This is a genomic window from Bradyrhizobium sp. SZCCHNR1002 (assembly GCF_032381435.1).
GTDB classification, from domain to species: Bacteria; Pseudomonadota; Alphaproteobacteria; order Rhizobiales; family Xanthobacteraceae; genus Bradyrhizobium; species Bradyrhizobium aeschynomenes.
The window spans coordinates 113,836-171,506 of record NZ_JAUHIS010000008.1; the positions used below are offsets into that span (position 1 = coordinate 113,836).

Sequence of the window (57,671 nt, forward strand, 5' to 3'; positions counted from 1 at the left end):
GACCATGACGATGTTGCCGCCGGCCTCGTAGAAGTCGACCTGCGGGAACACGCTGTGAATGGTCTTCACGGCGGCATCGAACAGCATCGTCGAGGGCTCGACGTTCTGCGCCACCACGCCGCCCTCGGCGAGATGATCCTTGACGAGCTGATAGAATTCCTTGGTCAGCAGGTGGAACGGCACGAACGGGCCGCGATAGGCGTCGATCAGGATGATGTCGTAGCGCTCTTTCGATTCCTGCACGAACAGCCGGCCGTCGCGGTTGGCGACGTGGAAGTTCGGCTCCTCCTTGATGCCGAAATATTTCTTGGCGAACTCCAGCACGGTCGGGTCGAGCTCGACCGAGGTCACCTGCACCTTGGGCAGGAAACGGTGCAGGTACCAGGCCGTGCGGCCGCCGCCGAAGCCGATCTCCAGGATCGAGCTCACGTTCTTGGCGTACATCACGCTGGCGGTCATGAAGCGGGTATAGTCGACCGGCAGATCGAGCTCGTCGCGGGTGTTGTAGACGCTCTCGGTATAGATGCGTCGGTTGTGACCGAACGTCATGCTGCGATAGGGGCCCTGCTCATAGACATAGATGTTGTTGTAGAGCGACTCCTTGGACTCCAGCAGATTGCGGGTATCTTGCGCCTGGCTCGCGGCGACGGAGAGGCAGCCCGCAAGCATGCCGAGAATGACCGACCGGATGAGCATCACGAATCTGCTTCCTCAACGCTGGATCTGCTGCCGGAACATCCGGAGCGGATCCGGCGGCGGCAATGTTTGTGGTGGCGACGGCAGGGGACTATCCTGGCGCCTGCCGGGCGCCCGCTCTCTTAGACCATCGGGCGGCGGACGGATAGAGTGGGCTGCGCGCGGAAACGAGGGTGTGATCGTGTTGAAAAGGCTCGCGATTGCGCTCGCCTTGCTGGCCGGCTGCGGCGCTGCTGCGGCCGCCGAGATCGCGTTGCCGCTGGCGGCGCAGCGACAGACGATGGCGGCAAATCTCGCCCGGCAGGTCGCGACGTGCAGCCGCCGCGAGGACACCAACCACCCGGCGTTCAGGGGATGTGTCGACTGGCATTCGGCGGTCCACGGCGTCTGGGCGCTCATCGCCTATCAGCGGGCAACGGGTGACCGTCAATATCAGCCCCTCGTGGCTTCCATCCTGGCGCCCGACAGGCTCGCGTCGGAGCGCCGGTTGCTGCGGCAATCGCCGCAATTCGAAATGCCGTATGGCCGCGCCTGGTTCCTGCGGCTCGCGATCGATCACCGGAAGCTCACCGGCTCCGACGATCTCGTGCCGTTTGCGGACGAGGTTGCGGGGACGCTGCGACAATATTACCGGGGCCGCCGCATCGACCGCTTCGCCGGGGAGTATCGCAGCGACAGCTGGGCCCTGACCAATCTGCTCGACTATGCGCGGGCCCGCGGTCTTGCCGATCTCGAAACCGAGGTGATCGGCTGGATCCGCCCCAGCTTCGTCGACGCCGACCCAGAATGCTCCTATGGGCGGGAGCAGCGACAATTCATGGCGATCTGCAGCAACTGGGCGGCGCTGGTCGCCAGGGTGCTGAGCCGGGCGGACTATGCCGCCTGGCTATCGCGCTTCGTCGCCACGAACGGGCTGCCGAGCCCGATCGAGCGTCCGGCGACCGACCACGAGTTTGGATTGAATTTCAGCCGGGCCTGGGGGCTCTGGGACATGTACGAGGCGAGCGGGCGCCCCGACATCGCCGCCGCGTATGCAGCCCACGTCGAGAATGGCTACCGGCCGGCGTCGAACTGGAGCGGCTCTTATCTGGCGGTCGGTCACTGGGTCGCCCAGTTCGGCCTGTACGCCGTGCAGCCCCTGTTCGGAGCGGCGGCCGGGCGATCCCTGAGCGGCGGTGAGCGGAACTGAAAGCATGGATTGCCCCCGGGGCCGCGGCTGTTCGGCAGTCTGCCACGGTGCTGGTCCGGGGCAGGGCCGACCTGGCGGCCGGAGAGGCTTCCGGTCGGTGCCCGGGTCTGCTATGGAGGCACCGAAGCAGTTGCACGTCGGTGCAGGCTCCGGTCCCGTAGCTCAGCTGGATAGAGCGGCGGTTTCCTAAACCGTAGGTCGCATGTTCGAGTCATGCCGGGATCGCCATCTGCCGCTGTCCAGATGCTGTCGACATTTCCTTCTTCCGTGAGGGAGCACGTCCGCCGCCACCGCTCCTGTGGACTGCCGCTCTCGTCGTTGGTCTTGCGCTGCCGAAGCGTAATCGGCGTGCCTGTGAAGGTCGCTTATCGAGATCGTTGGTAGCGCCCTGCGCATCATCCTCGTTTTAATTGAAGCGCACCACCGCGCGTGGTAGCCTTGGTTTTTATTGGCTCGCCGTGATCTCCGGCGTGCGCAAATCGAAATTTCCGATGAGCGATTCCCTTGATGCCCGTGCAAAGTCCCGTGGCCGCTCCAGGAAGGGGACGCCGGAAGAGCGGCATGAGCAAGCCGTGCTGCGATGGGAGAAGCGCAAGCTTGCGAAAACCCACGCGCGCCGCATCGGGCAGGGCGAGAGCGATGATTGGAAGGGCATCGGTCTTTCAGGCGGCGGGATTCGCTCCGCGACCTTCAGTCTCGGCGCGCTTCAGGCGCTGGTCGCCCACGGACTGCTCGCCAAGTTCGACTACATCTCGACCGTCTCGGGGGGCGGCTACATCGGCTCCTCCCTGCAATGGTGGTGGAGCGAGGCGCGGGCGAAAGAAGCTGCCGCTCTCGCGCAGGCCTCTGTCGCAGCGCAGGCAGCGGGTAGAGCGTCGCACCCCGGCACGACGGTCGCTGCCGGGCCAAGAATCTATGGCGTGGACCGTGACAATTTCCCGTACGGTTGCGACCATCTGTCCAATCCGAACCTGTCGGACAGTCCTGACCAGAAGTGCAACCTCGCCTTCCTGCGCAATCACGGCAACTACCTGGTCTCCGGCCAGGGCATCACCGCCTTGTCGGGCATCTACGTCGTTCTCAGGACGCTGCTGATCAGCCTGATCGTGTGGCTGCCGTTGATCTTCTTTCTGTTCCTGATCGTCCAGCTCATTAACCTCGGGCTCACCTTCGTCATCGAACACGTGTTCCCTGCGCTCGACCGGCCGCTGCCCGGATTTCCGGAGTCGTGGTTCACGTGGACCTGCATGGCCACCAAGCCGCAATGCCCGTTCGCGCTGCCTCCGCTGTATACGCTGGCGCTGGTGGCCTATGCGGTGGGGGTTCTGTTCTTCGTCTTCATGTCGTTGCTGTTCGCTCTCCTGACGCGCGTTCCGAGTGAAGTCGGCCAGGGTCCACGAGTCAGCATGGCTGCCGTGCTATCCGCCGCAGCGGGTGCTGCGATGATCATCGTGCCGATCTTGCTCTATTGGCGTCTGATCAGCTTCACCACGCTCGCGGTCATCGTCGCTTCGAGCCTGTTCGGGATCGTGCTGATTGCTCGATTCGTCTTCGAGTATTTCTTTCGCGGCTCCTCCGTCACGGCAAGCTATTGGTGGCGACGAACGCTCGAGGAATGGTTCGGCGTCATCTTCGCGATCGGCCTCGTGGTGCTGGTCGTCGGTTCGTTGCCCGTGCTGCCATTTTTCCTCGCTCAGAAGATCACCGCTTCCAGCGGTCCTTCGATCGTGTTCACTGCCTTCTTCACCGTTCTGAGCGGCGCGGCATCGGCGCTGTATGGCTACTATTCCTTCGTCAAGAAGATCGATGAGACCATCGCGGCGCGCGTGTTCGTGCCGCTCGGGGCCGCCATCTTCCTGTATGGCACGCTGACATTCGGCTATATCGGATCCGTCTTCGTCTTCGACGTCTTCTCTCAGAAGAACTCGCCGCTTCTCCCCGGCGGTCTTGCCTCCTACAAGTCGTTGATCGCCTATGCGTCGACGGTTTTCGTCATCGTCGGTGTCGTCCTGAGCATTCGCGCCAACGTGAACCAGATCGGCTTGCATCGCTTCTATCGCGACCGTCTCATGGAAGCATTCCTGCCGTCGACGCTGGCGGTGAAGATCGGCCGGGCGACCTATTCACCCGTGGCCGACAGCCTCAATCTCGTCGACCTTCGATCGTCGTATTCGCCGTCCGCCCGCCAGGGATCCCCCGTTCCGTATCCCCTCATCAACACCTTCGGCCGGATCGTCAGGGACGTGGACCCCAGGATCGTCAATCGGGGCGGGGTGAACTTCATCCTGTCGCCCTTCTATATCGGCTCGCGTTCGACCGGCTGGGAGGACACCAAGTCATACACGGATGAGGACCGGTACGGTCCGCTGACGCTGGCGACGGCGATGGCGGCGTCGGGGGCGGCGGTCAACTCCAACGCCGGCTACATCGGCACCGGCTTCACCCGCAATCGTCTCGTCTCCGCCGTCATGACGATCCTGAACATGCGGCTCGGCATCTGGGTCGGCAATCCCTGGCTCAAGGGCGAGCGACGCAGCCAGCCCGCCTATTGGAGCCCGACCCTGACGGCGGGTCTCCTGGGATATGGTCGCGCGCGGACCGGCGCCTTCATCGAGATCTCGGACGGCGGAAATTTCGAGAATCTCGGACTGTACGAGCTCGTGCGGCGCAAGCTGGGGATCATCGTCCTGATCGACGGAGAGGCTGATGCGACCATTGCGCTGCCCGCATTGGTGTCGGCTGCGGTCCGCATCAAGGAGGACTTCAAGGCAACCCTGACCTTCGAGCCCGCCGCCGGGGTCGATCGCCTGCTGCCGGTCGACAAGGAGGTCGGCTATCCCGCCGGCGCGCATTTCGCCAAATCGCCTTATGTGGTCGGACGCGTCCGCTATGAGGACGGCTCGCCGGACAGCATCGTCATCTATCTGAAGGCGACGTTGATCCGCGATCTCGACTTCACGACCGCAGGCTATCGCGCCGGCAGTCCGGATTTCCCGCACGAGACGACCCTGGATCAGTTCTTCGACCCGAGCCAGTTCGAAGCGTATCGCGATCTCGGCTTCCGCAGCGCGTCCATCATGATCAGGGAATTGGGGCTCGCGGGCTCCGGGTCCCATCGATTTCCGAGCCGGGATGAACTCTGGAGCAGCTATTCGAATCCTGGCGCCGCGAAGCCTGGCGCCGCGAAGCCTGGTGCCACGGAGCCTAGTGCCAAGACAGCAGCAGGCTCGCCATCGCCATCATCAGGATGATTGCGGCGAGCGTGCCGATCGCGAGCCGGAGCCGGTCACCGGCTTCCGCGACGAGCTTCGTCATCGTGATCATCGCGGCGAGGGCCGCGAACAGCAGCGCAACGACGGCCTCGGCGGCGCTGCGGCCGAGCTGTGCGACCGTCTCGACGGCATCGCGCAGGCCCTCATAGATGTGGAGATCCTTGCTGATGCAGAACAGGATGAGCGTGACGATCCAGGCCGCAATCAGCCGCCGGGCCACGGCATCCCGCCTGGCTTCGGGCGTGGCGCGTGCGATCAGCAGGGACAATCCGTAGAGCAGGGCGACCGGCACGACGCCGACGATCCAGTACTCGACATCGTCGATATGCACCCGGCCGCCGGTGGCGATCGACTTCGCGATCACGAACAGCGCGCAGGCGGCAACGACCAGGCCGGTCTGCAGGATCGCGGGCCCAAATGAGGGAAGATGTCTCCGGCCCCCGGCCTCCTTCAGATCAGGCCGGCCTTCCGACGTCATGGTCAGTCCGTCCGTCATCGCCGCAAGCCTCGAGCTCGTTCGCCGTCCACCGAGCCGAAAGAATACTAAACAAGTACGGCTAAAGACGGATTAACGCGTGAGCTGGCGCGACAGTTCATCCGCCCGGATCAGCCGGCCGCCCTTCGGCGCTCCCTCCAAATCATTGACACGGATGAAGAAATTTCTGCCGGTCGGTTTCACGCGAAGGGCGATGCAGGCCATCTTCTGCGCGTTCGTGCGATATTTGATGATGTCCACCCGCTGGTCGGCGAGGCCGACCGATCCGACCGCGGCGGCTCCACGGATGCTCAGACCGGCCATGATCTGGCTATGGAACCCGCCGCTCACCACGCTCGGGTCGAATGAGAACTGCGACCGGTTGCTGCGCCAGTCCCAGCGCAGCGGGGCGTCGAAAGTGGTGCTGTCGGTCGCGGCGTCGCATCGACCGCTGCGGCTGACATATCTGGTGTGAAATTCACCGAGGCTGCGGCCATCCTCATTGTCGGACGCGTCATAGCCGTAGTCGTGGTACCGGTCATATTCCAGCGCCGAGACCCGCCCGTCGAACGAGGACGGCTCCCTGCCCCGGCAGGAGTCGAATTCGGCCTGTTTGGCGCGATCGAGCTTGATCTTCTTGCGGGCGGGCTCGGGATCTTTCTCGCTGGTATCGATCTTGCGGCCGGTCTTGACGACGATCGCGCCCGACCGCGGCTCGTCCTGAAAAAATTCCCGCGTGACGTAGATCAGCTGGGCTTCCCTCCCGGAGAGCGAAAGGCCGCCGTCCGGCACGGCGGCCCATGTCTTGGTGTCCGGGTCCCAGTAGAACAGCTCCTGCGCAGCAAAGTCACTCATGAGCTGCGCCACAGGGGTGCAGAAATCGGCTTCGGCCGACGCATGTCCGCTCGGCGCAACCCATGCCAACGCAACAGCAAACAATTGGAACGACGTCGCCCTCGTGAGCTTCCTCATCACAACAGAGCCTCCCTGCCCGCAGCAGGAGCATATCGCGTCAACCATCGGATGAGAAGATGCGTGCGGCAACCATCGGGCTCGGCGGTGGCTGGACGAGGCGAGGCGGCTGCGACGGCCGGGATCGCCGCCTCTCCATTGCGACGTCTCATCCGTTCGCACGCCAAATCCGACCGGCTCGGGAATCGGGTGGAGCGCGGGGCCGCCGCATCGCAAATCTTCCGGGGCGCGACGGACGCATGCGCCCGTCCGCGCGGCGCGCGAAATTTGCCGCCGGCATGCATCACCCTGGAGAGCTTTCCCATGCACACGACCATCGAGCCGGGCATCCTCTATTTCGGGACGCCGGTCGTCCTGATCAGCACCGTCAACGAGGACGGCAGCTTCAATCTCGCGCCGATGTCGTCGGCGTTCTGGCTCGGCTGGCGCTGCATGCTCGGCCTCGCCGCGGGATCGAAGACGCCGCAGAACATGCGGCGCAGCCGCGAATGCGTGCTGAACCTGCCGTCGGCCGATCTCGTGGCCGCGGTCGATCGCCTCGCGCTCACCACCGGATCGGATCCGGTGCCGCCGATGAAGCAGCGCGGCGGCTATCGCCATGAGGCCGACAAGTTCGGCGCAGCCGGGCTGACGGCGATGCGATCCGAAACCGTCGCCGCGCCGCGCGTCGCCGAATGTCCCGTGCAGCTCGAGGCGCGGGTCGAGGCGGTGCACGGCATCGCCGACGACGATGCCGTGCTGAAGGGCCACATCCAGTGCTTCGAGGTCCGGGTGCAGCGCGTCCACGTCGACGGCTCCATCCTGATGGAGGGCGCGCGCGACCGCATCGATCCCGACAAATGGCGGCCGCTGATCATGAGCTTCCAGCAGTTCTACGGCCTCGGCTCCAGGCTCCACGATTCGCGGCTGGCAACGATCCCGGAGGCGGCCTATCGCACGCCGGATATCGTCCGCGCCCGCACCACCGCAAGCCTCGAGGCGGCCGCGAGCTGAGCGCTTCGTGCCGCGCGTCTCGCCTGAAATCGTCCGGCCGCACGTTCAAGCCTGCATCCGGTGCGAGACGTCGAGGACATCATGGGGGCTGTTTCTGTCGAGAGACTGCTGATCGAGGCAGCCGATCACTACAATGCAGGGCGGGCCGGCCTGGCCCAGGTCGTCTGCGGCGAGATTCTCCAGGCCGCGCCGGATCATCTTCCGGCGCTGCATCTCTCCGCGATCCTCGCCTTTGCCGATGGCCGCATGGCGGAGGGCGCAGCGCTGCTCGGACGCGTCTTCGCCAGGGATCCCAACCACGTGCCGGCCTATGTCACGCTGGGCGATGCCCTCGCTGTGAAAGGCGAGCGCGAAGGCGCTGCGGATGCCTTCGCGCGCGCCGCGGCGTTGCGGCCGCACGACGCCGCCATTCACAGCAAGCTCGGCACGGCGCTGCTCGAGCTGTCGCGCCTCGCCGACGCCGAGGCCGCCTACCGCCATGCCATCGAGCTCGACCCGGCACTGCTCCGCGCCCGCTGGAATCTCGCGCTCGCCCTGGCGCGGCAGGGCCGGCTCAGCGACGCCGAAGCCGCGTATCGCGCGCTGCTCGAACGCGACCCATCCTATCCCGAAGCCTGGCGGGCGCTCGCGCATGTGCTCGCCGAGCAGGCGAACGACGCGGCGGCCGTATCGGCCTATCAGCAGGCGCTCGCTGCGCGCCCGGGGGATGCGGGCCTGCATCTCAGCCTGGGCGATGTGCTCTACAAGCAGCGCGCCTTCACCGAGGCTGCGCTTCATTACCGCCGCGCTGCCGATCTCGCGCCCGGCGATGCCAGCGCGGCGCGGCTGCTCGGCCATGCGCTGCACGAGGCCGGCCGTTCAGCCGAGGCGGTCGACGCCTATCGCCGCGCGGCGGCGCTCGACCCCACCGATGTCGTCGTGCTCAGCAATCTCGGCGCCTGCCTGTGCGGCGCCGGGCAGCTCGACGCCGCCATCGCCGCCTGCGAGCACGCCCTGGCGCTCGCGCCCGATCACGCTCCGGCGCACACCAATCTCGGCATCATCCATGAGCTGCGCGGCGAGACCGGGCAGGCCGTCGCGGCGCATCGCCGCGCCGTCGCCGCCGATCCGTCCTACGGAAAGGGCTACGCCAATCTCGCGGTGGCGCTGCGCAATGCCGGCGACATCGACGATGCGTTGGCAGCGTCCCATTGGGCGGTCGCCCTCGCGCCCGGCGACGCGCTGGCGCGCTACAACCACGCGCATTTTCTCCTGATGTGCGGCGACCTCCCGGCCGGCTTCGCCGAGCACCGCTGGGGCCGCGACTGCCCCGATCTCTCCGCGGGCATGCCGCGCTTCGATGTGCCGGAATGGCAGGGCGAGCCGCTCGCCGGCCGCACGCTGCTGCTGTTCGCCGAATACGGCATCGGCGATGCGCTGCAATTCGTGCGCTACATCGACCGCGTGAGGGCGATGGGCGGCCAGATCGTGCTGCAGGTGCAGCCGGCGATCGCGCCGCTGCTGCGCTGTCTGGAGGCCGTCACCGTGGTCGCGCGCGGCGCGCCACTGCCGCCGTTCGATCTGCAGCTGCCGCTGATGGATCTGCCGCGCATCTTCGGCACGACGCTGGAGACGATTCCCGGCGACGTGCCGTATCTCACCGCCGATCCGGTCAAGGTCGCGGCCTGGCACAACGTGCTCGGCCGCGCGCCGCAGCTCAAGGTCGGCGTGGTCTGGGCCGGCAATGTCAGGCACAAGGGCGACCGCCAGCGCTCGCTCGCCGCGCGCGACGTGCTGCCGCGGCTGGTGATGCCGGGCGTGCAGCTCTATTCCCTGCAGAAGGAGCCGCGGCCGGACGATGCGCCCGCGTTGCTCGACCTCGGCAGCGATGTCATCGACCTCGCGCCGCTGTTGAATGATTTCGCCGAGACCGCCGCCGCGGTCGCCGCGCTCGATCTGGTCATTTCCGTCGATACGTCGGTGGCGCATCTGGCCGGCGCGCTGGCGCGCCCGGTGTGGGTGCTCTTGCCCTACGCACTCGACTGGCGCTGGCTGCGCGACCGCGCCGACACGCCGTGGTATCCGACCATGCGGCTGTTCCGGCAGGAGCAGCCGATGGCGTGGGACGGGGTGCTGATGCGAGCGGCGGCAGAACTCGCGCGGGTGGCGGCAGGAGAGCGCGGGTTGCTGTTGCCCGCCACGATGGACGTCTGCTGAGCGATGTGAGGGTGCTCTATCCATCCCACCGCTGTCGTCCCGGCCTCCGCGCCGGGACCCATAGCCCCGCGCCGCTGTTTGGCGAAGAGCGACGCTCAGCGTGCCTCACAGAACGATCACGCGGTATGGGTCCCGGCGTTCGCCGGGACGACGGCGGTGGGTGTCGGTCGACCGATGCTCACCAAGGCGCCGTCACGGCACCGCTGATCAGGACGCCGGCACCGCTTCCTGCGCCAGCAACTCCCGCACCCGCGGCACCACCACGCGGCCATACAGCTCGATGCTGCGCATCAGTTTGACGTGAGGCAGGGGCCCCGCCGAGTACTTGAGCTGAAAGCGCGACAGGCCGAGCGCCTTGACGGTCGCGGCGATCTTCTGCGCCACGGTCTCCGGCGAGCCGACATAGAGCGAGCCGTGATCGGCCTCCTGGACGAATTCGTCGCGGCCCATCGGCGGCCAGCCGCGCTCGCGGCCGATGCGGTCGCGCATGGTCTTGTAGTCCGGCCACAGCTCCTCGCGCGCCTGTTCGTCGGTGTCCGCGACGTAGCCCGGCGAATGCACGCCGATCGGCTTCACCTCGCGGCCGAACTGCTTGATGGCGCGATGATACAAATCGACATAGGGCGCGAACCGCGCAGGGTCGCCGCCGATGATCGCGAGCATCAGCGGCAGCTCGTAATGCGCGGCGCGCACCACCGATTCCGGACTGCCGCCGACGCCGATCCAGGCCTTCAGCCGGCCGTGCTCGATCGGCGGATAGACGAGCTGCTCGCGCAGCGGCGGACGCAGATGGCCCTGCCAGGTCAGCGGCTGCTGCGGCAGGAGACTGACGAACAGATCGAGCTTCTCCTCGAACAGCGTCTCGTAGTCCTTGAGGTCGAAGCCGAACAGCGGGAAGGATTCAGTGAACGAGCCGCGGCCGAGGATCACCTCGGCGCGGCCGTTCGACACCGCGTCGAGCGTTGCGAACCGCTGGAACACGCGGATCGGATCATCCGAGCTCAGCACCGTGACCGCCGAGCCGAGCCTGATGCGGCTCGTCCGCGCCGCGATCGCCGCCAGCGCGACCTCCGGCGCCGAGATCGCGAAGTCGCCGCGGTGGTGCTCGCCGAGCCCGATGAAGTCGAGCCCGAGCTGGTCGGCGAGCACGGCTTCCTCGACCACGTCGCGGATCACCTGAGCATGCGCGGCCATCGCGCCGTCAGCGCCGCGGGTGACGTCGCCGAAGGTGTCGAGGCCGAATTCGATTGCTGCGGTCATGTCTCGTTCCAATGCGTCGGGCCGTCATACGGCGTCCGTGCGTCAGCTGGAAGGGGCGGAGCCGGTTTGCAAGCGGGCGGTCGCGAAACACAGGGTTTCTCTATGGCAGCAAGGAAAGATCTCGCGGCTGGCGTGATTGCTGTTTTGTGGCACGTCATGGCCGGGCTTGTCCCGGCCATCCGCGCCGTTCCCAGCATGCCGAGATGGCCGGGACAAGCCCGGCCATGACCACGTGGAGAGAGACGCGCGCAAAACCGCGATCGTCATATGCGAAAGTCCTGCGTCCGCACGGCAGCCGCAATCGCCTGAAAATTCACCTTTCGTTTTTCCGAAAACTATGCTCTATTGCGCGCATCCCGCCTCATCGATGAGGGGCGTACGCGCGGTCGTCACGAGACGCGAGGCGGGGATGCGGTGGCCGTGGCGGGTCGCAGCGCGACGCAAGTCGCGCCGACGAACGATCTGCTGCGGACGGTCAAGCCGTGTGGTCCTGGCCTCCCGACGCTGAGGCCAAGTCCGTGATCTCTGCTCCAGGGCAGGCGCGGGCGATGGGGGCAAGAACGCCCGGTCCCCAGGGAGAGCACGGAGCAGCCGTAAGCCCATCGCGCAGGGAATGCCGGATTGTCGGCTGAACCTGTGGTTCCTGCCGCCTGCATTTTTTTCGCAGGCGGGCCATGGGTGAGGCCTTCACCCGGCATTCCCTGCGCCCTCATTCTTTCGAGGGTGTTGCATCCAGCCAAACTCGGGCGAAACCGGCCGCGAGAACGCGGGCGCTTGGCCGCTGCGGACACGATGCCGCGTGCGCCTCTCGCGCGGTCATGCCATGCCAAAAAATGGGCGTGTGGGTCGGTCGCGCATCACCTAGGCTCTCCTCATTGACCACGGGATCACGCGCATGGCGACAGGCAGCGATTATCGGATCTTCGAGGCGGGCGATGTCGTCCTGCAATCCGGCGCGACGTTCCCGTCGCTGCGGCTGGCCTACAAGACCTACGGCACGCTGAATGCGGCCAAGGACAACGTCATCCTCTATCCGACGTCGTTCGGCGCCCAACACACCGACACTGAATGGCTGATCGGATCAGGCGGCATTCTCGATTCCGACAGATACTTCATCATCATCCCGAACCTGTTCGGCAACGGCCTGTCGTCCTCGCCGTCCAACACGCGCGAGCTGCTCGGCGGCGTGCCGTTCCCGGCGATCAGCTATCACGACGCGGTCGCGGCGCAGCGGCAGCTGCTGGAGGAGCAGTTCGGAATCGGCAGGATCGCGCTGGTCTATGGCTGGTCGATGGGCGGCATGCAGGCCTATCACTGGGCTGCTCTCCATCCGGACATGGTGGAGCGCGCCGCGGTGGTTTGCGGCAGTGCGCGCTGCTCGCCCTACAATCACCTGTTCCTCGATGCGGTGAAGGCGGCGCTGACGGCCGATCCCGCCTTCCAGAACGGCCGCTTCGTGGAGAAGCCGGTGGCCGGCCTGCGCGCGATGGGCCGCATCTATGCGGGCTGGGCGATGTCCTACGAGTTCTATCGCGACGAGGTCTGGCGCGAGCAGGGCTTCGCCTCGCAGGAGGATTATCTCGCTGCCACCTGGGACACCGCCTTCGCGCATCGCGACGCCAATAATCTGCTGGCGCAGATCGCGATCTGGCAAGGCGGCGACATCAGCGCCTGCGCGGCGTTCTCAGGCGATCTCGACCGGGCGCTTTCCGCCATCACCGCGCACATGCTGCTGATGCCCGGCCAGACCGACCGCTATTTCGACTGGCGCGATAATGAGCGCGAGCTGCCGAAGCTGGTCAACGCCCGCTCCGCCACGTTGCGCCCGATCCCATCGGTCCACGGCCACCGCGCCGGCAATCCCGTCCGCATCCCGGCCGATCGCGACGTCATCAAAGCCAACGTCTCCACCCTTCTCCAGAGCTGATCCAGAGTTCGACATGACCGACGTGCCCACCGACGAATTCGCGCCTCGCCCGAAGCTGCTGACACCAGCAGTGCTGCAGCAGCTCTGCACACGCTCCAACCTGAAGGGCGCGCTGCGCACGCTCAGCCACTACGGCGCAATCATCGCCGTGGGTGCGCTGATCGGAACGATCGCATCGACGCATGGGATGCTGTGGGCGCTACCCTTGCTGCCGGTTCAGGGCGTGCTCATCGCCTTCCTGTTCATGGCGGTGCACGAGACGGCGCACAAGACCGCGTTCGACAGCCGCCGGCTGAACGTGGCGGTCGGCAATCTCTCCGGCTTCCTGATCGGGCTGCCTTACGAATATTACTGCCTGTTCCACTGGGAGCATCACCGCCACACCCAGGACCCCCAGCGCGATCCGGAGCTGATCGTCGGCCCCAAGCCGCGCTCCGAGACGCAGCTCGCGATCGCCTATTCCGGCCTGGTCCAGGTCGCCGGCCGTCTCAGACTGGTGCTGAAGCATGCCGTGACCGGCGAGGTCACCGTGCCCTGGGTGCCCGCCGGCCGTCGCGCGATCATCGTGCGCGAGGCCCGTTTCTATGTCGCCGGCTACGCGCTCTTGCTGTTCGGCTCGCTCGCGCTGCACAGCGCGCTCCTGCTGTGGGTCTGGGTGCTCCCGCTGCTGCTTGGGCAACTGATCCTGCGGCCCTATCTCTACGCCGAGCACACCGGCTGCGATCACACCAGGAGCGCCTTCCACAACACCCGCACCACCTTCACGACGCAGGCCGTGCATTGGCTCGCCTGGAACATGCCCTACCACGTCGAGCATCACGCTTATCCGGCGGTGCCGTTCCATGCACTGCCGAAGCTGCATGCGATCGTGGACGGTGAGATCAAATATCGCGGCGAGGGTTATGTCGCGGTGACCCGGCAGACCTGGGCGTGGTTTTGCGCGCACTTTGAAGCAGCGAAGCCCTGAGCAATGAGTTCGCGCTTAAGCCATCGCCACGCAGACGGTGCGCTCCCTCTCCCCGTTCTTCACGGGGAGAGGGGTGGGGTGAGGGGCAGCCGCACGGGAAGTGGTCGTGGCGAGACCTGTACCCCCTCACCCGGATTGCATCTTCGATGCAATCCGACCTCTCCCCGCAAGCGGGGCGAGGTAAGGGACCGCGACCGCCGCAAGACCGAGGCTCACCGCCACCGCTCGCGCATCCGCGCACCCAGGTCGATCCGCGGCCCCGAGCTCGCAACCGCCGTAGCTCGTGGCAGCCGCGGCCAGCCGATCCGTTCGAACAGAGGCACCAGCGCTTCCGGAATGAACCGCGTGCGCGAGGCATAGACGTGACGATCACCGCGCACCGGCTGACCATGGACGAAGAAGCGCTGCGGTACCAGCAGGTGCAGATCGTCCTTGGCGCGGGTCATCGCGACATAGAGCAGCCGACGTTCCTCCTCCAGCTCGGCGCTGGAGCCGGCGCCGAGGTCCGAGGGCATGCAGCCATCGACGACGTTGAGCACATGTACCGAATTCCACTCCATCCCCTTGGCGGAATGGATGGTGGAGAGGATCAGATAGTCCTCGTCGAGCAGCGGCACGCCGGCTTGGTCGGAGGTCGCGTCGGGCGGATCGAGCGTCAGCTCGGTGAGGAAACGCGCGCGCGAGGGATAGCCGCTGGCGATCTGCTCGAGCTGCAGCAGATCGGCGCCGCGCACCTCGGCATCCTCGTGGACGCGCTCGAGATGCGGCTGATACCAGTGCCGGACGCGCGCGATGTCCGCGGGCCAGTCCGACAGCCGCAGCTGCTCCAGCATGCGCACGAACGCCGTCCAGTCGTCGCCGGCGCGCGCAGGGGCTGGCTGCGCGCAGAGACGTGCGATCGGATCGGCGCTGTCACTCGCAGCATCGAGCAGCCGCTGTGCCGAGGCCGGGCCGATGCCGGGGATCAGGTGCAGCACGCGGAAGCCGGCGATGCGGTCGCGGGGATTCTCCACGAAACGCAGCAGCGCCAGCACGTCCTTGACATGCGCGGCGTCGAGGAACTTCAACCCGCCGAACTTCACGAACGGAATGTTGCGCCGCGTCAGCTCGACTTCCAGCGGCCCGCTATGCGACGACGTCCGAAACAGCACGGCCTGCTGCTTCAGCACGATGCCTTCCTCTCGCTTGGCCAGCACCTGCTCGACGACGTAGCGGGCCTGATCGGCCTCGTCGCTGATGGTGACGAGTTGCGGCTTGCGCGAGGCCGTGCGGTCGGTCCACAAATTCTTGGTGAAGCGCTCGCGCGCCAGCCCGATCACCGCATTGGCGGCGGAGAGGATCGGCTGCGTCGAGCGGTAGTTGCGGTCGAGCGTGACGATGTCGGCGCGCGGGCTGAACTGATCGGGGAAGTCCAGGATGTTGCGCACGGTGGCGGCGCGGAACGCGTAGATCGACTGCGCATCGTCGCCGACGACCGTGAGCCCCGTTCCGTTCGGCTTCAATCCCAGCAGGATCTGCGACTGCAGCCGGTTCGTGTCCTGGTATTCGTCGACCAGTACGTGATCGAAGCGGTCGCCGATCTCGCGCGCGATGGTCGCGTCCGCCATCATCTGCGCCCAGTAGAGCAACAGGTCATCGTAGTCGAGCACGGCGTTCGCCTGCTTCGCTTCGACATAAGCCGCGAACAGGCCTTTCAGCTCGCCAGCCCATTCCGCGCACCACGGGAAATGTCGCACCAGCGCTTCGTCCAGCGGCATGTCGGCATTGACGCAGCGCGAGTAGATCGCAAGGCAGGTGCCCTTGGTCGGAAAGCGCTTCTGCGTGTTGGACAGGCCGCGTTCGTGCCGCACCAGATTCATCAGGTCGGCGGAATCCTCGCGATCATGGATCGTGAACACGGGATCAAGGCCGATGCGCTCGGCGTATTCGCGCAGCATCCGTGCACCGAGGCCGTGAAACGTGCCGGCCCATGTCAGCCCCGACGTGATCGCTTCGGCCTGGCCGCCCAGCACTTTCCGCGCGATGCGCTCGACCCGCCGGCTCATCTCGCTGGCCGCGCGGCGCGAGAACGTCATCAGCAGAATGCGGCGCGGATCGGCGCCGTTGACGAGCAGATGTGCGACGCGATGCGCGAGCGTGTTGGTCTTGCCCGAGCCGGCGCCGGCAATGATCAGCAGCGGCGGCCCCGGTGCGGCCAGCGCACCGCCATGCTCGACGGCGCGGCGCTGCTCCGGATTGAGATCGTCGAGATATGTCGCGGCCGCTGCCTGCACGAATCGTCCCTCAGTCCACGAGAATCCGCGATTTGCTTCGCGCGCGCAACGAGATGGCTCGGCTGCGACAGCGTTTTACATGATTCGCAACCGGTCTTTTTTGTCACGGTTGCCCACAGAGCGTCCGCCACCCGCTTGCGCTGGCGCGCGTGCACTCCTATCCAATCAGCCCCGTCACGAATCTCGGAAGAACACCGTGTCGAATTTTGCCTCCATCATCGCCGCTGAGCTGTCCGTCAGGGATGCCCAGGTCCAGGCCGCGATCGATCTGCTCGACGGCGGCGCGACCGTTCCGTTCATCGCGCGCTACCGCAAGGAAGCGACCGGCATGCTGGACGATACGCAGCTGCGTACGCTGGAGGAGCGACTGCGCTATCTGCGCGAGATGGATGCACGGCGCACCGCGATCATCGAGAGCATCAAGTCGCAGGGCAAGATGACGCCGGAGATCGAGCTGGCACTGGCGACCGCCGACACCAAGGCGCGTCTGGAAGACATCTACCTGCCGTTCAAGGAAAAGCGCCGCACCAAGGCGCAGATCGCCAAGGAGGCCGGGCTCGAGCCGCTCGCCGACATGCTGATCGGCGACCCCATGAAGAATCCGGAAGACGAAGCCAAGGCGTTCATCAAGAAAGACGGCGACAATCCGGTCAAGGACGTCAAGGCCGCGCTCGACGGCGCCCGCGCGATTCTGGTCGAGCGTTTCGCCGAGCATGCCGATCTCGTCGGCTCGCTGCGCGAGGAGATGTGGACGCGTGGCGCCGTGAAGTCGTCGGTGCGTCACGGCAAGAAGACCGAGGGCGCCAAGTTCGCCGACTACTTCGATTTCTCCGAGCCGTTCACCAAGCTGCCGTCGCACCGCATCCTGGCGATGCTGCGCGGCGAAAAGGAAGAGGTGCTGCAGCTCGATTTCGGCGACGGCGAGCCGGAGGATTCGAAGGATCCATCGCTGTATGAGAACCGCATCGCGGTGACCTTCGGCATCTCGCGCCAGGGCCGCCCGGCCGATCAGTTCCTGTCGGACTCCGTGCGCTGGGCCTGGCGCACCCGCATCAAGACCTCGCTCGCGCTCGATATCCGGATGCGGCTGTGGCAGGAGGCGGAGAAGGAAGCGGTGCGCGTGTTCGCCGCCAACCTGCGCGATCTGCTGCTCGCGGCTCCGGCCGGCGGCCGGCCGACGCTCGGCCTCGATCCCGGCTTCCGCACCGGCGTCAAGGTCGCGGTGATCGACCGCACCGGCAAGTTCGTCGACCACGCCACGATCTATCCGCACGAGCCGCAGCGGCAGTGGAACGAAAGCATGCTGACCTTGGCGCAGCTCTGCATCAAGCATCGCATCGAGCTGGTCGCGATCGGCAACGGCACGGCGTCGCGCGAGACCGAGAAGCTGGTCGCCGACCTGATGAAGCTGAAGCCGGACCTGAAGCTGACCAAGGCGATCGTGTCGGAAGCGGGCGCATCGGTGTATTCGGCGTCGGAGTTCGCGGCGAAGGAATTCCCCAATCTCGACGTCTCGATCCGCGGCGCGGTCTCGATCGCTCGCCGCCTGCAGGATCCGCTCGGCGAGCTCGTCAAGGTGCCGCCGGCCTCGATCGGCGTCGGTCAGTATCAGCACGATCTCAACCAGTATGAGCTGGCGCGTGCGCTCGACGCCACCGTCGAGGACTGCGTGAACGCGGTCGGCGTCGATCTCAACACCGCCTCTGCGCCGCTGCTGGCGCGCGTCTCCGGCATTGGCGAGACCTTGGCGCAGAACATCGTCGCGCATCGCGACGCCAACGGTCCGTTCCCGACCCGCGACAAGCTCAAGGACGTGCCGCGGCTGGGGCCCAAGGCGTTCGAACAATGCGCCGGCTTCCTGCGCATCCGCGACGGCGACAATCCGCTCGATGCCTCCGGCGTGCATCCGGAATCCTATCCGGTCGTGAAGAAGATTCTCGAAGCGACCAAGAGCGACATCAAGGTTCTGATCGGCGACAGCAAGACCTTGAAGACGCTCAACCCGACCAAGTTCGCCGACGAGCGCTTCGGCGTGCCGACCGTCTCCGACATCATCAAGGAGTTGGACAAGCCCGGCCGCGATCCCCGCCCCGAGTTCAAGACCGCGACGTTCCAGGAGGGCGTCGAGAAGATCACGCATCTCAAGCCCGGCATGATCCTGGAGGCGACGATCACCAACGTCGCCGCGTTCGGCGCCTTCGCCGATATCGGCGTGCACCAGGACGGCCTGATCCACATCTCGGCGATGTCCGAGAAGCGCATCAACGATCCGCGCGAGGTGGTGAAGCCGGGCCAGGTCGTGAAAGTGAAAGTGCTCGACGTCGACGTGCCGCGCAACCGCATCTCGCTGACGCTTCGGCTATCCGATCCGCTGCCGGCCAAGGGCGAGAAGCGCACCAGCGCGCGGCCGCCGGCGGCGGCGCGCATGACCACGCGCGAGGAGAAGCCGTCGGGTGGCGGCGCGTTTGCCGCGGCGATGGCCAAGGCGGCGGAGCGCCGCAAGGGCGCGTAAGCGCCCCGACGCCGATCATCAGTCGCCCGTCGCGGAATGGAGCTCCCTTCCGCGGCGGTGAACGAAAAGGACGACGCCACCTTCCGAACCGGGCTCGCAATGCCTACCTTCTTCGAGCCTGCTGGCCGGGGGAGCGGAGATGTCAAAGCGCACCGTGATCATTGCCGGAGCCACCGGCCTTGTCGGCCGTGAGCTTCTGAGCGGCCTGCTCGCCGATCCGTCCGTCGATCACGTCCACGCCGTCGGCCGCCGCGCGCCAGCGGTTGTTTCCGCCAAGCTGACCGCCCACGCCGTGGACTTCGCCGCACTCCCGGCTCTGCCTGCCGCCGATGAGCTGTATCTGGCGCTCGGCACGACCATCAAGGTCGCCGGCAGCCAGGCCGCCTTTCGTGCCGTCGATCACGATGCCAATCTCGCCGTTGCCAAGGCCGCGCTTGCGAGCGGCACCAAACGGGTCGGGCTCGTCAGCGCAATGGGCGCCGATGCGAAATCGCGCGTCTTCTACAGCCGCGTGAAGGGTGAGCTGGAGCAGGATCTGACCGCGCTGCCTTTCGCGGGCCTCGTCATTGCCAGGCCTTCGCTGTTGGTCGGCGCGCGGGCGGAACTGGGACAGCCGGACCGGCCGGGGGAGGAATGGGGCAACAGGCTGAACAAGCTCATCGGCTTCCTCATCCCCGCGAACTACAAGCCGATCATGGCTGCGGATGTCGCACACGCGCTGCTCGAGACCGTTCCGTCGGTCGATGGAGTCAGGGTGCTTATGTCGGGTGCGATGCGCCGCTGACGGCGCCTCCTCTTGCGGTGCCCCGCGGCGAATTCTATTTATCAGAAGTTGTTCGCGGTCGTAGCTGCGAGCCGGGCGACCTTTTTTGGCGACCGTTGATGATTGATCCGTAGTTCTACGGACTGATCGCTCCGAAGGCGCCGCAGAGAGACGTGTTCCGGCGAGAGCCGCCGATCTTGATCTACGATAGTCGAAATGTCGACGACATCGGCATGAGCTCGCTTCTTAACGCCTTAACCATACCTCCCTCCTAGACTGCGCTGAGAACAACGAGCTCAGGAATCTCATGCGCAAACAGCTACGAGAGATTTTATTCGCCGGACTGATGACAGCGGCCTTGCTCGGCCCACATCACGCCGCGGCATCACCGCGAATGGTCTCGTTGGTCTTCAATTCGCAGCCGCAGAACCCGCAGCAGGTCGGGTCGGACGAGTTCCGGGTCAAGCTGCAGGCGCTTGCCGGCAAACGGCTCATCATCGATGAGCGCGCCGGGAATTCGTTCGGCAGCGAAGCAGCCGTGCTGGCTGCCACACGGACAGGCGCGGTCGATATCGCGGTCGTGTCCGGAGGCATCGCGAGCGCTGTCGTTCCCGAGCTCGGCGTGTTTGACATTCCCTTCCTGTTTCGCGACACGGCCCATGCCAAGGCCGTCGCCACGGGGCCGGTCGCCGCCGCGATCGGCGCGAAGTTCGCCGACAAGGGCTTGGTGCTGCTGGCGTTGGGCAAGCAGGGCTTCCGCAACCTCACCAATTCGAAGCGACCGGTTCGCTCCGTCGATGACGTCAAGGGTCTGAGGATTCGTGTGATCCCCAACCCGGTCTATCAGATGACTTTCAAGGCGCTGGGTGCCGAAGTGGTGCCGATGGACTTTCCCCTGGTCTATGCCGCGCTCAAGGATGGACGTCTCGATGGGCAGGAGAATCCCGTGCCGACCATCGCGGCCAATCGCTTCGAGGAGGTACAGAAGCATCTGACGCTGACCGGCCATTTCTTTGCGCCGATCGTCTTCGTCGCCAACCGCGCGATGTTCGATCATCTCGATGCGAGCGAGCGCGAGGCGCTGATCGCAGCCGCGAGAGTCGCGGCGGAGGTGACCTGGAAGGCCGAGCTCGATGCCGAGAAGCTGGCCGATCTGCGCAAGGGCGGCATGGACGTCATCGAGACGTTCGATCGGAAGTCCTTCGTCGATGCGGTCAAGCCGCTCGATCCCGAATTCGAGAAGCGCTTCGGCAAGGAGCTGCTCGCCACCATCAGGTCCACTCCGTAACAGCCGGGCAATCCCATGAAACTCTCTTCCCTGATGTCGTTGATCGGCGTCCGCCCGCGAATCTTCGGCGGCTTTGCGCTGATCCTGAGCTTCCTCGTGTTGCTCGGCGGCTTCGCCATGATCCAGGTCGGCCGCATCGGCGGCACCGTGGATGAGCTCGTCGCGAGCGCTGCGGGTGATGCCGGCATGTCGCGGGTCCGCGCCGCGCTGCTCAGTGCCAACGGTGCGGTCGAGAGGTTCATCCGCACCTGGAGCGTCGGCGACAAGGATATCGCGGGGAAGGCCATCGACGCGGTCGGCGGACTCGCCGAGGAGGTCGAGAAGCAGTCCGGCAAGCTGAAGGTCATCGCCGATGGCGTCGGCGCGGTCCGGACCGAGCTCGCGGCCTATCGGGCCTCGTTCGCGGCCGCTGCCGGAGCTGTCGACCGGCTCCGTGCAGCGACGAACAAGACCGAGGCGTTGGGTGCCGTTGCCGGTGTCAATGTCGGTGGCATCCAGGTCGCGCTCGCCAATCGAGCGGGCAGCGAGCCGCTGCTCAACCCGTTGCGTATTGCCAGCGTCGTGGACGCGGCGCGCGTCGCGGTCATGCGCTACACGAGCACGCTGTCCCCCAACGATGCCGAGGACGCCAGGCTCACCTTCGTCTATGCGAGGCTGGCGATCGCCGATTCCGAGGCTGAGCTCGCTGCTGTCGACGACGCCAAGCTGAAGGGGCTGGTCGCGTCGCTCAAGGAGGCCATGACGGCCGACGCCGCGGCTTTCGAAGAGGTCATCAAGATCGCAGCTGATCTGCGTGCCAAGCAGGCCGAGCTGGTCAAGGCGAGTGCGGCGATCGACGGGCATGTCGGTCGGATCAACCAGCAGCTGGGGACAGCGCGCGTGGATCAGGGAGCCCGGACGGCTGTCGCGGTCGAGGACACGAGGCAGACCGTGATCGTCACCGCGGCCGGCGCCCTCGTGCTCGGCGCAGTGCTGGCTTGGCTGATCGGCGCCAGCGTGTCGGGCCCGATCCGCAGCATGACGGACCGCATGCAGTCGCTGGCCGCAGGCGAGCTGGAGCAGCCGATCCCCGGCGGCGAGCAGCGCAACGAGATCGGCCGGATGGCGCGGGCCGTTGAGGTGTTCCGTGACAATGCGCTTGCGGTGCGGCGAATGGAGCAGGAGGCCGCGGCCCAGCGCGAGGCGGCGGAAGCCGAGCGCACCCGGATGATGTCCGACCTGGCCGGGCGCTTCGAGCAGGGCATGCAGGGCGTCATCACCGGTGTCGGCGGGCGTGCGACCGAGATGGGCCAGAGCGCGAGCGAGTTGGCACGCGTGGCCGAGCGTGGACGTGGCCTTGCGGAGGCGGTTGCCAACCGGGCCGAGCAGGCCTCCGTCAACGTGCAGACCGTGGCCTCGGCGACACAGGAGCTGGCGGCCTCGATCCGCGAAATTTCCGCCCAGGTTCAGCGTTCGGTTGCCGTGTCGGGTCGGGCGACGCAGGAAACCCAGCGGACCTCCGAGTTGATCGACGGCCTGTCGAGCGCCGCCGAGCGGATCGGAACCATCGTGCAGCTGATCCAGGCGATCGCGAGCCAGACCAATCTTCTCGCGCTGAACGCGACCATCGAGGCGGCGCGCGCCGGCGAAGCAGGCCGAGGATTTGCGATCGTCGCGAGCGAGGTGAAGAACCTGGCGTCGCAGACTGCGCAGGCCACCGAGCAGATCTCGAGCCAGATCGCGACCATCCAGAGCGCGACGGAGGAGACGGTCGGCGCGATCGCGCAGTTCGGCACCACGGTGCGCGAGATCGCCGAAATCTCCAACGCGATCGCGGCTGCGGTCGAGCAGCAGGGGGCTGCGACCAGCGAGATCGCGCGCAATGTCGAGCAGGCGGCCAGCGGCACGGCGGCGGTCACGCAGGAGATCGGCGACGTCCGCAGCGTGGCCGGACAGACCGATGCCGGCGCGGAAGCAGCGTTGGCGGCAGCCGCCGCTCTCCAGCAACAGGCTGCGTCGCTGAAGAGCAACGTCGATGATTTCCTGCAGACGATCCGGACCGCGGCCTGATCGTCACCGCATCAAAGCCAGGCGAGACGGCGTGACTCCGCCGTTCGCCGTGATGACGATGAGAGTTGACGCGCGGCGGACCGCAACTGCAAGCATGACGCCATGAACGCCTCGCGGTCTCTCAGCATTCCGGTCGCAGGCGCGGGCCCGGTGTCCGCGCTGCTGCTCGCCCCGCCGCAGGCGCGCGCCTGCTTCGTGTTCGCGCATGGCGCCGGCGCCGGCATGACCCACGCCTTCATGAACGATGCGGCGGAAAGCCTCGCCCGCCGCGGCGTCGCAACGCTGCGCTTCCAGTTTCCCTACATGGAGAAGGGCAGCAAGCGGCCCGATCCACCCGCGCTCGCACACGCGACGGTGCGGGCGGCCGTGGCGGAGGCGGCGCGGCTCTGCTCCGGGCTGCCGCTGATTGCCGGCGGCAAATCGTTCGGGGCGCGCATGACGTCGCAGGCGCAATCCGCCCTGCCGCTCCCCGGCGTCGCAGGCCTGGCCTTCCTCGGCTTTCCCCTGCATCCCGCCGGCAAGCCGTCGGTCGCGCGCGCTGATCACCTCGACGGGGTTGCTTTGCCGATGCTGTTTCTGCAGGGCACGCGCGACAAGCTGGCGGAGACGGAGCTGCTTGAGCCCGTCGTCAAGCGGCTGGGGCGGCGCGCGACGCTGCATCTGATCGCGCAGGCTGATCACGCCTTCCACGTCCCTGCGCGTTCGGGCCGGGACGATCTGGCCGTCATGGACGAGCTTACGCAGACGTTTGCGTCATGGGCCGATGGACTGGGTGTCCGCGACTCCTGACGCCCTCGGGCGAGCCTGCGCCCGGGCTTGCGAAAAATCGAATGAGAACAAAAAAAGAACTTTGCTGTCGTCAGAGGTTGGGACATAGTCAGCAGGAAGGGTCCGGGTGGGGGCTGACGATGAGATCAACAGCGCTGGCGGTGGCAGTGTTTGCTATCAGCTTCATCTCGATGCCGGCAGATCCGGCGCTTGCCGACCCTCGCCTGACGGGCATGGCGATCGTGAAAGGAACCTGCAAGAAGCTCGTGATCGCGGGCAAGGACCGTAGCGCCGACTGCAAGGGGGTCCTGCTCAACACCGATTACGACGACCAGCGGACCGGTTTCTATTTCACTTTGCTGGACGGCGGCGTGATCACGTTCTCCAATCGTGGCGATCTGGAGGAGAGGCCCGGACCGGACCAGATCGTGACGCCGGTCGACCTGATGATCATCGGCCAGAGCCCGAAGCAAAGCATCAATCGGCTCAAGGCCAAGGGCCGCTGCCGCCATGGAAACCCGTTCAAGGGGCCGTCGCTGCTCGAATGCACGGCCGATAGCGAACTCGGCCGGTTCGAGGGGACCTTTCTGTCAAATGGCGAGAAGCCCGAGCTCAAGATGTTCTGAGGCCTTCGGCGCGCTGCGACGACGCGGACTGGCGAACCGGCCTCGACTTCGTAACGCTCGACGGACTGATGATCACTTTCTCCAGTCCGGGAGATCAGCCGCCTTCTATCCAGCCGACATGGATGATCTCGAAGCTCGATGGTGACATCCGCAAGCCGACAGCACGGGGGCGTCGCCGGTCGGATAATCCCTCGATCGCACTTGCGAAAGAGCTCGGCCGCCGAGCCGAACCCGAACGGGGCCGGCTTGAAGGAGAGATCGTGCCGGGCGCGAGCAGGCCTCAGGGCTCCTCGGCCGCCGGTCTCTCCGAAAATTTGCGCGACATCCGGTTCGAAATATTGCAACAAGTCTGCGGACACCGCCGGGCTGAAGCCGAGAGGGGGGCCGGATCTTGGAGAGCTTGATGTTCCGATACCTGAACCTGGTCTTGGCGGCCCTTTGGACATTTGCGTCGATCACCGCCGCGCAGGCCGACGACGCCAAGCTTCGGATCGGCGTGCTCAGGTTGTCGTCGTCAGCCCCGGTCTTCATCGCGCTCGACAAAGGCTATTTCCGCGAGACCGGGTTGGATGTCGAGCTGAAGTTCTTCGATGCGGCGCAACCGATCGCGGTGGCCACCGCAACCGGCGATGTCGACGTCGGGGTCACCGCGTTCACGGCCGGGCTCTATAATCTTGCGGGCAAGGGCGCCTTGAAGATCATTGCAGGCATGAGCCGCGATCGCCCCGGCTATCCGCTGATCGGCTATTTCGCGAGCAACAAGGCCTATGAGGCCGGTCTCAAGACCCCGAAGGACATTGCCGGCAAGCGCGTGGCGATGACGCAAGTGGGGTCGAGCTTTCACTATTCCGTCGGACTCCTCGCCGACAAATACGGCTTCAAACTTGCGGACGTGAAGATCGTGCCGCTGCAGTCGATGTCGAACATGGCGGCTGCCATCAAGGGAGAGGCCGTCGATGCGGCGCTGATGCCGGTCTCTGTCGCGCGCAAGCTGATGGAGGAAGGCGCCGTCAAGCATCTCGGCTGGGTCGGAGACGAGACGCCCTGGCAGGTGAGCGGCGTCTTTGCTGGACCGAAGACTCTCGCGAACACGGCCGCGGTCGCGAAGCTGCTCGGCGCGCTGCAGCGGGCCGAGCGCGAGTATCACGACGTGGTGCTTGCCTCGGTGAAGGACGGCAATGCCGCAATCGACGATAGAACGAAGCCGCTGCTCGAAATCATCGGCAAGTACACCAACCTGCCGGTCGAGCAGGTGGTGGGCAACTGCGCCTATATCGATCCCGACGGCAAGCTCGACGTCAATAACATCGACAGCCAGATCAAGTGGCTTCAGGCGCAGGGTTTTGCGGACCAGGGCTATGACGCGGCCGCGATCATCGCCAAAGACCTGGTGAAGCCGGATTGAGCGGAGATAAGCAGGGCCAGAGTTGGGCCGGAACCGTCTGACATGGATCTGATCGCCGAGACCATCAGTCACCGCTTCGATGCGCTGGACGTGCTCCATGATGTGTCCTTCACGGTGGGGGCAGGCGAGGTGGTCGCCATCGTCGGCCCCTCCGGCTGTGGCAAGAGCACGCTGCTCTCGATCCTCGGCGGGCTCTTGCAGCCGACCGCGGGAAGGGCGCTGCTCCGCGGCGCACCGCCGCCCGGCAGCCTCAATCCCCTGACCTTCGTCTTCCAGGACTTTGCACTGCTGCCCTGGGCGAGCGTCGCGGAGAATGTCGCGTTCCCGCTGCTACATACGTCGCAATCGGCGCTACAGCGGGCCGCAGCCGTCGACGACGCCCTGGGGCGGACGAGGCTGCTCGACTTCCGGGCTGTCTTTCCCAAGCAGCTGTCCGGCGGCATGCGTCAGCGGGTCGGCATAGCCCGGGCGCTCGTGGTGCGGCCTGCCATCCTGCTGATGGACGAACCGCTGTCGGCTTTGGACTCCCAGACCCGCGAGCTGCTGATGGAGGATTTCGTCGATCTGCTCGCCGACGGAACGATGGGCGCCGTCTACGTCACGCATAATCTCGAAGAGGCCGTGCGGCTCGCCGACCGCATCGTCGTACTGTCGCGCCGTCCCGGCCGCATCCGGAAGGTCGTGAGCGTTCCCGTCAAACGACGGGAACGCGACGAGGCATCGGTGCGAACCCAATTGCTGGAGCTGCAGAACGAGCTGTGGTCGCTGATCCGGACCGAGGCCATCGACGCCGAGCGCGAGGTCCAGCATGCTTGATCGTGCGACGGGCGAAGCGGTCCGCACCACCGACGGCGCGACGACGAGACCGGTGCGCTTCCGCGGCGGCGGCTTCACGCCGGCCGCGAGCCGCTGGGCAGGCCTGCTCGCCCTCGCCGCTGCGCTGGGCCTATGGCAACTGATCGGCAGTCTCGCGCTGGTCAATCCCTTGTTCCTGCCGACCCCGCTCGGGATCTTGCGCGCGCTCTTTCGACTCGCCGAGAGCGGGGCGCTGTGGCAGCACGTGTCGGTGTCGCTGCTGCGCATCCTCTCGGGCTGGGCGCTCGGCACCGCCTCAGGCATCGTCGTCGGCTTCGCCATCGGACTGTGGCGGATCGCGCGCAGCGTCGGCATCACCTTCGTCTCGGCGCTGTTCCCGATCCCGAAGATCGCCGTGCTGCCGCTGCTCATCCTCTGGCTCGGCATCGGTGAGCAGCCGAAGATCGCAACCATCGCGCTCGGGGTGTTCTTCTCGACCACGATCTCGGTCTACAGCGGCGTCGATGCGGTGCCGCGCAATCTGATCCGCATGGCGCAGAGTTTCGATGTGCCGTTCGCGACCATCGTCCGCAAGGTGATCTGGCCCGGCGCGCTGCCGTCGATCCTTGCCGGCTTCCGTATCACCGCGTCGGTGGCGCTGATGCTGGTGGTCTCGGCGGAGATGATCGGCGCCGAAACCGGCATCGGCACGTTCGTGCTGCAGGCCGGCAACCTGATGCAGACGGATCAGCTGATGGCGGGAATCCTGATGCTGTCGCTGTTCGGGCTCGCCGTCGGCCGGCTCATCAGCATGCTCGAGGCGCGGCTGCTGCACTGGCGTTGAGCGTGCTCAGGCATTGCCGCGATCCTCGCGAAACAGGTCGAGCTTCTCCTGCACCGGCCGATCCGAGAACGAGAACAGCACGGCATCCTCGTCCGGCTCGTGGCTGACCCATTGCCAGCTCGGCACCACGAACAGGTCGCGCGGGCCCCATTCGAACGTCTGGTCACCGATGCGGCTGCGTCCCCGGCCCTCGATCGCGGTAAACACCGCGGCATCGGTCGAGCGATAACGCGCGGTCTTGAAGCCCTTCGGCAGCAGCTGGATGAAGGTTCCGATCGTCGGCATGGCGAAGTCGCCGGTCTCCGGGTTGGAGAATTTCAGCTTCAGGCCGTGGCACGCATCCCATTCCTCGCTGCGCTTGGCGCTCTCCAGCGCCTCGCGCGTGTAGGAATAGGGATAGTTGAAGATCGGCGACGTGCGCGATCTACGCTTGGCGTCGACCGGCAACAGATTGTGACCATAGCGGGCGAAGCTGTCCCCCGAGGGACGCGCCACCTTCTGCTGATCCTCCTGTGATCCCTGCGCGAACGAGGCGTCGAGAAACTGCACCAAGGGAATGTCCAGGCCGTCGAGCCAGAACATCGGATCCGACGTTTCGTTGCCGTGATCATGCCAGGTCATCGACGGCGTGATGATGAAGTCGCCCGGCTGCATCAAGGTGCGCTCACCCTCGACGGTCGTGAACGCGCCCTTGCCTTCGAGCACGAACCGCAGTGCCGACTGGCTATGACGGTGGGCGGGCGCGACGTCTCCCGGGATCACCATCTGGACCCCCGCATAGAGCGAGGTGGTGATCTTGGACTGGCCGCGCAGTCCCGGATTTTCCAGGATCAGCACGCGCCGCTCCGCCTCCTTGGCCGTGATCAATCGCCCGGCCTCGATCATATAGTCGCGAATGGCGGCGAACTGCCAGAGATGCGGGCGGCACCCGCTTTTCGGCTCCGGGGTGATGAGATCGCTCATCACGGTCCACAGCGCGGTCATGTTCTCGCCGTCAATCTTCTTGTAGAATGCCTCGCGCTCCGGTGTCGAAACTGCGGCCATGCACGCCTCCCGCGATCAGGTATCGTTATTAATTGACAGTATACTGTCAATTACGCTAGCGTCAATTGCAACCAGAGATGTCGTTTCGGGAGGAGTGCCATGATGAAGCTGCACGGCTATTTCCGCAGCAGCGCGTCCTATCGCGTCAGGATTGCGCTGAATCTCAAGGGGCTTCGAGCCGAGCATCTGACGCATCACCTTCGCAAGGGCGAGCAGCGCGCTCCCGGCTATCTCGCGCTCAACCCGCAGGGCTTCGTTCCGACGCTGGAGGACGACGGCGGCGCCGCGCTGATTCAGTCGCTCGCCATCATCGAATGGCTCGACGAGACGCATCCCGAACCGCCGCTGCTGCCGGAGGATCCCCTGCGCCGAGCCCAGGTCCGGGCCTTCGCGCAGGTGCTCGCCTGCGACACCCATCCGGTCCAGAATCTCAAGGTGTTGGCGCGCCTGCGCGAGCTCGGCCTGCCCGAGGACAAGGTCACGGCCTGGGCCGGCTGGGCCAATCGCGAGGGCCTGGCCGTGTGCGAGGCGCTGGTCAAGCATGAGCCCGGTCCGTTCTGTTTCGGCGCCACGCCGACTGTGGCCGATCTCTGCCTTGTGCCGCAGCTCGGCAATGCGCGCCGCTTCGGCGTCGATGTCGCGGCCTTCCCGCGTCTGTTGCAGGCGGAAGCCGCCGCCAAGGCGATGCCGGCATTTGCCGATGCTGCTCCGGAGCGCCAGCCCGATGCCGAGTAAGCCGCCCGAGATCACGATGGACGCGGTCTACACCAAGCCCGGCTATCTGTTCCGGCGCATGCAGCAGATCGCGGTCTCGATCTTCATCGAGGAATGCCGTGAGTTCGATCTCACGCCGGTGCAATATGCCGCGCTGGTCGCGATCCAGAACCATCCCGGCATCGATGCCACCAGGCTGTCCGCCGTGATCGCGTTCGACCGCTCCACGCTCGGCAGCGTGATCGAGCGGCTCGAGAGCAAGGGCCATGTCGAGCGCAAGCCCTCGGTCGAGGACAAGCGCGTCAAGTTGCTCTATCTGACCAAGGCCGGCGGGGCGTTGCTGCGAAACATCATGCCGTTCGTCGACCGGGCACAGGCGCGCATGTTGGCGCCGCTGAAGTCGACAGACCGCAAGATGCTGATGGCCCTGCTGTCGCAGCTGGTCGATCTCAACAACGAGGTGTCGCGTGTGCCGCTGCGCGCCGAGGACGCGCTGGAGCATCTCGGCAAGGGAGGCTGAGCACCGACGCGCGTGCATGCCCCGCGGACAGCCTTTGCTCATAGCCGCATCACCGCCTGGCGGTCGATCTTGCCGGTGCCGGTCTTCGGCAGCTCGTGGATGAATACGATCTCACGTGGATATTTGTAAGGCAGCAGCCTCGCCTTGACGTAGTCCTGCAGTGCCCTGCTCAGGCCGGGCTCGTCATGGGGCCCGCCATTGGTCACCACCACCGCCTTCAGGCTCATCCGCCGATCCGGCAGCTCATGTGCGAACACGGCGCACTCCCTGATGTCCGGGTGCTCGGCGAGGCAGAGCTCGACCTCCAGCGGATAGACCCATTGTCCGGAGATCTTCACGAGGTCGTCGGCGCGGCCGCGGAAGAAATGGAAGCCGTCGGCGTCGCATACGAAGCGGTCGCCGGTGTAGATCCAGCCGCCGTCGCGGATCGTCTCCGCAGTCTTGTCCGGCCGGTTCCAGTACAGCGGCGTGTTGGAATCGCCGCGCACCCACAGAATGCCTTCTTCGCCCGCCGCGACGTCGCGCCCCTCGCTGTCGCGCAAGGCGATCTCATAGCCGGGTACGCGCAGACCGGCGGCCCCGAGCTTCTTCCGGTCCTCACGATTGGAAAGATAGACATGGAGCACCTCGGTCGAGCCGAGACCCTCGACGATCTCCAGATCCGTCAAGCTCTTCCAGCCATTGAAGACCTCCGCCGAGAGCACCTCGGCCGCCGAGACGGCAAGCCTCAGTGACGAGAAGTCCGCCTGCTTCGCTCCCTCGGCCTTGGTGAGCGCCGTATAGAGCGTCGGCAAGCCGAAGAACACGGTGGGGCGGAAGCGGCTGATCGCATCAAAAATCGCGGCCGGCTTTGGCTGGCCCGGCAGCAGCAATGTCGTTGCCCCGGCGCAGAACGGAAAGGTGATGGCGTTGCCAAAGCCGTAGGCAAAGAAGATCTTCGGTACCGAGAAGCAGATGTCGTCCGGCTTCAGCCGCAGCACGTTCCTGGCAAACGCCTGCTCGCTATAGGCCATGTCGTGCTGCAGATGGACGATGCCCTTCGGCCGGCCGGTGGAGCCGGACGAGTACATCCAGAACGCCATCTCGTTGCGGTGGGTGTCGGCTTCGGCCAATTGATCTGCGAATGCCGGTAGCCAGCGATCGACCGCGACCGTGGACGGCGCCGCAGTGGCCGGCGCATCGCCGTTGACGACGATCAGCGCCTGCAGCGCCGTCTCTGCGCAGGCCCGCGCATCGAACCGCCCTGCGAATTCCGCATCCGCCACCGCGACCTTGGCAGCGGAATCGGCGAGATAGAATTGCAGCAGGTCCGGCGGTGTCAGCGTGTTGATGAGAAGCGGCACCAGTCCCGCGCGCACCGCGCCGAAGAAGGCAGCCGGATAGGCCGGCGTGTCGTCGAGGAACAGCAGGACGCGGTCGCCGCGCGTGAGTCCGAGCGACAAGAAGCCGTTGCCCCAGCGGCAGGCATCGGCGCACAGCTCGGCGTAGCTGCGCTCACCGGCGGGGCCGATCAGCGCGGGCTTGCGTGCATTGCCGTTGACGAGATTGTCGAACAGCACGCGGCTCGCATTGTAGCGCGCCGGAATCGCGAAGCCGATTTCGCGGGCGCCGGCGCTGTCGCTCGGCACCTGGTCGGCAATCTCTCGCGTCATGCGCGCGCTCCCTTGTCGCGAGATGCCTCGTAGCGGGCCATGAACTGGGGCGCCATCGTGCGCAGCCTGTTGTCATCGATGCGGCCGGACCGGGTGATGTAGCTGTAGGCGAAATCCATCAGGCCGAGCTTCATATGGCCGGGAAACGACTCGTACCACTCGGCGCTGGTGCGCGCCGCCGTGACCAGTTTCTTCACGATCGGCTGCCGTTCCGCCTGGTAGCGGGCGAGCCCGTCGGACAGCTTGCCTTCAGCCTCGAGTGCCTTCGCGAGCGCGATCGCATCCTCGATGGCCAGCCGCGTTCCGGAGCCGATCGAGAAATGCGCCGTGTGCAGGGCGTCGCCGATCAGCACCATGTTCCGGTGCCACCAATGCTCATTCCAGACCCAGGGAAAATTGCGCCACACGGACCGATTGGAGACCAGTGCATGGCCTTCGAGCGTATCGGCGAACACCTGCTCGCAGATGCGCCGGGATTCGTCGACGGACATTTCGGCGAAACCATAGGCTTGCCAGGTTGCGCGATCGCATTCGACCAGAAACGTGCTCATGTCGGGCGCGTAGCGATAATGATGCGCGTTGAAGGAGCCGCGATCGGTCGCGACGAAGGTCTGCGACAGCGTTGGAAAGGTTTTCGACGTTCCATACCAGGCGAATTTGTTGCTGGAGTAGGAGACCGAGAAGCCGAAGTCGCCTTCGAAGCTGCGTCGTACCAGCGAGTTCAGTCCGTCGGCGGCGACGAGGAGATCGTAGCCTGCGAGCTGATCGAGCGATTGGATGGCCGTGCCGTAATGGGCGACGACGCCGGCGCCCTCGGCGCGTGCCTGCAGCAGTTTCAGCAGCTCGAGCCGGCCGATCGCAGCGAAGCCGACGCCGTCGATCTCGACGCTCTCACCATGCAGATTGAGCGTGATGTTGCGCCAGCTCTCCATGCGCGGCGCGATCGCGTCGACCGTGTCGGGATCGTCGGCGCGCAGAAACTCCAGGGCCTGGTCGGAGAACACGACTCCGAAGCCCCAGGTCGCGCCGGCCGGGTTCTGCTCGAACAGATCGACCACGGCGGCCGGATGCCGCTTCTTCCAGAGATAGGCGAAATACAGCCCGCCAGGGCCGCCGCCGAGCACGGCGATGCGCAAGGACGCTCTCCCAATTGACAGTATACTGTTTATTTTGGATCGGAGACTAATCCCTCATTCCGGTCGAGGCTAGAGAAATCTTGTTGCCGGATGTCTGGCGTGCCCGGCCGGTCGTCACCGCCGCGGAGGGCCTCCAAAGATCGCATCGAGTGCGGCGAAGCAGGCACTCTCGACCAGCGCGGGCGCATGCCGGCCGAGCGCTTCCATCTTCACGCCCGAATTGATTTCGAGCACCTGCCAGCATCCATCGACCAGCACGAGGTCGACCGATGCGTAGCGGATGCCGATGGCCTGCGCCGCTTCTCTGGCCAGCGCGGCGCAGACGCCCCGCGGCGGTCCCGGCCCGAGCATTACGGGGCGTGCTCCGAATTCGAGATTGTGTCGCCAGCTCAGCAGCCGCACCTCGCCAGGTGGCACGATGGCGCGCAAGGCTGCTGCACCGAATTCTGCATCGAGCCGTCGCAGCAGGCGTTCGTGCTCTTCCGAAAGCACGGTCGCCAGCGCGAGGTCGCGCAGCGAGCGGACGCCGTCGCCGGTCACGGTAGGGCGTTGCTTGCGATAGACGATCAGCGCCGCGTCATCGAGTTGCACGACGCGGACCTCGTCGGCGATATCCAGCAGCGGCGAGATCGCGACGTTCGCGCCGGTGTCGAAGATCTTCTTCGCCGCGCCCAGCGCTTCGTCCAGCGTGGTCGCCCGGGTGACGGACCGCCCTGAGGTGCCTTCATTGGGCTTGACGACGATCCCGTGGGGATGCGTTTCGAGCAGCTCCACGACCGTCTCTGGAGCCTGGCCCGGCCGGCCTCCCAGAGCCGGCGCAAGACAGAACACATGGGGAATGGCGGGAACTCCGGAGGCCCGCAGCAGCGCCGCCGTCGCCGCCTTGTCGCAGGCCAATCTGTGCGCCACCGCACTGTTCAGGCCGAGATCATAGCCAAAGATGAGATGGCGCCGGGTCGCATCCTCCAGCACCAGCAACCAGCCGTCCTCCCGGACCTCGAGGCGGATGCCGCGGTCGGTGCAATAGCGGGTGACGGCCGCAAGCTGGATGTGCGGAGCGTTAATCATTGCTCAAGGATTGGTCGAATGTTGCGGAATTAAAGTGCTGGAAAAACGGAATCTCGGCAAGTAAATTACCCATATCGTTTGTGTACGAACGAACAGCCGATCGATGCGATCCGGCGCGGGCCGGCATGCGTTTGATCGTGATCAATGGTGCATCCATGCGGGTTGATTATTCGCTGTTTTCACGTACATCAGGCGCCGAAAATCGCTGTGATCCATAGGGTTTTTGCGATCCTGCCTCCGTCACGACTTGTTTCTTCCAACTTCAGCCCACGTGAAAAAACAAACGACATGAGCGCGTTCTATAAAGAGAAAGTTCTTTCCGTTCATCACTGGACGGACACGTTGTTCTCCTTCCGGGCGACCCGCGATGCGGGCTTCCGTTTCCAGAATGGCCAGTTCGCAATGATCGGTCTCGAGGTCGAGGGCCGCCCGTTGCTGCGCGCCTACAGCATGGCGAGCGCCAATCACGAGGAGGAGCTCGAGTTCTTCAGCATCAAGGTGCAGGACGGTCCGCTGACCTCCCGGCTGCAGAAGATCAAGGAGGGTGACACCATCCTGGTCGGCCGCAAGGCGACCGGCACGCTGATCCCCGACAACCTGCTGCCCGGCAGCCGGCTGCTGCTGCTGTCGACCGGCACCGGCCTTGCCCCGTTCGCCAGCCTGATCAAGGACCCCGACGTCTACGAGCGCTTCGAGAGCATCGTGCTGGTCCATGGCTGCCGCCAGGTTGCCGAGCTCGCTTATGGCGAGAGCGTCGTCGCCAAGCTGCGCGAGGACGAGCTGTTCGGCGAGCTGCTCGAGGGCAAGCTGCAGTATTATCCGACCGTTACCCGTGAGCCGTTCCGGAACCGCGGCCGCATCACCGACCTGATCACGTCGCAGCAGCTGTTCAACGATCTCGGCCAGCATGAGCTCGACATTGCCAAGGACCGCATCATGATGTGCGGCAGCCCGGCGATGCTGGAGGAGCTCAAGACCATGTTCGAGTCGCGCGGCTTCCTCGAAGGCAGCGGCAACGAGCCGGGGCACTTCGTGATCGAGAAGGCTTTCGTCGAGCGCTGAGCCGTCGATCTCCCGACTTTGACATTTTCGAAAGAGCGCCTCGACGCAATCGGGGCGCTCTTTTCGTTGGCAATATCCTCCTTGCACGCGTCGTTGCGGCCGTGCGATTTTCGGCCGCAACATCGGACCGCCAGATGTCCGGAACGAAGCAGGGAGGGGACATGGACTGCCTGAACGGCGGCCATCCCCGCGACAACAAGGGGAACGGCCATGGATTCCATCGTCCGCAGGCAAACGCTCGGTGACCTCCTGCGCAGGAGCGCGGCGCGCACGCCGGGCAAGACGGCCGTGATCTGCGGCGACACCAGCTGGACCTACGCCGAATTCAATGCCGTCGTCGATCACCTCGCGGCAGGCCTTGCCGCTCGCGGTGTCGGCAAGGGCGAGCGCGTCGCGATCCTCGCCCGCAACTCGCATGCATTCGCCGCCCTGCGCTTCGCGCTGGCGCGGCTCGGCGCCGTGCTGGTGCCGATCAATTTCATGCTCAAGCCCGAGGAGGTCGCCTACATCCTCAAGCATGCCGGCGCGCGGCTGCTGGCCACCGACAGCGGCTTTGCCGGTGTGGCCCGCGCCGCCAAGGCGCTGGCGCCCTCGGTCGAGCAGATGATCTGGCTGCCATCGGAAGCGCCGAGCGAGCGGCAAACAGACATGATCGATTTCGCGGAGCTCGCGGCCTCGACAGCGGCGGTGCCTGCCGTCGAGATCGCCGGCAGCGACGTCGCGCAGATCGTCTACACCTCGGGCACGGAATCGCTGCCGAAGGGCGCGATGCTGACCCATGACGCCGTGATCTGGCAGTATGTGAGCTGCATCGTGGACGCCGGCATCGCTGCCGAGGACGTCACCCTGCATGCGCTGCCGCTGTATCACTGCGCTCAGCTCGACGTGTTCTTCGGGCCGTCGATCTATGTCGGCGCCACCAACATCATCACCGCGTTTCCGACGCCCGACAATCTGCTGCCGTTGATTGCCAAGTATCGCATCACCTCGTTCTTCGCACCGCCGACGGTGTGGATCTCGATCCTGCGCTCGCCATCGTTCGAGACCACCGATGTCTCGACCCTGCGCAAGGGCTATTATGGCGCCTCGATCATGCCGGTGGAGGTGCTGCGCGAGCTGGCGCAGCGGCTGCCGAAGGTGCAGCTGTGGAATCTTTACGGGCAGACCGAAATCGCGCCGCTGGCGACGATGCTCGGACCAGAGGATCAGCTGCGCAAACCGGGCTCCTGCGGCCGTGCCGTGCTCAATGTCGAGACGCGGGTCGTCGACGACGACATGAATGACGTTGCGCCCGGCGAGGTCGGCGAGGTCGTGCACCGCTCGCCGCATCTGATGCTGGGCTACTTCCACGACGACGAGCGGACCGCCGCCGCCTTCCAGGGCGACTGGTTTCACTCCGGCGATCTCGCGACCATCGACGAGGAGGGCTACATCACCATCGTCGACCGCAAGAAGGACATGATCAAGACCGGCGGCGAGAACGTCGCCAGCCGCGAGGTCGAGGAGGCGCTGTATCTGATTCCGGAAGTGTCGGAGGTCGCCGTGGTCGGCCTGCCGCATCCGCGCTGGGTGGAGGCGGTCGTGGCGATGGTCGTCGTGAAGTCCGGCTGCGAGCTGACCGAGGAGGCGCTGCTCAAACAGGCCTCCAGCCGCCTGGCCTCGTTCAAGACGCCGAAGCGCGTGGTGTTCGTTGACGCGCTGCCGAAGAACCCCAGCGGCAAACTGTTGAAGCGGCAGTTGCGAGAGGCGCATTCCGGCCTGTTCGCGGACGGCTGAGGCATAGCGGAGCGGCCCGGTCGCGTCCTCACCTTGGTAGGCCCGTAGGGGCGACCGAGGCGCTAGAAGGACACGTCGCTGTCGCGCGCCGGGCTGATGGATATCGGGCTCGTGGACATCTCGGCATCCGGGTCGATAGCCGCAGGCTATCGACGATGTGATATCCTCGATGGCCGATTGCGCGCGCTTGTGTAACGATTGCTTCGCGATACCAGTAGTATCGTGACGATCGATCCTCCACGAGCCGCCCCGAGGCCTTCCATGGATACGCTGCTGCTCCCGTTCTCGCCGCGCTTCATCGTGCTGACGATCTGTTCCACGGCGACAGCCCTGCTGCTGATCCTCGGCATCTACGACCGCGAGATATTCGATCTCGTTCTGATTCCGCTGTTGATCTTCGGCGCGCTGACCCTGCTCGGGGTGCGGGATCTGATGCAGAAGAGCCATGCGGTGCTGCGCAATTACCCCATCGCGGCGCATCTGCGTTTCCTGCTCGAGGAAATGCGGCCGGAGATGCGGCAATACTTCTTCGAGAGCGAGAAGGACGGCATGCCGTTCTCGCGCGACACCCGCGCGGTGGTCTATCAGCGCGCCAAGATGGTGCTCGACAAGCGCCCGTTCGGCACCCAGGAGGATGTCTATCGCGAGGGCTACGAGTGGATGCACCATTCGATGTCGCCGAAGCCGCACGCGGAGGAGAAATTCCGGATTACCATCGGGGGGCCCGATTGCGCGAAACCGTACTCGGCCTCGGTGTTCAACATCTCCGCCATGAGCTTCGGCGCGCTGAGCCCGAACGCGGTCCGTGCGCTCAATGGCGGCGCCAAGCGGGGCGGCTTCGCCCATGATACCGGCGAAGGCGGCTTCAGCCCGTATCACGCCGAAATGGGCGGCGACATCATCTGGGAGATCGGCTCCGGCTATTTCGGCTGCCGGCACCGCGACGGCACCTTCGATCCCGACGCCTTTGCGCGCGTCGCGGCGGCCGAACAGATCAAGATGGTCGAGCTCAAGATCAGCCAGGGCGCCAAGCCCGGCCATGGCGGCGTGCTGCCGGCGGCCAAAGTATCCGAGGAGATTTCCAAGATCCGTGGCGTCGCGATGGGGGAGGACTGCATCTCGCCGCCGGCGCATCGCGCGTTCTCGACACCGATCGGGATGATGCAGTTCATCGGCGAGATGCGGCGGCTGTCGGGCGGCAAGCCGGCCGGCTTCAAGCTGTGCATCGGCCATCCCTGGGAATTCCTGGCGATCTGCAAGGCGATGCTGGAGACCGGCATCTACCCCGACTTCATCGTCGTCGACGGCAACGAGGGCGGCACGGGTGCGGCGCCGCTGGAGTTCATGGACCATCTGGGCATGCCGATGCGCGAGGGCGTCAATTTCGTGCACAATGCGCTGGTCGGGCTGAATATCCGCGACCGCGTCAAGATCGGCGCCTCCGGAAAGATCGCCACCGCCTTCGACATGGCGCGGGCGATGTCGATCGGGGCTGACTGGTGCAATTCGGCGCGCGGCTTCATGTTTGCGCTCGGCTGCATCCAGTCGCTGAGCTGCCACACCGACCGCTGCCCGACCGGGGTCGCGACGCAGGATCCGACGCGCGCCCGCGCGCTGGTCGTCCCGCACAAGATCGATCGCGTCTACAACTATCATCACGCGACCTTGCATGCGCTGACCGAGCTGCTCGCCGCCGCGGGTCTCGAGCATCCGCAGGATCTGCGTCCCATCCACTTCTCACAGCGGACGTCGACCACCGAAGTGTCCTCCTTCGCCAAACTCTATCCGTCGCTGCGGCCGGGCGAGTTGCTCGACGGCACTCAGGATGTCCGTTTCCGCGATGCCTGGGCGATGGCGCGGCCCGACACGTTCGCGGCGGCGTGAGGTTGCCAGACCGATGTTAGTGAGTTGATCCGCTACGTCCCCACCCCCAGTGTCATCCCGGCGAAAGCCGGGATCCATAACCATCGGTGCCTCGGTGTTGCGCGGAAGTTTCAACTGACCGCCTGCCTCAAGATAGATCACGGAGTATGGGTCCCGGGTCGGCGCCCGACGCCGCTTGCACGTCGTCGGTCTTGCCCGGGACGACGATGGTGGTTGAAGCGGCCGGCCAGGCCTCAATGCGGGTTCTCCAGGCTGAAGGTCTCGGACTGCTCGTCGTAGGAAAACAGCTCGGCGTAGCGGCCCCATGACACGATGGTCTGCAGGGTCTCGTCGGCATATTGCTCGGACATGTAGTCCTCGAGCTCGATGCGGAAGCGCGCGGCGGGGGCGGCGTGCGAGGGGCGATCGTCGAGCACGCGGCGGATCAGGCCCATCAGCGGCACGTTCTCCATCAGATGCGCCGCGAACAGCTTCTTGCGCTCGTCGGTCTCCAGATCGGCAAAGCGCCGGCCGGCCTCGGTCAAGGTGAGGTCGCCCTCGCTGAGATGGGCGAAGCGCAGGAGCTGCAGCGCCTCGGCGAGAGGAAAGATCTCGTCGACCTCGAGCTGCAGGTGACCCGCCAAGACCGGCAGGTCGGCGTGGCCGTTATACGGCTCGCCGGCCAGCGCCTCGATCAGGCCGGAGATCGAGTTCGAGGAGACGTGGCTCAGCACCATGCCGACGCCGGCGCTGGCGGTGCTCGGCAGCTTCGGCTCCGGCCGCTGCGTCATCCGTGCGTAGAGACTGTCGACGAGCTGGCGGAACGCCGGATCGAGCCGGTTGCGCGGATGTGGCAGGTCGATCCTGAACTCGGCGGCGACGCGGCCGGGATTGGAGGAGAACACGAGGACGCGGTCGCACATCAGCACGGCCTCCTCGATATTGTGCGTCACCATCAGCACCGACTTGATCGGCAGCCGTCCGTCGGTCCAGAGATCGACGAGGTCGGTGCGCAGCGTCTCCGCGGTCAGCACGTCGAGCGCCGAGAACGGCTCATCCATCAGCAGCAGGTCGGGATGCACCACCAGCGCGCGGGCGAAGCCGACGCGCTGGCGCATGCCGCCGGACAGTTCTTTGGGAAATGCGGATTCGAAGCCGTCGAGGCCGATCAGGTCGATCGCTGCGAGCGCGCGCTTGCGCCGCTCGGCACTGTCGATGCCGAGCGCCTCCAGGCCGAGCTCGACGTTCTGCAGCACGGTCAGCCAGGGAAACAGCGCGAACGACTGAAACACCATGGCGACACCAACAGGCGGGCCTGCGATGATCTCGCCGCGGCATCTCGCTTCGCCCGAGGAGGGCGACACCAGCCCGGCGATGATCCGCAGCAGCGTCGACTTGCCCGAGCCGGAGCGTCCGAGCAGGCCGACGATCTCGCCGGCGCGGATCGTGAGGTCGACCTTCTCGAGCACGACGAGATCCTCGCCGCTGCCCTTGGGAAACAGCCGGCTCACGCTCTTGATCTCGATCAGCGAGGTGTTCTTGACCTGGTCGCGCATGATGATCTCTCCCGGTCAGCCGAGCCGCAGCCGGCGTTCGCCGAAGGCATAGAGCGGCCGCCACAGCAGCCGGTTGAACAGGGTGACGAGGATGCACATCACGGCGATGCCGAGCACCACGCGGGGGAAGTCGCCGCGCTCTGTTGCAGCCGCAATGTAGGCTCCGAGCCCTGATGCGGTCAGATGCGTGTCGCCCCAGCTCGCGACCTCGGCCACGATCGCTGCGTTCCACGAGCCGCCGGAGGCCGTGATGGCGCCGGTGATGTAGTACGGGAAGACGCCGGGCAGCACGACCTTGAACCACCAGCGCCAGCCGGTGAGATGCAGGCTCGCGGCGGCCTCGCGCAGGTCGGTCGGGAAGGCGCTGGCGCCGGCGATGACGTTGAACAGGATGTACCACTGCGTGCCCAGGATCATCAGCGGGCTGAGCCAGACATTGGCGTCCAGGCCGTAGCGAACGATCAGGACGACGAACACCGGGAAGGCGAGGTTGGCCGGGAAGGCGGCGAGGAACTGCGCCAGCGGCTGGATGCGCTCGGCGAGTTTGGGCCGCAACCCGATCCAGACGCCGACCGGGACCCAGATCAACGAGGCCAGCGCGATCAGCACGGCGACGCGGACCAGCGTGATCAGGCCGTAGCCGATCGCGGTGACCACGTCGGAGGGCGCGAGGGTGGTCGAGAGATAGAGATAAGTCTTCCAGCCGGCATAGGCGCAGCCGAGGATGACCACGGCGAGCCACAGACCGTCGACCAGCTGCGACGCTGGCGCATGACGCGCCGGACCGCTCCAGGCTTTCGGCCAGTTGATGCGCAGGTTGGAGAAGCTGCGGTTGATCGCCGCGAACGGGATCGACAGCGAGCGCAGCGCGCGGGTGCGGCGGAACAGATCGAGCATCCAGGACGAGGGTGGATCGCCTGACGCCGTCTGCTCGAAGCGGAATTTGTCGGCCCAGGCGACGATCGGGCGGAACAGCAGCTGGTCATAGGCCGTGATCACCAGCAGCATGGTCAGCAGCGCGGCGCCGATCGCGGCGAGATCCTTGTGCTGGATCGCGAGCGCGACATAGGAGCCGATGCCGGGCAAGGTGACGGTGGTGTTGCCGACGGTGATCGCCTCGGACGCCACGACGAAGAACCAGCCGCCGGACATCGACATCATCGCATTCCAGATCAGGCCGGGCATCGCATAGGGGACGTCGAGCCGCCAGAAGCGCTGCCAGCCGGAGAGGTGGAAGCTGCGCGTCGCTTCCTCGAGATCCTTCGGAACGTTGCGCATCGACTGGTACATGCTGAAGGTCATGTTCCAGGCCTGGCTGGTGAAGATCGCGAACACGCAAGCGAGCTCGGCGCCGAGCACCTTGCCCGGGAACAGGTTCATGAAGAACACGACGGTGAAGGTGAGGAAGCCGAGGATCGGCACCGATTGCAGGATGTCGAGCAGCGGGATCAGCACGATCTCGGCGCGGCGGCTCTTGGCCGCCAGCGCCGCGTAGACGAAGGTGAACACCAGCGAGCAGACGATCGCGAGCAGCATGCGCAAGGTGGTGCGCAGCGCGTAGAGCGGCAGGTTGGCCGGATCGAGCGACACCGCGGGAGAGTCGAGCGCCGACAGCGGCAGCGTGGTCTGCTCGCCGCCATAGACGATCAGCACCATCGCCCCGATCACGATGATCAGCGCGACCACGTCCCAGACGTTGGGGCGCACGGCGTCGCGCAGCACGGTGGTCCTGATATCCTGGAGCAGCATCGGCGTGTCTCGTCTCATCGGCCGCAGCCATCGCGGTGGCTGCGGACGTGTCCTCGTCATGGGTTGGGAGCTGGACGCGCCGGCTGGGCCGCCGGCCGATCCGCACCCTAAGTGCCCTCTGTGATGGTTTGATTTCAAGCGGCCGGGCCGGGGATCCGGTCTCCGGGTCCGGCCTATCAAAGGATACGCCGCCCGCGTCTTCACGTTCCCGCGACATGTCATGTCCGGGGTGTGCCTGTCGGTGGCCCTCATGGATGTGAGGGCGCAGGGAGAGCCGGACCTCGACTGAGGCCCGTGGCCCGCCTGCTCAGAAAATGCAGGCGGCAGGTACCACAGGTTCAGCCGGACAGACCCGGCCCTCCCTGCGCGATCGGTTTTAACGGCTTATACGAGCTCTCCCCGGTGCGCCGGCTTCTGGCCACCGTGGCGAACAATACGCCGTCAGCGCATTGCCGCGGACCTCAGCGTCGGGAGGTCAGGACCACACGATTTCGCCGTCCGTGACTGCAGCGCTCGTCCAGCGCAGCCGTCCCGTCCATCGCATTGCCGGCCCAACGTTCGTGACGACGCGTACGCCCCTCATCAGGACCGGAACGGGGGGAGGATAGATCAGGAGTTATGATTTTCGGAAGCAGTTTATTTTGCGTGGGGGCTCTTGAATTGGGGCGTCCTGTTGAGCGCGCAGGGGAAATGAGTGTTTCGGCGCAGGCTTTCGAAATTCGGATCGCCCATCTGCTGGCGCATTCGACACCAGCCCTCTGCCCGACGGGCGAATCGGTCATCGCTCGTTTGTAAATGTAGAGCGCAGCGGCACGGTGCACCTCTCCCCGCTCTTTGCGGGGAGAGGTCGGATTGCGAAGCAATCCGGGTGAGGGGCATGGCACAAGCGGGGCCGCATCAAGGCTCCATCGGACTCGTATGCCGGTGCTCGAGGGCGGCACCACCCGTGTGGTTGCCCCTCACCCCGACCCTCTCCCCGTGAAGAACGGGGAGAGGGAGTGCACCGTCCGTGCGGCGAGAGAAGGAACTCAGCTACCCCACATTCGGCTCGCCGCCCTCGGGCGCGAGCTTCGTCGCCAGGATCTTGTCGATGCGGCGGCCGTCGAGGTCGATGATCTCGAAGCGCCAGCCTTGCAGCTCGAAGCTGTGGCCGACCTCGGGCACGCTGCCGAAATGCTGCAGCACCAGGCCGGCGACGGTGTGGTAGCCGCGATGCGGCGGGACCTCGATGGCGAGAACGTCGGCGAACTCGTCGAGCGGCATCCAGCCGGAGACCAGCAGCGAGCCGTCGTCGCGGCGGACGCAGGCGGGCTCGGGCGGGCCTTCCTCGGAGGAGAATGCGCCGACGATCGATTCCAGAATGTCGGCCGCGGTGACGACGCCTTCGAACGCGCCGTATTCGTCGTGAACCAGCCCCATATGCACGGGCGCCACTTTCAGGATCGCGATCACGTCGCGCGCATCGACGGTGGAGGGAATGATCGGCACCTCGCGCACCAGGCTGCGCAGATCCGGCGTCTCGTCGCGCAGATACGCGGCCAGCAGATCCTTGGCCTGGAGCACGCCGATGGGGCGGTCGCGCTCGCCGTCGGAGACCGGCAGGCGCGAATGCGGGCTCTTGGCAAGCAACTCGCGGATCACCTTGGGATCGTCGTTGAGATCGACCACGTCCACCTCGGGCCGCGGCGTCATGATCGCGCCGACCGGGCGATCGCCGAGCCGCATCACGCCGGCGATCATCTCCTTCTCGCCGGGCTCGAGCACGCCGGCGGTCTCGGCCTCGCGCACCAGATGATGGATTTCCGCCTCCGAGACCTTCTCCTCAGCGTCGCCGGAGCGGCCGAGCAGCGCCAGGATCAGCTTGCCCGAGACGTCCAGCAGCACCACCAAGGGCAACGATACTTTCGCGAGCACTTGCATGGCGGGCGCGACACGCACGGCGATCGCTTCGGGATCGCGCAGCGCGAGCTGTTTCGGCACCAGCTCACCGACGATCAGGGTCGCATAGGTGATGATGCTGACGACCAGCCCGACGCCGACGATGTCGGCGATCGAGGCGCTCATCCCCCACTCCAGCAGCGATTGCGTCAGGCGCTGGCCGAGCGTGGCGCCGGAGAACGCGCCGGAGAGCACGCCGACCAGCGTGATGCCGATCTGCACCGTCGACAGGAAGCGGCCGGGGTCGGAGGCCAGCGCCAGCGCCCGCCGGGCGCCGGACACGCCCTTCTCGGCCAGCAGCGCCAGCCGGGCGGGCCGCGACGACACGATGGCGAGCTCGGACATCGACAACAGCCCGTTGACGACGATGAGGACGACGATGATGGCGAGTTCCGCGGAAAGCATTGCGACCTGGGGTAGCCCGAAGGGGCGGGAATGGAGACAGGTCCTAGCATATGGGGATGGCAAACGCCCATTGCTGCGTTGCGGTAGGAGCATGGGGAATGCGCGCGGACGGCGGGTCAGTTTGGCGCACCCGTGGTGCTCAGTCCTCCGTCGTCGTCCCGGCCTTGAGCCGGGACCCAGAGCCACCGGCCCGGATGAGGCAGGCAACTGGCAGTGGCGTTCCCTCGATCGCGTCCGCGGTATGGGTCCCGGCTCAAGGCCGGGACGACAGCGATTGTGCCGTGCGATGGGGGGCGCTAACTCGCCTTGAGCCTGGTTTGGCTGACCGGCTCAGTCCGCCGCTCAAAAATCCCCGTGCAGCCGGCCCGAGAAGATCGACACCGGGCCGCGGTCGGCGTTGTAGGCGGGGTTGTTGACGAACTGATAGTCGGCCGTGAAGGTCAGGTATTTGCTGATCGAATAGGAGTAGTAGGCCTCGATGATGCTCTCGCGGCGATAGTTCAGCGCGCCGTCGCCGATCAGCGGGCCGAGGCCGCCGGCGGCGAGGAAGGCGCGGTGGTCGCGCGACAGGCCGTTGCTGACACCGGCGATGCCGATCGTGTCGTCGGGGCGGCCCCAGCGGGTGCCCTTGATCGAGCTGCCCAGTGACAGGCTGGTATCGATGTCGGTGAACGCCATGATCTCGGTCTTGCCGTCGTTCCAGCTCCAGCGTCCGAACAGGCCGACATCGTCCGTCAGCGCCTGGTCGAAGCTGACGACATAGCCGTATTTGCTGCGACCGCGGCGGGTCTGGCTGATGTCGAGGTTAACAGCGGGATTGTCGAGCGTCTCGCGATAGCTGCCGGAGAAGCTGTTGTTGAACCAGCCGATGGTGCGCAGGTGGCCGGGCTGCGAGAACAGCTGGTAGCGCGTCTCCAGCTCGACGACGTAGCTGCCGCGGCGGAAGACCCGCTGGTCGAAACTGTTCGAGTTCGATTCGGCGCCGACCATGAAATAGCCGGTGCGCAGCGCCCAGTTCTTCTGGTTCAGCTCGGCGGTGGCGCCGTAGGTCAGGCCGAGCTTGTCGGCGGCATAGTCGAAGGCGCCGGGCGCCCAGACCGACCAGTTCATGAAGTCCTTGCGGGCGTCCTTGGCGTAGGCGTTGCCGTCGAACACGTCGAGCACGGCGAACTTGCCGATCTGGAAGGTGAGCCGCGAAATGTCCTGCTTGCCGGAGAGCTGCAGCTGGCCGGAGCCGAGCAGCTCCTGCTCGCCGCCGAAGCCGAAGGTCTGGCGCAGGAACAGGCGCGAGGTGTTGTAGTGCGGATAGGGGAAGTCGGACTTCTGCGCCTCGCCGTTGGCAAAGCCGCCGAGCCCGACCGTGTTGCTGAGGCCGAAGCCCTGCAGCAGCTCGGGATTGTAGTAGACCTCGCCGCCGTCCCACAGCCGCGCGTTCAGATAGAGGCTGTTGCTCCAGGTCTGCTGGAACTGCCGCGCGGGGGTGAGGCTGTTCTGGCCGGTATAGGCGGCACGGAACGCGGGATAGCCCTGGCCGATCACGGTCGCCTGGCCGTGAATCTCCCAGCGGTCCGATTCCGTATCGGACGGATCGTTCTTGAGCTTGAGCTCGGGGCCATCGGCGAAGTCGAGCTTGCGGTTGAGCCCGACGCGCAGGGTCTGGAAATCGAGCTGCGAGTTGTAGCTGGCCCCGTTGGAGAAGCGGACGCCGCCGTTCTCGAAATGGCTGTAGAGATATTCGAGGCGCCAGCTCCAATGCGGCGCAAAGCTGCGCTCGATGCCGGCGCCGACGGCCCAGCCGAGCCGCGTCGTCAGCAGCTTCTCGGTGTCGCCGGCCGCGTTGCTGTTGAGGAAGCGGCCGCCGGTCCAGGCGAGGCCGCCGGTGGCATAGAGCAGCCAGTCGCCTCTGACGTAGCCGACGCGGCCGCGCGCGGTGGCGACATAGTCCCACAGCTCCGACACGTTCGAGCCGGGCGTGCCGAGCATCGCGACGGTGTGGTTGGAGGTGAGATAGTTCGGAAAGCTGAAATCGCCCTCGAGCCCGAGCAGCAGCCCGGAGCGGGTGACCCAGTTGTAGCCGGCCTGGACGCCGCCGGTGAGGCCGCTGAACGGACTGCCGGCGCTGACCGCACCGGTCGGATCGGCCAGCGTGGCATTGGCATGATCCCGGGTGTAGCCGGCGTGGACGCCGACATAGAGGCCGGTCCAGTCGAACACGGCCTGCGCGATGCGGGACTTGACCGGGAGGTCGGCCGCAACGGCGGGCGAGGCGAGCGACACGATCACGGCGCCGGCCCCAATCATCTCTCTCGTACGGTTGGAGCGGATCATGGCGGCGGGGTCCCCAAAGGCAAAGCACACGACACGGAATGAAGTCAGAACCTCATTGCCCGCGCACAGTCACGATAAGATTACGGATTCGTCCATGCTCGATCGGAAGTGTGGACGAGGAGCGGCAATTTGTGGATGATTTCTATTGCAATTAATTTGCAACAGCAAGATCGGTGCCGGTTCCGTGTCATCCTGTCCAGCGGGTGTGGCGTTCATGCAACAAACAGCCCGCCCGGGGCGGCCGGGCGGGCTGTGGAGAGGCAGATCGGTTGCGGAGGGGACCCCGCCTCGGCGCCGAGGAGCAAGGCGGATCGGCGGGGCCCTGTCGCGGGCCGGGGCGAGCGGCTCGCGACGGCGACCGCCCCGACATCAATAGCCGCAGGCCCGGGCGCGGCCGACATACTGGCCGTAGATGTCATACTGCGGCACCCAGCGGCAGTAGCGATAGCCGCCCTGATAGTAGCCGTCATTGCTGGCGGCGATCGCGCTGCCGACGACGGCGGCTCCGACGAGGCCTGCACCGACGCCCCAACCCCAGCGATGATGGAAGCCGTGGGCTTCGGCGGGAGAGGCGGTGGCGGCGATGCTGCCGGTGACGGCGAGAGCGGCAATTGCGAGGGCGGCGAGCTTGGTCTTGATGGACATGGAAGGCTCCGTTTTGCGTTGGGGCGGCCGGTCCTGGCCGCTTGCACAATTGGACGGAGCCTTTTCGAAAGCGGTTCGAATCACCCGGCAATGGCTGGGCCGCCCTCGTAATCGATGAGGAAATCCAACGGCTTGGGTTCGATTCAGCGGCCTGCCAGAGGGCCGCCGCCGAGCGCGTTCACGTCGAAGTTATCGATGTCCTGCAACAGCGCACAGAAGGCGCGGGCGCCGTGGTCGAGGATGCGCTCGCCCTTCTCGGCCGACGCCTGCGTGGCATCGCCGACCGCGCCGCTCGCATTCAGATCCTGCGTCTGCCAGGCCATCGGCGCCGGCCGCTGCGTCGACAGCACGCGATTGGCCTGCTCCATCGCGAGGCCCGACGATGCGAAGTCGGTGATCGCTTCGCTGCGCACCAGCTGCGGATGGCGGGCCAGCATGATCGAGGTCTCGACCGCGCCGCCATGGATGCCGTGGCGCAGCTCGTCGGCCGAGAACAGGCCGTCGGGCGCGCCGAAGCGTGACCACGACGTCGTCACCACCAGCATGCGATGCGCGGCGCGCAGGTCCTGCGCCACCAGACTCATCGCGGCGCTGTTGCCGCCGTGGCTGGTGACGATGACGAGCTTTCTCAACCCGGCGCGCGCGACGCTGTCGCCGAGGGCGCGCCAGCTCTGCAGCGCGACCTCGGTCGGCAGGGTCAGCGTGCCCGGATAGTCGATGTGCTCGGTCGAGAGTCCGATCGGCTGCACCGGCAGGACCGTCACCGGCAGCGCCGGCGGCAGCAGCGCGCGGACACGCGCAAGATAGGCTTCGGCGATGTGGACGTCGGTGCCCACGGGCAGATGCGGCCCGTGCTGCTCGGTGGCGGCAAGCGGCAGCACCGCGATCCAGCGCGCGGTCTCCGACGTTCCCGGATCTGACGTTCCCAGATCAGGCCAATGCAGCTCGGTCCAGTCGCGGGGCGGCGGGGTCATCGCGCGGGCCATTTCCTTCGTCCGTCGGGCAGGGTAGTTATCGCTCCATTGATCTTAACATTGTTCAGCCAGAAAGAACCGGGGAGACCAGACATGGCGCAGTCGCTTCTGTCGCGAACGTTAATGGCGGCATCGCTGGTCGTAGCCGGACTGATCTCGGGGGCCCAGGCCCAGACGCTGGACAAGGTCTCGTTCGGCACCAATTGGGTCGCCGAAGCGGAGCATGGCGGCTTCTTCCAGGCGGTCGCCGACGGCACCTACAAGCGCTACGGCCTCGACGTGACGATCGTGCCCGGTGGCCCCAACGAGAACAACCGGATGCTGCTGATCTCCGGCAAGATCGAGTTCTTCATGGCCGCGAACACGCTGATGGCGTTCGACGCCGTCGCCAACAACGTACCTGTCGTGTCGATCGCCGCGATGTTCCAGAAGGACCCGCAGGTGTTCCTGACGCATCCGGAATCCAGGATCACCAAGCTCGAGGAGCTGAAGCCGCTGACGCTGTTCGTCTCCAAGGAAGGCATCTCCAGCTACTATCAATGGCTGAAATCGGAATACGGCTTCTCCGAGAAGAACGTCCGGCCCTACACCTTCAATCCGCAGCCCTTCATCGCCACCGCGCAGAGCGCCATGCAGGGCTATGTCACGTCCGAGCCCTTTGCGGTCGAGCGCGCCGCCGGCTTCAAGCCCGGCGTGATCCTGCTCGCCGACAACGGCTTCAACACCTATTCGACCCTGATCGAGACGCGGCGCGACCTGATCGAGAGCAAACCCGACCTGGTGCAGCGCTTCGTCGATGCCTCGATCATCGGCTGGTACACCTACATCTACGGCGACAACTCCGCGGGCAATGCGCTGATCAAGAAGATGAACCCGGAGATGACCGACGACCTGCTGGCCTATTCGGTCGCCAAGATGAAGGAGTACGGCATCGTCGATTCCGGCGACAGCATGGACAAGGGCATCGGCGCCATGACCGAGGAGCGCGTCACCAGCTTCTTCGACAAGATGGTGCGCGCCGGCGTGGTCAAGCCGACGCTCGACTATCGCAAGTCCTACACGCTGCGCTTCGTCAACAAGGGCGTCGGCATCGATCTCCGGCCGAAGAAGTAGGACGCCTCGCAGCGGCGCGGTCAGCAGATGAGCTTGCCCCCTTCGTCCGCGCGCGCCGCCGACATCGCCGTGCGGCTGCGCGCCGTCACCAAGGTCTACGAGTCCGGCGTCGCGGCGCTGGGGCCGATCGATGTCGCGATCGGCAGGGGCGAGTTCGTCTCCCTGCTCGGCCCCTCCGGCTGCGGCAAGTCGACGGCGCTGCGGCTGATCGCGGGGCTGGCCGGGCCGAGTGCGGGAACAGTCGAGATCGCGGCGGCGTCGTCCGAGACGCATCCCGGCCATCGCATCGGCTTCGTGTTCCAGGAGCCGACCTTGATGCCCTGGACCAGCGTGCGCGACAATGTCGGCCTGCCGCTCATGCTCGCGCATGTGCCGGCCGCCGAGGCCCGGCCGCGGGTCGATGCGGCGCTGGCGCAGGTCGGCCTTGCCGATTTCGCCGACGCCTTCCCGCGCGAACTGTCCGGCGGCATGAAGATGCGGGCGTCACTGGCGCGGGCGCTGGTGACTCAGCCGGACATCCTCTTGATGGACGAGCCGTTCGCGGCGCTCGACGAGATCACGCGCTTTCGCCTCAATGACGATCTGCTCGACTTGTGGCGGCGCCTCAACATGACCGTCCTGTTCGTCACTCATTCGGTGTTCGAGTCGGTCTACCTGTCGCAGCGCGTGCTGGTGATGACGGCGCGGCCCGGCCGGCTCGGCGCCGAAATCGCGATCGATGCGGATGTGCGCGATGATGCGTTCCGCGCCTCGCCGGACTATGCCGCGTATTGCCGCCGCGTCTCCGATGCGCTCGCGCCGGCCTACACCGGAGTGCATGCGCTGTGAGCGTGCAGGATCGGGCATCGGCCGTCTCCGGCGCGCGGCTTGCGAGCCTCGCCGTTCCCGCGATCGTCTTCGTCGCCGCGATGACCGCGTGGGAGCTCGCCGTGCGCATCAACGGCATCCCGCCCTACGTGCTGCCGGGGCCGCTGCTGGTGCTGAAGACGCTGGTCGCCGACTGGGACATTCTGGCGCAGTCGCTGCTGACGACCTTGATCACGACGCTCGAAGGCTTCATCGCCGCCGCGCTCGGCGGCATCGCGCTGGCGCTGCTGTTCAACCAGTCGAGATGGCTGCAATGGGCGCTGTTTCCCTATGCCGTGGTGCTGCAGGTCACGCCGGTCATCGCGATCGCACCCCTGCTGCTCATCTATCTTCCGCAGCAGACGGCGGTGGTCGTGTGCGCCTGGATCGTCGGCTTCTTCCCGGTGCTGTCCAACACCGCGCTCGGGCTCAACTCGGTCGACCGCAATCTCGCCGGGCTGTTCCAGCTCTACGGCGCCTCGCGCTGGCAGACCTTGCGCTATCTGAAGCTGCCCGCCGCGCTGCCCTACATTCTCGGGGGCCTGCGCATCGCCGGCGGCCTGTCGCTGATCGGCGCCGTTGTCGCCGAGATCGCGGCCGGCAGCGCCGGTGCCGGATCGGGTCTTGCCTATCGCATCGCGGAATCCGGCTATCGTCTCAACATACCCCGCATGTTTGCCGCGCTGGTGCTGCTGTCGGTTGCCGGGATTGTCATCTATGGCTTGCTGGCGCTAGTTTCGCACCTCGTTTTGCGGCGCTGGCACGAGAGTGCTCTTGGAAAGGATAACTGATGGCGGCCACTTCGTCTGACAAGGTCGATGTTCTGATCTATGGGCCGCTGCGGCCGATCCTGGAGAACGGGTTCCCGGACAGCTTCAACGTGCACCATGCGACGACGCAGGCCGATCTCGAAGCGCTGTCGGCGGAGGTGAAGGGCCGCATCCGCGGCGTTGCCGTGACCTTCCACACCGTCAAGACCGACGCCGCCGTCATGGCGATGCTGCCGAAGCTCGAGATGATCGCGAGCTTCGGCGTCGGCTACGATCACATTGCGGCTGCGCACGCCGGACAGCACGGCATCGTCGTCACCAACACGCCTGACGTGCTGACCGAGGAGGTCGCCGACGTCGCGATGGGTCTGTTGATCGCCACCTGCCGCGAGTTCATCAAGGCCGACCGTTTCGTGCGTTCGGGCGAGTGGACCTCCAAGCCTTATCCGCTCAGCGTCGGCTCGCTACGCGACCGCACCGTCGGCATGGTCGGCATGGGCCGCATCGGCCAGGCGATCGCACGCCGGCTGGAAGCCTCGCTGGTCCCGGTCGTCTATCACTCGCGCAATCCCGCGGCCGGCGTCGCCAACAAGCATTATCCCGACCTGCTGGCGATGGCGAAGGATGTCGACACGCTGGTCGTGATCGTGCCCGGCGGCGCCGGCACCAACAGGATCGTCAACGCCGAGGTGCTGAAGGCGCTGGGCCCGCGCGGCGTCGTGGTCAACGTCGCCCGCGGCTCGGTGATCGATGAGCCCGCGCTGGTGGACGCGCTGAAGTCCGGCACGATCCTCGCGGCCGGTCTCGACGTGTTCGAGAAGGAGCCGGCGGTGCCCGACGCGCTCAAGGCGATGGACAATGTCGTGCTGCTGCCACACATCGGCTCGGCTGCCATCGTAACCCGCAACGCGATGGATCAGCTGGTGGTCGACAATCTCAAGGTCTGGTTCGCCGGCAAGCCGCCGCTGACGCCCGTTCCGGAAACGCCGGTGAAAGGCCGCTGATGACACGTGCGCTCCCGCTCCTGATCGCGCTGCTCGCAACGGCGGCAAGCATTCCCGCCGTTGCGCAGGATGCGACCAGCCTGAAGAAGGCGATGATCGGGCAGTGGGAGCTCGCGACCACCGAGCGCAGCAAGACCTGCGTCGTGACCTTGAAGCCGGATGCGGCGCCGCGCGGGCAGAAGCTCGAGCTGGAGCCGAGCTGCGCCACCGCGCTGCCCTTCACCAAGGACATCGCCGGCTGGAACGTGAAGGGTCTCGACATCGTCAGCCTGCAGGCAGCCAATGGCGAGTCGGTGCTCGACTTCACCGAGGTCGAGGCCGGCATCTTCGAAGGCCTGCGCCAGGGCGAGGGTGTCTACATCCTGCAGAACCTGGCGGCGGCGCGGTCGCTGGCCAAGTCAATGGACCAGATGATCGGCGACTGGGCCATGGTCCGCGGCAATGGCGTCACGATCTGCAGCCTGGTGCTGACCAACACCGAGGCCGGCAATGACAATTTCCAGGTGTTCGTGAAGCCCAAATGCGATGCCGCGATCGCGGCTTTCGCGCCGACGCAGTGGCGGCTCGAGCACGGCCAGATGATGCTGATGTCGGCTCGCGGCGAGACCTGGCGGTTCGAGGCCGACGACAATGCGCAGTGGCGGCTGGTGCCCGACAGCGCCAATCCCTTGATCATGCTGCGGCAGTGAGGCGGAGCGCCGCGCCGCCCGGCAGCGGCGTTAACGATTGCGCAATCCCGGGTTAACGTTTCGTTGCGTCCAATCGCTGCGCTTGGAACGTGTTGTTTACGGATACTGCGTGTGATGGTTGTCCCAGAGCCGGGAGCCAGCCATGCAGATGCCGTTGCGCAGGTTCACCACGTCGCTGCCGTCGTTCAGCCTCAACGACACGATCTCCGCGGCCGCCGCCGCCTTCGCGGTCCTCGTGATGCTGTCGACATTGGGCGCGCTCTCGGCGCTGCGTGAGCAGCGGCTGTTCTACGAGCGGCTCGAGCAGCTCGCCGCCGCATCGCGCAACATCGAGCGCACCAATGCGCTGATCTACGCCGTGGTGATGGAGTCGCGCGGCATCTACATGTCGCTGGATCGCAACGTCGCGCGGCGCTACGCCGATGCGCAGCTCGGAAAGCTCGCGCAGCTGGCCAAGGTGGTCGAGGAGTGGGAGGCCCAGGTCACCGAGGCGGATGCCGCGCTGTTCGCCCCGTTCAGGATGCGGATCGACCAGTTCATCGCCTTCCGCACCGAAATGGCGCGCCGGACCATCTCGATCGGCTCGTCGGCGGCGCGTGAGCTCGGCGACAACGACGAGAACCGCGCGGTGCGCACCGCGCTCAACGAGGATCTCGAGAAATTGTCCCGGCTCTACGCCGCCCGAACCCGCGAGCTCGGCGAGACCGCCGACGCGCGCGGCGTGGCGTCGTACTTTCTCGGCGGGCTCGGCCTGCTCATCGTGGCGCTGATCGCCGCAGCCGCGCTGGCGCTGCGCTGGGGCGTGCTGATGCCGCTGCTCGACATCGCCCGCGTCACCGACCGCATCGCCGCCGGCCGTATCAAGCTCAAGATTCCGCATGCGCGACGGCATGACGAGATCGGTCGGGTCGCGCAGGCGGTCGAGACCTATCAGAACGGCGCTTTCCGCCTCCAGGAGCTCGAAGAGCACGAGGTCGAGATCGAGCGCCAATACACGGACATCCTGCGCCAGCACGAGCAGCTGGAGCAGGGCGCAATCAGCAGCCAGCAGCGCCTCGACGCCGCGGTCGCCAACATGGCCCAGGGCCTGATCATGCTCGACAGCTTCGGCTACGTGCTGATGGTCAACGAGCAGTACCGCAAGCTCTACGGCGTGCCCGCTTCGATTGCGAAGCCCGGTGCGCATGTGCGCGAGATCCTCGCGCATCGCGCCAAGCTCGGGCTGTTGCGCGAGAAGCCGTCCGATTTTCTCGCCGCCCTGAGACAGCGCATGAAGGAGGGCAGGGCCGAGATCGTGGAGGTCGAGCTCGCCGACGGTCGCATCATCCGTATCTCCGAGCGTCCGATGGCTGGCGGCGGCTGGATCGCCACGCATGAGGATTTCACGGCGCAGCGGCGCAACGAGCGGATCCTGGCGCGGGCCGAGTACTTCCTCGCCGCGCTGCTCGAGAACATCCCGCAGGCGGTGGTGGCGAAGGACGCGCAGTCGCTGCGCTATGTGTTCGTCAATCGCGCCACGGAGGTCCTGTTCGGCCTGCCGCGGTCCGAGATCATCGGCCGCGCGGCGCGCGACCTGTTTCCCGAGCCGACATGCACCCTGATCGAGACCTTCGATCGTCAACTGCTTGCCGATGAGACCGATCAGACTCCGAAGGCGCACAGCGTCGAGATGCCGGGTAACCGCATCCGTGATGTGGTGGTGCGCCGGCTGCCAATCTCGATCGGCGAAGGCGAGCCGAAATTCCTGCTCAACATCATCGAGGATCGCACGGCGGATCAGCGCGCCGCGGCATGACGGCCGAGCCGCAGGAACCCGGAATCCCCTGCCTTGACTGCGCCTTGATCTGCATCAAGAACGGCCCGGCCGGGCGGAATAGCGTGTCCGGAACGGAGGCCTGTTCATGACCCGACGTCTGGGGATTTCCTTTGCCACCCGCTTCGGCGCTGCGGCGCTGCTGACCTTGGCAACCATCGCGCCGCTGCATCAGGCGGCTGCGCAAGACGTGCTCGGCGGTGCGATCCTCGGCGGTGCGGGAGGTGCGATCCTGGGCGGCGCGATCGGCGGCGGGCGCGGGGCTGCGATCGGCGCGGTCATCGGCGCCGGGACCGGCGCTGCGATTGCGGCCGACGGCGAGCGGCGCCGCGGCGGCTACTACGCGTATCGCAACGGTTGCTATCTGCAGCGCGGCGACGGCTCCTGGGTCCGCGCGCATCCCCGCTACTGCTACTAAGCGCCGCTCACCGGCCAGACATGATCGCTGCGCGCCGCCGCGCAGCCGATCAAGTCATCGCGCGCTCCAGCGCGGCCATGATGCGCGTATCCTCGCAATGGGCGACGTTGAAGCGCATCATCGCGCCAGCTGATTGCGCCGCGCTGAACGCGTTGCCCGGCGCCAGCACCACGTCGTCGGCCAGCGCCGCCTGGGCGATGTCGGTCGCCGCGCATTCCTCAGGCAGCCTGCACCACAGATGAAAGCCGCCGCGCGGCATCAGCCATGGCGTGATGCCGAGGCGTTGCAGCCGTGCCGCAACGCGCGGCCGCGCCCGCGCCAGACGCGCGCGCAGCTCCTCGATGTGCTTGCGATAGCTGCCGCCGGTCAGCACCTGCGCCAGGGTCTCCGCGGCGAATTGTCCGGGGCCGCCGAAGCCGGTCGCAATCTGCAGGTCGATCAGCGGCTCGATCCAGTCCGGCCGCGCCGCGATGTAGCCTGATCGCACCGACGCCGACAGCGTCTTCGAAAAGCTGCCGATCAGGATCACCCGCCTCAGCCCGTCGAGCGCGGCAAGCCGCGGCGACGGCTCCGGCTCGAAGTCGCCATAGATGTCGTCCTCGATGATGGTCATGTCATGGGCGGCGGCGGCATTGAGCAGCCGGTGCGCGGTCTGCAGCGACAGCGTGGCGCCGGTCGGATTGTGCAGGCCGGAATTGGTGATGTAGAGCCGCGGCCGCTCGGCCGCGAGCACGGCCTCGAACTGCGCGATGTCGGGCCCGGTCGAGGTCATGGGCACGCTGACGATCCGAGCTTGATGCGCGCGCAGCAGCGCCAGGAAGTTGAAGTAGCAGGGGTCGTCGACCAGCACCGTGTCGCCGGGCCGCAGCAGCATGCGGCAGATCAGGTCGATCGCCTGCGTGCCCGATGCCGTCAGCAGCAATTGCTCGCTGAAGGCGTCGATGCCGAGACCGGCGAGCCGGGCCTGCAGCACCCGCCGCAGCGCAGCCGATCCGCGCGTGCCGCCATAGTCGCTCAGGACCGGGCCGTCGCGGCGCGCCAGGCTCCTGATCGCACGGCGCAACGCGTCCTGCGGCATCCACGTCGCCGGCAGCCAGCCGCAGCCTGGCGTGAGCGTCCTTGCATCGGCATCGAGCGACTGCCGAGACACCCAGAACGGATCGATCGCCCGCGGCCGGCGCGACTCGGTCCCCGCGAGCGCCAGCGGCGGCAGCGCGCTGTCGGCCACATAGAAGCCCGAGCCGCGCCGGGCGCGGATCACGCCCTCGGCGGCCAGCCGGTCATAGGCCTCGACGACCGTCGCCGGCGACACGCCCATGGTCGCGGCAAAGGCGCGGATCGACGGCAGGCGCTGGCCTGGACCGAGCGCGCGCGTCGCCAGCCGGTGCCGGACGGCCGCGATCACAAGGGCGGTGCGTGGGCCGCCGGGGTGCAATTCTGCGCTGCTCAGCGTCAAGTGTGTTGCCCGTTCAGTCAGTACAGTTTAGCCGAATTGTACTGATCCGTGCCTCCCGCGGCAAGTCGGCGCCGGTTATGCAGACGGTGCGTTGAAGGAGGAATCACCATGAAGGGATCGGTCGAGGGCTGGGGCAGCGGCGCCATCGGGATGACGATCTTCAGCGGCTCGCTGCCGGCGACGCGGGCCGCGCTGGACGGATTCCCGCCGCTGTTCCTGACCGGCGCGCGGGCGACGCTCGCGGCCGTGCTGGCCGCGCTCTGTCTCGCTCTGCTCCGGCAGCCGCGTCCTGCCCGGCGCGATCTGCTCCCGCTCGCCATCGTGTCGCTCGGCGTCGTCGCAGGCTTTCCGCTGCTGACCGCGCTCGCGCTCCAGCACATCACCTCGGCGCATGCGATCGTGTTCGTCGGGTTGCTGCCGCTGTCGACCGCGCTGTTCGGCGTGCTGCGCGGCGGCGAGCGGCCGCGCCCGCTGTTCTGGCTGTTCGCGGCGCTCGGCGCCGCCGCCGTCTCCGGCTTCGCGCTGTCGCAGGACGGCGTGGCCTCACCGGTCGGCGACGTCGCGATGATCGCGGCGATCGTCGTCTGCGGACTCGGCTATGCGGAAGGCGCGATGCTGACGCGGCAGATCGGCGGCTGGCAGGTGATCTCGTGGGCGCTGGTGCTGTCGTCGCCGCTGATGCTGCTGCTCACCGTGCTGACGTGGCCCGGCGCGTCTCGTGACATCACGGCGGCAGCTTGGCTCGGCCTCGCCTATGTCTCGGTCTTCAGCATGTTCATCGGCTTCGCGTTCTGGTACCGCGGCCTCGCACGCGGCGGCACCGCGACCGTCGGGCAGCTGCAGCTGCTGCAACCGTTTCTCGGTCTTGCCTTTGCGAGCCTGCTGCTGGATGAGCCGGTGTCCGCCGGCATGATCGGCGCAGCCGCGATCGTCGTGCTGTGTGTCGGGATGGCGCGCCGCTGGGCATGACGACATCGCGATCGTCCGGCGCGGATGCGCGCGACGTCACATCACCCCGATGCTCTTCAGGCTGGTATGGCCGTTCCTGCCGACGATGATGTGGTCGTGCACGGTGATGCCGAGCGGCTTGGCGATGTCGACGATGGTCTTGGTCATGCGGATGTCCGCCTGCGACGGCGTCGGGTCGCCGGAGGGATGGTTGTGCACCAGGATGATCGCGGTGGCCGACAATTCCAGCGCGCGCTTGATCACCTCGCGCGGATAGACGGGCGTGTGGTCGACGGTGCCGGTCTGCTGCACCTCGTCGGCGATCAGCTGGTTGCGCTTGTCGAGAAACAGCAGCCTGAACTGCTCCTTGTCGGCGAACGCCATGCTGGTGCGGCAATAGGTGATGACGTCCTGCCATGACGCCAGCGCGTGCTTCTGCCGCACCTCGCCCTTGGCAATGCGGTGCGCGGCCGCCGCGATCAGCTTGAGCTGCGTGACCGAGGCATCGCCGACGCCGTCGATCTCGCGCAGCCGCGGCTCCGGCGCGTGAATGACCTCCGCGAACGATCCGAACGTCTTGAGCAATGCCTTGGCCAGCGGCTTGACGTCGCGCCGCGGCAGCGCCGGAAACAGCACCATCTCCAAGAGCTCGTAGTCGCTCAGCGCGTCGGGGCCGGCGCTGTGGAAGCGCTCGCGCAGCCGCTGCCGATGGCCGTGATAATGCGGCGTCTCGGCCGAATTGTCGGTGGGGGGAAGGTCTTTCTCCGGCATCGCGCCAGCATGCCGTGATGCAGCGTTTTTGCAACCTCGAAGTGTTCGCGTTGCACGCTCGGCAAATGCGTCAGGCCGCGCGCCCGGTCAGCACCAGGACGATGCCGAGGATCAGCGAGAAGGCGGTCGGATAGAAGGTGAGC

46 protein-coding genes and 1 tRNA gene (2 of these 47 only partly in view) are annotated in these 57,671 nt (G+C 66.2%); 29 read left to right on the top strand and 18 right to left on the bottom strand.

Annotation, left to right across the window (positions count from 1 at the left end; translation table 11 throughout):
- Positions 1–696 carry the 5' portion of a fused MFS/spermidine synthase gene (locus tag QX108_RS29815; protein ID WP_315724028.1) on the bottom strand. Its footprint begins 228 nt before the window's first position, so only the first 696 of its 924 coding nucleotides appear in the window; the start codon lies at positions 694–696; its stop codon lies off the left edge, out of view.
- On the opposite strand from QX108_RS29815, the gene QX108_RS29820 reads away from it, so the two are divergent.
- The 3 genes from QX108_RS29820 (at position 677) to QX108_RS29830 (ending at position 5,136) form a co-directional block, all read left to right on the top strand.
- On the top strand, positions 677–1,885 hold the full coding sequence (locus QX108_RS29820; protein ID WP_315786718.1) for a DUF2891 family protein: 1,209 nt from the start codon (positions 677–679) through the stop codon (positions 1,883–1,885). The two genes, QX108_RS29815 and QX108_RS29820, sit on opposite strands and share 20 nt — an antisense overlap.
- Positions 1,886–2,036: 151 nt before the next feature.
- Positions 2,037–2,113, top strand: a tRNA-Arg gene (locus QX108_RS29825).
- Between the two features lie 263 nt (positions 2,114–2,376).
- Positions 2,377–5,136 carry a patatin-like phospholipase family protein gene (locus tag QX108_RS29830; RefSeq protein ID WP_315786715.1) on the top strand — a complete coding sequence of 920 codons (2,760 nt, stop codon included), beginning with the start codon at positions 2,377–2,379 and terminating at the stop codon, positions 5,134–5,136.
- Here QX108_RS29830 and QX108_RS29835 read toward each other — a convergent pair.
- Positions 5,090–5,653 (bottom strand): hypothetical protein, encoded by a 564-nt coding sequence (locus QX108_RS29835; RefSeq protein WP_315786710.1) that lies wholly within the window; start codon positions 5,651–5,653, stop codon positions 5,090–5,092. The two genes, QX108_RS29830 and QX108_RS29835, sit on opposite strands and share 47 nt — an antisense overlap.
- 72 nt (positions 5,654–5,725) lie before the next feature.
- A complete protein-coding gene (locus QX108_RS29840) occupies positions 5,726–6,604 on the bottom strand; it encodes a hypothetical protein (RefSeq protein WP_315724035.1) in 879 nt (292 codons plus the stop codon).
- 303 nt (positions 6,605–6,907) lie between these two features.
- Here QX108_RS29840 and QX108_RS29845 point away from each other — a divergent pair, with 303 nt between their 5' ends.
- Together QX108_RS29845 and QX108_RS29850 are read left to right on the top strand one after the other, a co-directional pair.
- Positions 6,908–7,597: a flavin reductase family protein gene (locus tag QX108_RS29845; protein ID WP_315724037.1), complete on the top strand. Its 690-nt coding sequence runs from the start codon at positions 6,908–6,910 to the stop codon at positions 7,595–7,597.
- An 81-nt stretch (positions 7,598–7,678) separates the two neighbouring features.
- Positions 7,679–9,793: a tetratricopeptide repeat protein gene (locus QX108_RS29850; RefSeq protein WP_315724039.1), complete on the top strand. Its 2,115-nt coding sequence runs from the start codon at positions 7,679–7,681 to the stop codon at positions 9,791–9,793.
- A gap of 207 nt (positions 9,794–10,000) precedes the next feature.
- Here the strand turns inward: QX108_RS29850 and QX108_RS29855 are convergent, their stop codons facing one another.
- Positions 10,001–11,053, bottom strand: coding sequence for an LLM class flavin-dependent oxidoreductase (locus QX108_RS29855; protein WP_315724041.1), 1,053 nt, complete (start codon positions 11,051–11,053; stop codon positions 10,001–10,003).
- Between the two features lie 895 nt (positions 11,054–11,948).
- Here QX108_RS29855 and QX108_RS29860 point away from each other — a divergent pair.
- Positions 11,949–12,980, top strand: a complete 1,032-nt coding sequence (locus QX108_RS29860) for an alpha/beta fold hydrolase (protein WP_315786705.1) — start codon at positions 11,949–11,951, stop codon at positions 12,978–12,980.
- A gap of 13 nt (positions 12,981–12,993) precedes the next feature.
- Positions 12,994–13,947, top strand: coding sequence for a fatty acid desaturase (locus QX108_RS29865; RefSeq protein ID WP_315786702.1), 954 nt, complete (start codon positions 12,994–12,996; stop codon positions 13,945–13,947).
- Positions 13,948–14,159: 212 nt separating this feature from the next.
- Here QX108_RS29865 and QX108_RS29870 read toward each other — a convergent pair whose 3' ends face one another.
- Complete coding sequence (locus QX108_RS29870; protein ID WP_315786699.1) at positions 14,160–16,220, bottom strand: ATP-dependent helicase; 2,061 nt, start codon at positions 16,218–16,220, stop codon at positions 14,160–14,162.
- Positions 16,221–16,416: 196 nt separating this feature from the next.
- Between QX108_RS29870 and QX108_RS29875 the strand changes: the two genes are divergently transcribed.
- The 9 genes from QX108_RS29875 to QX108_RS29915 all read left to right on the top strand — a co-directional run bounded on the left by QX108_RS29875 (position 16,417) and on the right by QX108_RS29915 (position 27,270).
- Positions 16,417–18,732, top strand: a complete 2,316-nt coding sequence (locus QX108_RS29875) for a Tex family protein (RefSeq protein WP_315724049.1) — start codon at positions 16,417–16,419, stop codon at positions 18,730–18,732.
- Positions 18,733–18,871: 139 nt separating this feature from the next.
- Positions 18,872–19,516, top strand: a complete 645-nt coding sequence (locus tag QX108_RS29880) for an NAD(P)H-binding protein (RefSeq protein ID WP_315786696.1) — start codon at positions 18,872–18,874, stop codon at positions 19,514–19,516.
- 286 nt (positions 19,517–19,802) lie between these two features.
- Positions 19,803–20,783: a TRAP transporter substrate-binding protein gene (locus QX108_RS29885; RefSeq protein WP_315724054.1), complete on the top strand. Its 981-nt coding sequence runs from the start codon at positions 19,803–19,805 to the stop codon at positions 20,781–20,783.
- Between the two features lie 33 nt (positions 20,784–20,816).
- The gene (locus tag QX108_RS29890; RefSeq protein WP_315726587.1) at positions 20,817–22,832 is read left to right on the top strand and encodes a HAMP domain-containing methyl-accepting chemotaxis protein; all 2,016 of its coding nucleotides are present in this window, start codon (positions 20,817–20,819) and stop codon (positions 22,830–22,832) included.
- 102 nt (positions 22,833–22,934) lie between these two features.
- Positions 22,935–23,621 (top strand): alpha/beta family hydrolase, encoded by a 687-nt coding sequence (locus QX108_RS29895; protein ID WP_315786692.1) that lies wholly within the window; start codon positions 22,935–22,937, stop codon positions 23,619–23,621.
- Between the two features lie 41 nt (positions 23,622–23,662).
- On the top strand, positions 23,663–24,226 hold the full coding sequence (locus tag QX108_RS29900; protein WP_315799626.1) for a hypothetical protein: 564 nt from the start codon (positions 23,663–23,665) through the stop codon (positions 24,224–24,226).
- 403 nt (positions 24,227–24,629) lie between these two features.
- Positions 24,630–25,631, top strand: a complete 1,002-nt coding sequence (locus QX108_RS29905) for an ABC transporter substrate-binding protein (RefSeq protein ID WP_315724060.1) — start codon at positions 24,630–24,632, stop codon at positions 25,629–25,631.
- A 42-nt stretch (positions 25,632–25,673) separates the two neighbouring features.
- On the top strand, positions 25,674–26,447 hold the full coding sequence (locus QX108_RS29910; protein ID WP_172111718.1) for an ABC transporter ATP-binding protein: 774 nt from the start codon (positions 25,674–25,676) through the stop codon (positions 26,445–26,447).
- Complete coding sequence (locus QX108_RS29915; protein ID WP_315786685.1) at positions 26,440–27,270, top strand: ABC transporter permease; 831 nt, start codon at positions 26,440–26,442, stop codon at positions 27,268–27,270. The genes QX108_RS29910 and QX108_RS29915 overlap by 8 nt, the downstream gene beginning before the upstream one ends.
- A 6-nt stretch (positions 27,271–27,276) precedes the next feature.
- Here QX108_RS29915 and gtdA read toward each other — a convergent pair whose 3' ends face one another.
- Positions 27,277–28,314 (bottom strand): gentisate 1,2-dioxygenase, encoded by a 1,038-nt coding sequence (gene gtdA, locus QX108_RS29920; RefSeq protein ID WP_315724064.1) that lies wholly within the window; start codon positions 28,312–28,314, stop codon positions 27,277–27,279.
- A gap of 102 nt (positions 28,315–28,416) precedes the next feature.
- Between gtdA and maiA the strand changes: the two genes are divergently transcribed.
- Positions 28,417–29,049: a maleylacetoacetate isomerase gene (gene maiA / locus QX108_RS29925; RefSeq protein WP_315786832.1), complete on the top strand. Its 633-nt coding sequence runs from the start codon at positions 28,417–28,419 to the stop codon at positions 29,047–29,049.
- Positions 29,039–29,548, top strand: coding sequence for a MarR family winged helix-turn-helix transcriptional regulator (locus tag QX108_RS29930; RefSeq protein WP_315786681.1), 510 nt, complete (start codon positions 29,039–29,041; stop codon positions 29,546–29,548). The genes maiA and QX108_RS29930 overlap by 11 nt, the downstream gene beginning before the upstream one ends.
- A 38-nt stretch (positions 29,549–29,586) precedes the next feature.
- On the opposite strand, the gene QX108_RS29935 is transcribed toward QX108_RS29930, so the two are convergent.
- From QX108_RS29935 to QX108_RS29945, 3 genes are all read right to left on the bottom strand, one after another.
- Positions 29,587–31,200, bottom strand: coding sequence for a benzoate-CoA ligase family protein (locus QX108_RS29935; RefSeq protein ID WP_315786678.1), 1,614 nt, complete (start codon positions 31,198–31,200; stop codon positions 29,587–29,589).
- Complete coding sequence (locus QX108_RS29940; protein ID WP_315786676.1) at positions 31,197–32,336, bottom strand: FAD-dependent monooxygenase; 1,140 nt, start codon at positions 32,334–32,336, stop codon at positions 31,197–31,199. Before QX108_RS29940 ends, QX108_RS29935 begins: the two co-directional genes overlap by 4 nt.
- 114 nt (positions 32,337–32,450) lie before the next feature.
- Positions 32,451–33,404, bottom strand: a complete 954-nt coding sequence (locus QX108_RS29945; RefSeq protein WP_315786673.1) for a RimK-like protein — start codon at positions 33,402–33,404, stop codon at positions 32,451–32,453.
- A gap of 288 nt (positions 33,405–33,692) precedes the next feature.
- Here QX108_RS29945 and QX108_RS29950 point away from each other — a divergent pair, with 288 nt between their 5' ends.
- The 3 genes from QX108_RS29950 (at position 33,693) to QX108_RS29960 (ending at position 38,126) form a co-directional block, all read left to right on the top strand.
- Positions 33,693–34,466, top strand: a complete 774-nt coding sequence (locus tag QX108_RS29950; RefSeq protein ID WP_315724072.1) for a ferredoxin--NADP reductase — start codon at positions 33,693–33,695, stop codon at positions 34,464–34,466.
- Between the two features lie 210 nt (positions 34,467–34,676).
- Positions 34,677–36,242: an acyl-CoA synthetase gene (locus QX108_RS29955; protein ID WP_315786671.1), complete on the top strand. Its 1,566-nt coding sequence runs from the start codon at positions 34,677–34,679 to the stop codon at positions 36,240–36,242.
- A 261-nt stretch (positions 36,243–36,503) separates the two neighbouring features.
- Complete coding sequence (locus tag QX108_RS29960) at positions 36,504–38,126, top strand: FMN-binding glutamate synthase family protein (protein WP_315786668.1); 1,623 nt, start codon at positions 36,504–36,506, stop codon at positions 38,124–38,126.
- 233 nt (positions 38,127–38,359) lie between these two features.
- Here QX108_RS29960 and QX108_RS29965 read toward each other — a convergent pair whose 3' ends face one another.
- The 6 genes from QX108_RS29965 to QX108_RS29990 all read right to left on the bottom strand — a co-directional run bounded on the left by QX108_RS29965 (position 38,360) and on the right by QX108_RS29990 (position 47,712).
- The gene (locus QX108_RS29965) at positions 38,360–39,661 is read right to left on the bottom strand and encodes a nitrate/sulfonate/bicarbonate ABC transporter ATP-binding protein (RefSeq protein ID WP_315786665.1); all 1,302 of its coding nucleotides are present in this window, start codon (positions 39,659–39,661) and stop codon (positions 38,360–38,362) included.
- Positions 39,662–39,676: 15 nt separating this feature from the next.
- Complete coding sequence (locus QX108_RS29970) at positions 39,677–41,410, bottom strand: ABC transporter permease subunit (RefSeq protein WP_315786662.1); 1,734 nt, start codon at positions 41,408–41,410, stop codon at positions 39,677–39,679.
- A gap of 1,032 nt (positions 41,411–42,442) precedes the next feature.
- Entirely contained in the window at positions 42,443–43,753 is a 1,311-nt protein-coding gene (locus QX108_RS29975; protein ID WP_315786659.1) for a hemolysin family protein, read from the bottom strand.
- A gap of 342 nt (positions 43,754–44,095) precedes the next feature.
- Positions 44,096–46,081, bottom strand: coding sequence for a carbohydrate porin (locus QX108_RS29980; RefSeq protein WP_315786656.1), 1,986 nt, complete (start codon positions 46,079–46,081; stop codon positions 44,096–44,098).
- Positions 46,082–46,450: 369 nt separating this feature from the next.
- Entirely contained in the window at positions 46,451–46,726 is a 276-nt protein-coding gene (locus tag QX108_RS29985; protein ID WP_172111707.1) for a hypothetical protein, read from the bottom strand.
- A gap of 143 nt (positions 46,727–46,869) precedes the next feature.
- Positions 46,870–47,712, bottom strand: a complete 843-nt coding sequence (locus QX108_RS29990; RefSeq protein ID WP_409998568.1) for a creatininase family protein — start codon at positions 47,710–47,712, stop codon at positions 46,870–46,872.
- A gap of 81 nt (positions 47,713–47,793) precedes the next feature.
- Here QX108_RS29990 and QX108_RS29995 point away from each other — a divergent pair, with 81 nt between their 5' ends.
- The 7 genes from QX108_RS29995 (at position 47,794) to QX108_RS30025 (ending at position 54,353) form a co-directional block, all read left to right on the top strand.
- Positions 47,794–48,813, top strand: coding sequence for an ABC transporter substrate-binding protein (locus QX108_RS29995; RefSeq protein ID WP_315724087.1), 1,020 nt, complete (start codon positions 47,794–47,796; stop codon positions 48,811–48,813).
- A 27-nt stretch (positions 48,814–48,840) separates the two neighbouring features.
- A complete protein-coding gene (locus tag QX108_RS30000) occupies positions 48,841–49,641 on the top strand; it encodes an ABC transporter ATP-binding protein (protein ID WP_315786649.1) in 801 nt (266 codons plus the stop codon).
- 2 nt (positions 49,642–49,643) lie between these two features.
- Positions 49,644–50,450, top strand: coding sequence for an ABC transporter permease (locus QX108_RS30005; RefSeq protein ID WP_315786829.1), 807 nt, complete (start codon positions 49,644–49,646; stop codon positions 50,448–50,450).
- Positions 50,450–51,433 carry a 2-hydroxyacid dehydrogenase gene (locus QX108_RS30010; protein ID WP_315786646.1) on the top strand — a complete coding sequence of 328 codons (984 nt, stop codon included), beginning with the start codon at positions 50,450–50,452 and terminating at the stop codon, positions 51,431–51,433. Before QX108_RS30005 ends, QX108_RS30010 begins: the two co-directional genes overlap by 1 nt.
- A 92-nt stretch (positions 51,434–51,525) precedes the next feature.
- Complete coding sequence (locus QX108_RS30015; RefSeq protein ID WP_315786825.1) at positions 51,526–52,122, top strand: AprI/Inh family metalloprotease inhibitor; 597 nt, start codon at positions 51,526–51,528, stop codon at positions 52,120–52,122.
- Between the two features lie 148 nt (positions 52,123–52,270).
- A complete protein-coding gene (locus QX108_RS30020) occupies positions 52,271–53,917 on the top strand; it encodes a PAS-domain containing protein (protein ID WP_315786822.1) in 1,647 nt (548 codons plus the stop codon).
- A 106-nt stretch (positions 53,918–54,023) separates the two neighbouring features.
- The gene (locus QX108_RS30025) at positions 54,024–54,353 is read left to right on the top strand and encodes a hypothetical protein (protein ID WP_172111702.1); all 330 of its coding nucleotides are present in this window, start codon (positions 54,024–54,026) and stop codon (positions 54,351–54,353) included.
- A gap of 49 nt (positions 54,354–54,402) precedes the next feature.
- Here the strand turns inward: QX108_RS30025 and QX108_RS30030 are convergent, their stop codons facing one another.
- Positions 54,403–55,809 carry a PLP-dependent aminotransferase family protein gene (locus QX108_RS30030; protein ID WP_315786643.1) on the bottom strand — a complete coding sequence of 469 codons (1,407 nt, stop codon included), beginning with the start codon at positions 55,807–55,809 and terminating at the stop codon, positions 54,403–54,405.
- Between the two features lie 108 nt (positions 55,810–55,917).
- Here QX108_RS30030 and QX108_RS30035 point away from each other — a divergent pair, with 108 nt between their 5' ends.
- Positions 55,918–56,778, top strand: a complete 861-nt coding sequence (locus QX108_RS30035; RefSeq protein WP_315786640.1) for a DMT family transporter — start codon at positions 55,918–55,920, stop codon at positions 56,776–56,778.
- 36 nt (positions 56,779–56,814) lie between these two features.
- On the opposite strand, the gene radC is transcribed toward QX108_RS30035, so the two are convergent.
- Together radC and QX108_RS30045 are read right to left on the bottom strand one after the other, a co-directional pair.
- A complete protein-coding gene (radC, locus tag QX108_RS30040; protein ID WP_315786637.1) occupies positions 56,815–57,528 on the bottom strand; it encodes a RadC family protein in 714 nt (237 codons plus the stop codon).
- A gap of 70 nt (positions 57,529–57,598) precedes the next feature.
- Positions 57,599–57,671 carry the final stretch of an MAPEG family protein gene (locus QX108_RS30045; RefSeq protein ID WP_315786634.1) on the bottom strand. 467 nt of this gene lie beyond the right edge of the window, so the window shows 73 of its 540 coding nt (coding positions 468–540); its start codon lies beyond the right edge, outside the window; the stop codon is at positions 57,599–57,601.

Coding starts and splice junctions, on each gene's coding strand:
- QX108_RS29820 (WP_315786718.1), top strand. CDS start 677: ATGACCGACCGGATGAGCATCACGAATCTGCTTCCTCAACGCTGGATC.
- QX108_RS29830 (WP_315786715.1), top strand. CDS start 2,377: ATGAGCGATTCCCTTGATGCCCGTGCAAAGTCCCGTGGCCGCTCCAGG.
- QX108_RS29835 (WP_315786710.1), bottom strand. CDS start 5,653: ATGACGGACGGACTGACCATGACGTCGGAAGGCCGGCCTGATCTGAAG.
- QX108_RS29840 (WP_315724035.1), bottom strand. CDS start 6,604: ATGAGGAAGCTCACGAGGGCGACGTCGTTCCAATTGTTTGCTGTTGCG.
- QX108_RS29845 (WP_315724037.1), top strand. CDS start 6,908: ATGCACACGACCATCGAGCCGGGCATCCTCTATTTCGGGACGCCGGTC.
- QX108_RS29850 (WP_315724039.1), top strand. CDS start 7,679: ATGGGGGCTGTTTCTGTCGAGAGACTGCTGATCGAGGCAGCCGATCAC.
- QX108_RS29855 (WP_315724041.1), bottom strand. CDS start 11,053: ATGACCGCAGCAATCGAATTCGGCCTCGACACCTTCGGCGACGTCACC.
- QX108_RS29860 (WP_315786705.1), top strand. CDS start 11,949: ATGGCGACAGGCAGCGATTATCGGATCTTCGAGGCGGGCGATGTCGTC.
- QX108_RS29865 (WP_315786702.1), top strand. CDS start 12,994: ATGACCGACGTGCCCACCGACGAATTCGCGCCTCGCCCGAAGCTGCTG.
- QX108_RS29880 (WP_315786696.1), top strand. CDS start 18,872: ATGTCAAAGCGCACCGTGATCATTGCCGGAGCCACCGGCCTTGTCGGC.
- QX108_RS29885 (WP_315724054.1), top strand. CDS start 19,803: ATGCGCAAACAGCTACGAGAGATTTTATTCGCCGGACTGATGACAGCG.
- QX108_RS29890 (WP_315726587.1), top strand. CDS start 20,817: ATGTCGTTGATCGGCGTCCGCCCGCGAATCTTCGGCGGCTTTGCGCTG.
- QX108_RS29895 (WP_315786692.1), top strand. CDS start 22,935: ATGAACGCCTCGCGGTCTCTCAGCATTCCGGTCGCAGGCGCGGGCCCG.
- QX108_RS29900 (WP_315799626.1), top strand. CDS start 23,663: ATGAGAACAAAAAAAGAACTTTGCTGTCGTCAGAGGTTGGGACATAGT.
- QX108_RS29905 (WP_315724060.1), top strand. CDS start 24,630: ATGTTCCGATACCTGAACCTGGTCTTGGCGGCCCTTTGGACATTTGCG.
- QX108_RS29910 (WP_172111718.1), top strand. CDS start 25,674: ATGGATCTGATCGCCGAGACCATCAGTCACCGCTTCGATGCGCTGGAC.
- QX108_RS29915 (WP_315786685.1), top strand. CDS start 26,440: ATGCTTGATCGTGCGACGGGCGAAGCGGTCCGCACCACCGACGGCGCG.
- gtdA (WP_315724064.1), bottom strand. CDS start 28,314: ATGGCCGCAGTTTCGACACCGGAGCGCGAGGCATTCTACAAGAAGATT.
- maiA (WP_315786832.1), top strand. CDS start 28,417: ATGAAGCTGCACGGCTATTTCCGCAGCAGCGCGTCCTATCGCGTCAGG.
- QX108_RS29930 (WP_315786681.1), top strand. CDS start 29,039: ATGCCGAGTAAGCCGCCCGAGATCACGATGGACGCGGTCTACACCAAG.
- QX108_RS29935 (WP_315786678.1), bottom strand. CDS start 31,200: ATGACGCGAGAGATTGCCGACCAGGTGCCGAGCGACAGCGCCGGCGCC.
- QX108_RS29945 (WP_315786673.1), bottom strand. CDS start 33,404: ATGATTAACGCTCCGCACATCCAGCTTGCGGCCGTCACCCGCTATTGC.
- QX108_RS29950 (WP_315724072.1), top strand. CDS start 33,693: ATGAGCGCGTTCTATAAAGAGAAAGTTCTTTCCGTTCATCACTGGACG.
- QX108_RS29955 (WP_315786671.1), top strand. CDS start 34,677: ATGGATTCCATCGTCCGCAGGCAAACGCTCGGTGACCTCCTGCGCAGG.
- QX108_RS29960 (WP_315786668.1), top strand. CDS start 36,504: ATGGATACGCTGCTGCTCCCGTTCTCGCCGCGCTTCATCGTGCTGACG.
- QX108_RS29965 (WP_315786665.1), bottom strand. CDS start 39,661: ATGCGCGACCAGGTCAAGAACACCTCGCTGATCGAGATCAAGAGCGTG.
- QX108_RS29970 (WP_315786662.1), bottom strand. CDS start 41,410: ATGCTGCTCCAGGATATCAGGACCACCGTGCTGCGCGACGCCGTGCGC.
- QX108_RS29975 (WP_315786659.1), bottom strand. CDS start 43,753: ATGCTTTCCGCGGAACTCGCCATCATCGTCGTCCTCATCGTCGTCAAC.
- QX108_RS29980 (WP_315786656.1), bottom strand. CDS start 46,081: ATGATCCGCTCCAACCGTACGAGAGAGATGATTGGGGCCGGCGCCGTG.
- QX108_RS29985 (WP_172111707.1), bottom strand. CDS start 46,726: ATGTCCATCAAGACCAAGCTCGCCGCCCTCGCAATTGCCGCTCTCGCC.
- QX108_RS29990 (WP_409998568.1), bottom strand. CDS start 47,712: ATGGCCCGCGCGATGACCCCGCCGCCCCGCGACTGGACCGAGCTGCAT.
- QX108_RS29995 (WP_315724087.1), top strand. CDS start 47,794: ATGGCGCAGTCGCTTCTGTCGCGAACGTTAATGGCGGCATCGCTGGTC.
- QX108_RS30000 (WP_315786649.1), top strand. CDS start 48,841: ATGAGCTTGCCCCCTTCGTCCGCGCGCGCCGCCGACATCGCCGTGCGG.
- QX108_RS30010 (WP_315786646.1), top strand. CDS start 50,450: ATGGCGGCCACTTCGTCTGACAAGGTCGATGTTCTGATCTATGGGCCG.
- QX108_RS30015 (WP_315786825.1), top strand. CDS start 51,526: ATGATCGGGCAGTGGGAGCTCGCGACCACCGAGCGCAGCAAGACCTGC.
- QX108_RS30020 (WP_315786822.1), top strand. CDS start 52,271: ATGCCGTTGCGCAGGTTCACCACGTCGCTGCCGTCGTTCAGCCTCAAC.
- QX108_RS30025 (WP_172111702.1), top strand. CDS start 54,024: ATGACCCGACGTCTGGGGATTTCCTTTGCCACCCGCTTCGGCGCTGCG.
- QX108_RS30035 (WP_315786640.1), top strand. CDS start 55,918: ATGAAGGGATCGGTCGAGGGCTGGGGCAGCGGCGCCATCGGGATGACG.
- radC (WP_315786637.1), bottom strand. CDS start 57,528: ATGCCGGAGAAAGACCTTCCCCCCACCGACAATTCGGCCGAGACGCCG.